The following is a 55,686-nucleotide window of genomic DNA, read 5'->3' on the forward strand; positions in this document are numbered from 1 at the left end:
CAGCGTACTCGGCATTTGTGTGCGACAACAATCCAGTGTGGGAGCGGGCTTGCTCGCGAAGGGGATCTTCAGCGTACTCGGCATTTGTGTGCGACAACAATCCAGTGTGGGAGCGGGCTTGCTCGCGAAGGCGTCGTGTCAGGCGACATCTCTATTGACTGACCCACCGCTTTCGCGAGCAGGCTCGCTCCCACAGGGGATCTTCAGCGGACTCGGTATTTGAGTGCGACAACAATCCAGTGTGGGAGCGGGCTTGCTCGCGAAGGCGTTGTGTCAGTCGACATCTATATTGACTGACCCACCGCTTTCGCGAGCAAGCCCGCTCCCACAGGGGTTCTTCGGTGAAGTGGGTTATTTCGGTTGCAACACCAACGCAAACAACTCGCCATGCCCGCTGACGTTGAGCTTGTGGTAAAGATTGCGCCGATGCACCTTCACCGTTTCCGGGGAAATGCTCAGTTGCTGGGCAATCGACTTGCTGGAGAAGCCCTGAAGAATTAACCGGGCGGTCTCGACTTCGCGCACCGTTAAACGCGCGTCGAAGCGATCGAGCAAAGTCGCCAGATCCCCGGCCACCGCCGTCGGCCCCTCCGGTGGCACGAGTTGCAGGTGTCGGCCTATCGCGGCCAGCACCCAGTCGCGCACGCACAGCAGACGCCCTTGTTCTTCAAGGGTGAATCGCGCGGCCCGTCCGAGGGACAAGCCGAGCACGGCGCCGTCCACATTGATCATGAATTGCAACTCATCGCCGCCCACCACCGAGCGGAAATAACTCTGGTAGTACTCACTCTGCTGAAACTGGTCCGGGGCTACGGAATCGAGGCTGTGCAAGCCGTCGGTGATGCCGGCGCAGACGGCCTGATAGAAGGGATCGAGCAGGTACATGCCGGCGCTGTAGCGGGCCAGTTCTGCTTGTTCGGGCGCACTGGTCCGGGAGTCGAAATCAATCAGCAGCAGTGGCACCCGCCCGACGCGCATCACCGCCACCAAGGCGTTATCCATGGGCACCAACAGCCGCAAGGTATCCACCAGCGCCCGCCAGAACCCGTCCTGGCCCAGGGTGCCGAATACCCGCGCCAACCCTTGATGCACCGGCAACTCTTTCAACAACCCGTCCACGCCCTACCCCTTTCGAGTAACCCATGATGGGAATGGGTGACTACCCTCCCCCTCGATACGCTGCAAGCTCCTGATTATCACCGGCCTGCAGCAGGCCAGGAGCGCCGCATCATGAGTGGTCACCGCACGTATTTCAACCTGGGACTGGGTGCCTGTCTGTCGACCTGTATGGCGATCGCAGCGGCGGATGAGCCCACCGTACACGTCTACAACTGGTTTGATTACATCGGCCCGACCACGCTGAAGGATTTCCAGCGCGACACCGGGATCAAACCCGTCTATGACACCTTCGACAGTGGCGAAGTACTGGAAGCCAAGCTGATGACAGGTCACAGCGGTTATGACGTGGTGGTGGCCAGTAACTTCATTCTGCCGGCGTTGATCAAGGCCGGAGCCCTGCAGAAACTTGACCGTAGCCAACTGACCAATCTGCAACATATCGACCCGGTGTTGCTGGAAAAGCTGCGCGCGAACGACCCGGACAACCAATACGCTGTTCCTTACCTGTGGGGCACCGACGGCATTGGCTATAACGTTGACAAGGTCCGTGCAGCCCTGGGCGACCAGGCGCCGGTGAACTCCTGGGATCTGCTGTTCAAAGAAGAAAACCTGGCCAAGCTCAGCCAATGTGGCGTAGGGGTTTTGGACGCTCCCGCCGAAATCATCCCGATCGCCCTGCACTATCTCGGGCTGCCGCCCAACAGCAGTAACCCCGCAGACTACAAAAAAGCTGAAGCACTGCTGCTCAAGTTGCGCCCGTACATCACCTATTTCAATTCGTCGAAGATCCAGACCGACCTGGCCAACGGCGACATCTGTGTCGCTTTGACGTGGTCCGGCACCGTGTTCGGTGCCATGCAAGCCGCCAATGAGGCCGCGAAGGGCGTAAAGATTGAATACAGCATCCCGGTCGAAGGTGCGCCGCTGTGGACCGATAACCTGGTCATGGTCAAGGACGGCAGCAATCCAAAACAGGGACTGGCCTTTATCAACTACCTGCTACGCCCTGAAGTGATCGCCCCGGCCACAAACCTGGCACTCACTGCGAACGCCAACAAAGACGCGACCGCGTTGCTCTCGAACGAGGTGCGCGAGTTCAGCAACATCTATCCCTCGGCCGAGGTGATCGCCAACGCATTCACCCTGCAACCGCAGCCCCATGAGATCGAACGTGTCCGCACACGCTCCTGGAGCAACATCAAGAACGGCAACTGAGCCGGCCTCCACCCCTCCTGTTTAACTTGCCTGAGAGTTCCTGCATGAAACCACGTGCCCGCGACTTGAATATCCAGTTCGGCCAACTGCAACCCGGCCCGCTCAATGCCATCACCGACGTACCCGGCGTCCGGGTCGGCCACAGTGATGTAAGAGGCCGCACCGCCCAGGGCCGCGACATCCTGACCGGCGTCACCGTGATCGAACCCCGCGTCGGTTCTACCAGCCAGCAGCCATGTTTTGCCGGGGTCCATGTGCTCAACGGCAATGGCGATGCGACCGGGCTGGAATGGATTCGCGAGGCCGGCCTGTTGACCAGTCCGATCGCCTTCACCAACACCCATAGTCTGGGCGTGGTGCGCGATGCGCTGATTGTGCTGGACCGCGAACAGCAACCGGACGACGGGCGACTTTACTGGAACATGCCGGTGGTGCTGGAGACGTTTGACGGCTTACTCAACGACATCAACGGCTTTCATGTGAAGCCCGAGCACGTGGCCGAAGCCTTGCACACGGCGGTGGGCGGGCCGGTGATCGAGGGGAATGTCGGTGGCGGCAGCGGCATGATCTGCCATGAATTCAAGGGCGGGATCGGCACCGCGTCCCGGCGCCTGAGCAGCGTCCAGGGTGGCTGGACGGTGGGCGCCATCGTCCAGGCCAACCACGGCATTCGCAACGAATTGCGGGTCGATGGTTACCCCGTCGGGCGCTATATGGAAAAGGCCGACTCGCCGTTCCTCAAAGCGTCACTGCCACATCCCGGCATGGGCTCGATCGTTGTCTGCCTGGCCACCGACGCGCCGCTGCTACCGCACCAGTGCACTCGCCTCGCGCAACGTGCCAGCCTGGGCCTGGCCCGCACCGGTGGCGGCAACGAAGACCACAGCGGCGACATCTTCATCGCTTTTGCCACCGGCAACGACGTGCCACCCGCCGCCTATGAGAGCAAGAAAGCGCCGACCTGCGACAACCTGCGCATGGTCAACAACGACCACATCAGCGAACTGTTCCTCGCCGCCACCGAAGCGGTGGAGGAAGCGATCATCAATGCCTTGCTGGCGGGCGAAACGGCTGAGGGCAATGGCCATGCCGTGCCGGGGCTGGATGCCCCGACATTGCTGAAAGCCTTGCGCCAGGCCGGTTGGCCGGGGGCGGTGTAGGCGACGCAAATCCTCTGTGGGAGCGGGCTTGCTCGCGAATGCGGTGGGTCAGCCAATAGAGATGTCGACTGACACGACGCCTTCGCGAGCAAGCCCGCTCCCACAAGGGGGATCATCTACAGGGGGAAGATGTTCAGGGTTTGCAGACTTCACCCGTGGAAATCGACCGCCACGCCGCTTCCGCCAGCATGTCCCTGTAGATCATCGGGCGGCCTTTCACCCGGCCCGACAACCAGGTCCGGCAGTAGCTGTCCGCCTGGCCGATGATCAGCGATAGCATCAGTTCCGCCGGAACGCCTTTCAACTCATCGCCCCGGTCCGGGGCTGACAGCCACTCCCAGAGCTTGCGGTTGCGGGTTTTGTTGCGGGTGGCCAGTTCATCCTTGAAAGGCCCTTTGGTCACGGCAAATCGCGCGTGGTACTGAAAACGTGCCCATTCGGGTTGTTGATCGACCCAGTCCACATAGCTGTGCACCAGCGCGTAAATCCCTTCTTGCGTGGTGCCGGCGTCGGCCAGATAGCTGTCGCGCAGCTGCGCCTGATCATCCAGCGCAGCGAAAAACAGCGCGGCCACCAAGCCTTCCTTGTTACCAAAATGGTGGTAGATCGCGCCGACGCTGGTATCGCATTCGGCGCGGATCATCTCGATGGTCGTGGCCTCGATCCCCTGTTCGTTGAACAGCCTGAGGGCTTTTCTGAAAATGTCGCGCTTGAGTTCGGCTCTTCGTCCGGGGTAGCAGCGCTCGAGTAAATCTACGGTTTCCATGCTGAACACAGGCCCAAAAAGTCAACGATAAGGCAGACGGCTGCCTATGGATAAGTCGCGCTAGGTTGACAGATTTCCATTCGACAGAATACTGTTCCGCAACAGAACATTATTCTGTTACGGAACAGTATTCTGTAAAACAACCCTTCAAAGAGGCTTCAACATGAACCAGTTTCTCAGCATGTTCACCAGCGCCGGCCCGGAAGCATTCAGCCAAATGGCCTGCAAGGTGGCGCCCTACTTCAGCACCATCAACCCGCTGGTTTCGGAACTGCGTCCAGGCTACGCGAGCGTGCAGGTGCCCTTTTCCCGGGAGATCACCAACCACCTGGGCTCAGTGCACGCGATTGCCATGTGCAATGCTGCGGAACTGGCCGCTGGGACGATGACTGACGTGTCGATTCCCGCAGGCGCACGCTGGATTCCGAAAGGGATGACGGTCGAGTACCTGGCCAAGGCCAAGACGGACGTGACGGCGGTTGCCAATGGGGAAGCGGTTGACTGGCAGACGGAAGGCGACAAGATCGTGCCGGTGGATATTCACGATGCCGAAGGCAAGAAAGTGTTCACGGCGCGGATCACCATGAATGTGAAGCTTTCGTAAGCTTCACGGGGCAGCGCGGTCAAAAATGTGGGAGCGGGCTTGCTCGCGAAAGCGGTGTGTCAGTAAACAGTGTTGTCGTCTGACACGCCGCTTTCGCGAGCAAGCCCGCTCCCACAGGGGATCTTCTGTGTTGGGTTGAGCCGGGTTAGACCAACCGCAATCGCGGCGTCATGGCCGGCACCGCTTCATCCCCCAACCGCTCGCGCACAAACTCATTCGCCTTGCGCATCAACTGATCCAGATGCCGATCCCGCTGTTTCTCGGCATCGGTCATCGCCCGTTTGCCGTGTTTTTGCAGCAGGTAGGTATGAATCTGCCGCACTTCCAGCGATCCGTAGATGGGTGCGGTATCCAGCACCGCCATCAGGCCGTCCGTGCCGTGATCGCGAGTGTTCATCAGCACTTGAGTCTCGCGCACGCCCACCACCTGAAAGCCCAGCGCTTCAAAGTACGGGACTTTGCCAACGCTGCAGGTCAGCTCGGCGTGAGGGTAGCGACCGACCACCTCCCGCAGCATCGACCGGGCGACACCCTGGCGTCGATGGCTCGCGTCCACCGCCATATAGGCCACGCCACACGCCTCGGGATCGTCCTTGACCGGCAGGTACAAGACAAAGCCGATGACCTTCTGCGGGTCGTCAATGTCCGTGGCCACGATCAACTCAACCGCAATCCCTTTCGCACCGTTCAACGCCTCCAGATAGAGGTGAACCTCGTAGCCGATCGCGTACTGGTAAACGTTGTACAGCAGGTTGCTCGGCTGAAGCGCCACCGCGCTGATCTCGGTCAGGTTGTCGACGACCAGTTGCAGGATCTGGCTGGTGATGTGCTCCGGGCACGGGGTTTTGAAATGGTTGATCTGGGGCATTGTGTGGCTGACTCCGACGGTAAAGGCGTACCCGTGACGTGAAGAATGCGTCGCGAGCCCGCGCATCATAACGCGCGGCAGCGCAATTCCCCGAAAGTGAGGGATTCCCCCAGTGAAACCGACCTTCTTACGATAATAAAAATTACTGTAACTAATTGATTATTAAATAATTTAATCAAGTGATTCGCCTATGGCGCGGCTTTTGCCTTGTTCCTCTGTAACGCACCGACTGCCCTCGCTAACAGGTGATGGCTGCTATCGCTGTGCCGGCAGGACGCAAGGGGGAAAAAATGAAAAGCCCAGCATCGGAGCACCGTTTGCCCAGCCGTTTGCTGGGTTCGGGCGTCACATCCGCCATGCTCATCACTTTCAGCCTGGCCACGGTCAGCGCTGCGCCGCTCGATGATGTCGGGCAACCGCCACCGACGGATCCCTCGGCCTATGCCAATCCCCCGGCCGACCCCAAAGCCGCACTGGATGCGTTGGGACTCTTGCCGGAGGCCAATCAGGGCGCCATCGCCCTGCCCAACGGCGTATTCGGCGACAGGGACACGCCGCGGGCTGACAACGTGCTGCCACCGAGCGTGCAGACCTCGTTCAACTTCCCCACTAACGGCAAACCCAGCCCCTTGTTTGGGGCCGAACCGTTTACCCAGCAACTGCTGTTGTTTGAAGAGTTCGGTCCGGAAAAACTCGACCCGACCACCCCGCCGCCGCTCCTGACATTCCCGGTGCCCACCACCGGCCCGGCGCCCCAGCAGGATCCGAACAACGTCGCCCGCAGCGGTCCGTCGAGTGCCGCGATGGAAGCGTTCATGCGTCAGCCGGGGTTGTTTCCGTTCCCGTCGCAATTTTCCAACGTGCTGGACCGCAACCCGTGGAAGGCGCAGATCGAAGCCTTCCTAAATCGCCACCCGGTCGGTTCGCCCGCCGAGGGTCGGCCACCGGGAAAAGGCTGGTCACATCAGCGCTGGAACGAGTTTTACCCGCAGGTTCAATACAAGACCGTGCAAATGGGCGCGCGAACCAACCAAGGCCTGCGCGACCGCAAACAATTGCACAACTATGCCGTCGGTGAATTCGCGCCCGGCGGGCTCTATTACCAAACGTCGGACATCCCGGAAACCGCAGGCACCACCAAAGGCATCGACGTGCGTTTCCATTCGAAAATGCCATTGCAAAACCACAACTCGCTGTGGACTTTCGACGGCACCGTACCGCCCAAGCTGCTGATGGTCCGCTACGGCCAACCGCTGCTGATGCGTCACTACAACGCCTTGCCGATCGACCCATCGGCCAACGCCGGTTTTGGCCTACACACCATCACTACCCACGAACACAATGGTCATTCCCCCGCAGAAAGCGACGGTTATGCCAACGCGTTCTTCTTTCCGGGGCAGTACTACGATTATCGCTGGCCGATGCAACTGGCCGGCTACGACACGATCAACACCACAGCCCAAGACCCGCGCGCAGCGTTCCCCTGCTCGGCGGGCGAAACCCTGTACGTCAACGACGCCAACCCCGGCCTCAAGACCTGCGACCACGGCACCATCAAGATCCGTGGCGACTGGCGTGAAACCATGAGTACGCACTGGTTCCACGACCACATGCTCGATTTCACCGCGCAGAATGTCTACAAGGGCAACGCGGTGATGATGAACTACTACAGTGCCCTCGATCGCGGCAATGAAGCGCTCGAGGATGGCGTCAACTTGCGCTTACCCAGCGGTTCGGCGCTGCCGTGGGGCAACCGCGACTACGACGTCAACCTGGTGGTCGCTGACAAAGCCTGGGACGAAAACGGCCAGTTGTGGTTCAACCCCTTCAACACCGACGGCTTTCTCGGCGACCAGATCCTGGTCAATTGGCAATATCAGCCACGCCTGAAAGTGCGGGCGCGCAGCTATCGCTTTCGCATCCTCAACGGTTCGGTGTCGCGCTACTTCAAAATGGCCCTGGTGCGTGAAATCAGCGGCAATGGCGGCGAGTTTCCGGGACCGGCAGGATCGGGAGTGTCCTACAACCGGGTGCCGTTCCACCTGATCGGCAACGACGGCAACATCATGGAACACGCCGTGCCCTTCGACGGCAGCATGGACCTGGATGGCGACGGTGATCGGCAGGACCACAATGCAATCTTGCCGACACAGGGCATCGCCGAACGCTACGACATCATTGTCAACTTCGCGAAAAACGGGATCAAAACCGGCGACAAGCTGTACTTCGTCAACCTGCTGGAGCACAAGACCGGCAAGGGACCGGAGAAGAACGAACTGTCGCTGGCCGACGTGCTGTCCGAAAAATACAAAGCCGTGATCAAGCAGACTAGCAAAGGCCCGCAATGGGACAAGGGCGACCCGACGGTGGGGAAATTCCTGCAACTGCTTGTGATGCCCTATGCCGGCCAGGATCAAAGCATGGACCCGGTCGCGTACGAACCGGCTAAACCGGGCAAACCGGCCGGCAAGGTCATGATCCCACTGACCATCGATCGCGACAGCGCGAGCGACCAGGCAAAACTGAAAGTGGCGCGGCACCGCGAGTTCATTTTCGGTCGCTCCGACGGCACCGATGTAGCGCCCTGGACGATCAAGACTGATGGCGGTTTTGGCTACAACATGGACCCACGCCGGCTCAGTGCCGCGCCGCAACTGGCCAACGGCCCGACCGATGCCGGGTTCTCTGGCGACGGCACGCTCGAAGTCTGGAAAATCAAGAACGGCGGCAACGGCTGGAACCACCCGGTGCATGTGCATTTTGAAGAAGGGGTCATCCTCAGCCGCGACGGCAAGGCGCCGCCAGAGTGGGAGAAAGGCGCACGCAAGGATGTCTATCGCATCGGCGAAGGGATCGACAGTTCGGTGGATGTCGAAATGGCCATCCACTTCCGCGAGTTCGCTGGCACGTATATGGAGCACTGCCACAATACCCAGCACGAAGACAATTCGATGCTGCTGCGTTGGGATGTCGAGCATCCCGGCCAGTTCCAGTTGATGCCCACGCCTCTGCCGGGTTGGGACGGCGTCACCTATGTGAACTCCGCCGCACTGCCGACCTTCCGTACCGGCGATCAAGACGATGACCACGAAGGCCAGAACAAGAAACCTGTGGCCAACCCTGACGTCGCCACCAGCAACAATGGCCTGCCGCTGACCATTAACGTGTTGGCCAACGACACCGACCCCGACGGCAACCTGCCGCTCAAAGTGGTGGGCCTGAGCCAGCCGGATTCCGGTCAGGGCACGGTCAGCACCGACGGCGTGCGGGTGATCTACACGCCACCGGCCGTGGTCGCTACGCCGTTCACCGCACTCTTCACCTATAGCGCCAGTGACGCCAAGGATGCCGTCTCGGAAAACCCGGCAACGGTGTCGGTATCGGTCGCGGCTACAGCAACCGTCAACGAAGACTTGCAGGTGACCAGCGCTTCCGTCACCACCCGCAGCAATAACCGCAACACCTGGGACATTGCCGGGACGACCTCGCGAGGGACGGGCAACGCCATCACTGTCACGGCGACGACTACCGGCGGACCGCTTAACCTGGGGACCGCGACCCTCACGCCGAGCGGCACGGGGGCACGCTGGAGGGTGTCCGTCACGACCACTGGCAATGGTCCGACACCGAACCCGACGATCACCGTCAGTTCGGCGCTCGGGAAGACTGTGACGGCGCCGATAGCGGCGCATTAAAGTCGCCTCGTTTGACGCCCGGTCCATGCAATGTGGACCGGGCACCAATCGATTACGGATCAGTCGGTCCAAAGACAGTGGATCGCCGGCCCGTTTTTCCGATCCAGCAATCGGCCTAAGGTGGCCTCCATCACTTACTGGAGGTCACCATGGGTCACCCCGCCCTGCTTTCCACGATCCAGATTGGCCCACACAATCTCGCCCATCGCATGGTCATGGTGCCGCTGACTCGCATGCGCTCCGAACTGGCGACTGGCCCGGTGCGTTGATGGCCGAGTATCGCTTTTTAAGATCAAAAGATCGCAGCCTTCGGCAGCTCCTACGGGTGTTCACTTCCTCTGTAGGGGCCCGGACGAGTTGGCGAGACGCACATATCTACATTAATGATGTGGAGCCAACCCAGCGCTCTAGCCTGCGCATTAGCGCCATATATGTCCGAAGTGTCCGGCCTTGCAGACTGTTTTTCCCCAAGGCTGCGCTCCCTAGACTTTGCCTCGTCTGCCATCAACCCTACGAGGCTAAACCTATGACCACTTCACACTCCCCCATTCGCGTCGGCATCGTCGGCGTTGGCACCTGGGCCCGCCACGGTCACCTGCGTGTGCTTGCGCTGCTGCCGCAATACCGCGTGCAAGCGGTGTACAGCGAACACCGTGAACGCGCCGAAGCGGCGGCCAGCGAATACGGCATTCCTCAGGTTGCCGACTCGCTCGATGCACTGATCCATAACAGCGAAGTCGATTTGGTGGTGGTGCTCAACACCGCGCCCCAGCATGAACAAACCGTGCGCGCCGTCATCGCCGCCGGTAAAAATGTCTACTGCGAATGGCCGCTGACCACTAGCACCGCAGCCTCCGAACAATTGGTGCATCTGGCGAAAGATGCCGGCGTGCGCCACATCGTCGGACTTCAACGCCGCCACGCGCCCCATAACCGCTATCTGCAAGATTTGCTGCAGCAAGGTTATGTCGGCCAATTACGCTCGGTGCGCCTGCACGTCAGCACGCATTACCTCCAGGCACGGCGCTCCAACGCTGTGCGCTGGACTGCCGCCGAGGAAAACTTCTCCAGTGTCATCGCCATCTATGCCGGGCATTTCCTCGACATGCTGTTCACCGCCACCGGTTGGCCGCTGAGTGTCTCGGGGTTGATGGTCAGCCAGTTCCCGAAAGTCACCATCGTCGAAACCGGCGAAGTGCTGGACAGCACCGCACCGGATCAACTGGTGCTCAGTGGCTTGCTGGAAAACGGCGCGGTGATTTCGATCCAGATCGAGGGCGGTAAACGCAACGGTTCGGGGGTGCAGATCGACATCACGGGTGATGAGGGTGACCTGAAAATCACCAACCGCTCCGCCTTCGGTGGCGTGGGCGACGACTACGTGATCGAGGGAGCCCATGGCGATGACCTGCCGTTGCAGGTCCTGCCGGTGCCGGAGCGTTATCAGCGGTTGCCGGCGTCGACATTGCCATCGGCGGTGCTGGAACTGGCCGAGTTGTATCACGTGTTTGCGCAGGATCTGGCGGACGGCACCCATGCCGCGACGACGTTTGAAGATGCACTGCGGATGCATCGGTTGCTGGATGTGGCCAAGGTCTGCAATCAGTTGGCTGTTGTGTAGGAGCAAAGCTTGCGCGCGATGGCGTCCTTGAGATCGTCATCGCGAGCAAGCCTTGCAACTACAAGGGCATCGCAAGCCCCGAACGGCCGATGTCGTTCAGTTCCTCGACGCTGAATCGGCCTTTCCAATGGGTTTCATAATCCTCCCTCGGGAAATCACTCGGGGCGGTGCCGGCGGCAAAGGCCTTGAAGACCTCCTCGGCGTAGCGTCGATTCTTGGCGCACATCGGGGCGGCGGGTACGTACATCACGTTGCCCCAGCCCTGCTGGTTTTGCACCGGCGCAACGCTGTGGATCACGTCGCAATGCCACCACACGGAGTCGCCGGCCTCGACGTCCGGAATCGGGCTCAGCCCCTCGAACAACAGCGGATGCCACGTCCTCGAAACCGGCAGCACTTTGCCCGGCATGACGCCGCACAGTTCATCTTCCGGCACATCATTGAGCAGCGGTCGCAGCAGCAGATAGGCCATGGCTTTGGGAATGGGCAGTGTGTGCAGCACGCCTTGGTCAGCCTTCATATCGCACAACGCCGTCCAGCCTTGAAAGGTCCGGAATGCCGAACACTTCACCGTGTCCTGATAGGCGTATTCGTCGACTTCAGTGCGATACGCTGCGTCCCAAGGGTCATAGGATTTGAAGTCATTGCGGTAGATGTTATCGAAGACCTTCAGATACGCCGGGTGCAACCAGCGCTCCAGCGCCCCGGAATCCGTATGCGGGCCCAACCCTTTGGATGTGGTGCCCGGCGGGCGGCGGCGGACCCGGTCGGGGTATAGCGCATTCACATTGGGATCGAACCATTGCCGGCCCCGGGATTCAGTTTGCCAGAGTCGATTGAGGAATGAATGCGCCGCAGCCATGCGTTGGTGTTGGCGCACTTGCATCTGCGAGCGCGACCAGTAAATCGGAAAGATCTCGGGGCGTGAACCGTCGAGGTTGCCGAAGAACTGGTCCACCGGGCCTCGATAAGTCGCATCGAAGGCGTTGTCATCGAGGTAATCGAGCAAGCCCTTGTCCCATTCGGCGACTTGTTCTGTGGGAAAGTGCCCTTTTATTACCAGGCAGCCACGGCGATGGATCATCGCCACCTGCTCGGCGCTCACATTGCCTGCGGCGATGGCCTGATAGTCCAGCGTCGGCCAGGCACTGCCGAACTCGGCTTGCTGGTCCTTGATCGAGACGATTTCCGCCAGGATGAACGCGCTCACTTCGGCAAACAGAGCGTCCACGTCGCCTATTTGCGCACGCAGGGCACGCTTCATCCGCACGATATTGTCCCGGTAGTGTTCTGGCAGCACAGTGCTTTCAAAGGTGTGATAGTTGCTCATGGTGGCGACCTGTTGAGGGTTGTTAAAAGCCACCTGCACTAAAACACTCGCGCCCTTCCCGGCTTAGCCGGTTTTGCCGCGTAAACCGATACGATTGTGGCGTACACCCCACGATCGATCGAGAACCCGAACCCGCGTTGGAGCTGCCGAAGGCAGCCTTGGATGGCACCTTTCACTGCATTACCGAAAATGATGCCCATGGCGCTTGCGGAAATCGCTCGGCGCCAAGCCTTTCTGCGCTTTGAATTGGCGGTTGAACAACGCCAGCGATGCATAACCCACCGTTTCGGCAATCAGCGAAACAGGCATATTGCCTTGCAGCAACAACGCACACGCCCGGCCGATGCGTAACCGCGCGATGTAGTCCAGTGCCGTGCAACGGGTATGACGGCGGAACATGCGATGAAACGCCGAAACACTGATGCAGGCGATGTGCGCCAGGTCGGGGATGCTCAGGGGCTCGACATAGTGAACGTGGATATGATCAAGCACCCGTTGCAGGCGCGCGTCTTCGCCCACCGCGATGGCGGGCTCGGTCGGCTCCGCAGGGAGCAGCCTCTGGGCGGTTGTGTCCCGGGACAGTCGGGTCAGCACGTGCAGCAGTGAAACCAGACGCTCCGGTCCGGGCTGATCCACCATCGCCTCAATGACCGGTCGAAGCTCTTTGGATGCCTGTTCACTGAAGTGCAACGCGCACTGAGCGGCGGCCAGCATTGCTTGCAATGAACCCAGCTCCGGAAACAGATTCACCAGTGATTGCGCCCACGCCTGGGAAAACCAGATCACCAGCGCCACATGGGGTTGATCCGGGTCGATGCGTTCAGCGGAACACCAACTGTGCGGCACATTCGGCCCCAGCAGCACCAGGTCGCCGTCGTCGTAAAGCCGCACGTCGCTGCTCACATAACGGTGGCCACGGCTGTTGAGGGTCAGGGTCAGTTCGTATTCAGGGTGATGATGCCATTCGAACGGAATGTCGTCGGGCAAACGGCGGTTCAGCATTGCCCACGAGGCATCGGCTGGCGTGGGGATCTTCTCGAAACTCGGCTTCATGACAATACGTTCCTGCTCAGCAACCGACTGCAAACGCCAGAATCGTATCATTCACTTCATCACAAGACTCGGGGTACGTTGATACAACCCCGTTACCCAGCCTGTTACCTCTCTCGCCGATACCGCCCCAAAGCCCCTCGTGAATGTAACGCCAAGATACTTCGCCACCCTGCCCGTCGCGCCTACTGTGAAGCCGTCAATGTGCTTACAGGGTTGTGACACATCATCGGCACTGCCCGCCTCCCGCCAGTGGAGGCATGGAAGACCTGTCACGGGTGCTGCCTGATGGTTTGTCGGATTCGACGCCCGCTGCTCATTGATTGCCTAACACAACTAAGACAGAACAGAGGGACACCATGAGTAAGTCTAGCGCTGCAAGCAACCAACAAGCACTGCACGACAACGTTCAAGCGGCCGTCAAGTCGCTCCTCGCCGCGCCAGCGGCCTTGAAAACCACCGACTACAGCAAGGTGCTGACGTCGACCCTGGCCGCCACACAGAAGTCGGTCAAGATCCAGATCGCCGCCGGTGACCTGACCTTGCTCAAGCAGTCACAGTACAAGTTGTGCTTCGCCAAGAAAGTGGGTACCGAAGCCTACAACGTGGTCTGGCAGTCCTACGTCAACTACTTGAGCAACAACACGTTCAGCTGGACGCCTCAGTACCAGTTGTTCGGTTCCAACTCTTTCCAGGCCAATGTCGAGGTTGATGTCTCTACCAACCTGGTCACCATCGGCCTGGGCCAACAGTCGGTGCTCGACAGTTCCGGTCTGCTGGGTTCGGCGACCACCGGTGGCCCGGAAACCTCCATCACCCTGGTGAACAACTACGGTCCGATCCACCCTGGCATCAGTCAATTGTCCACGGGCATCGATGGCAAACAGGTCGCTACCCCGATCTACGTCGCCACCAATCAAGTGGTGGCCGGCCAGACCGTGCTGACGCCCGTCGAGAGCATTCTCGTCTGGTTCGAACAAAACGTGCAGACCAGCACCATGTTCAGCACTTCGCGTTCCCAGGCCACTGAAATCGACCTGACCTTCGATAACAATGCAACCCGCCTCTACTCTGGCGGTACCTGGACAGTGGTCGTGTAAAGGCAATATCAGGGGCAGCCTCGCGGCTGCCCCTTCTCTCACCCCTCGTCACAGCCTCGGGCGAAATAGCCCGTCAGCGACCGACAGATAGACTCCGCCAGATCCTCCTGAGTCGCGATGCCGTAGGGTCGATTGCGATCAAACTGCTCCGACCAACGAATCCGCCCCTGGGCGACATCGATCAAGCGCACCGACGCCCGGACGCGCGCCGCCTCGACCCTTACGCTGCCCTCCAGTGAATAACAGCCGCGCCCCGCCCGGCCTGGCACCGGTGTTTTGACGCTGCTGCGTGACACATTCATCAGCATATGGCTGGCACGGGTTTGGGTTTGTTCGAACGACTCGAACAGCCTACAGCTCAACTCTTCACACAAGCCGCGGGTAAAGTCGTCGCCATCATGGGTGATGCAGGTAAACGGTTGGAGTTGCAGAACCGGATGATAAGTACCGGCCACCCTGGGCCTGAGCCGCTCGTAGGCCAGGCGATAACAACCACTCAGTACACTCAAACGCAGCGGATCGTGCTGGCCCAGCGTGGCGTAATAACTGGCGAGCTTGCGCCGCAATCGACCGACTTGCACCCGCACCACCGGATCGTCGCCGGTGCAATAGACTGCCGGATCACGACGAAACACCGCGATGCCGATGGCGTGCTCGGTCAGAGGACTGTTAGAAAATTGCAGGTCGTGTTCGACCAGAAATTGCAGCAAGCCACCCATTCGCCGGGACTTGGCAAACAATGGGCTGGCCAGGAGCAGCGCCAGCGCTTGCTCCACTTCTTCGCGCGCGAACGGCTCGGCAACAGCGTCCGCACTTATATGGGCAATACGTTTGATCACCATCAGTCTGCCTCCTTGCAGATTGTCGCGTTCAACTCGGGCGTTGCACGGGCGTAGCTTAGCAGCTGAGGGAGATAGCGTGATGGCACCTTGATGTAGGGCTGCCACGACACAAATGGAGGATTGAGATTGACCACAACTCTTGCGTTCACTACAGATCCAAGGTGGGAGCGAGCTTGCTCGCGAAGAGGCCGATACTTCAACATCAACGTTGACTGAAAGACCGCTTTCGCGAGCAGGCTCGCTCCCACAGGGGATTAGGGTTGATCGCCAGTACTGCGTCTGCCCGAGATCTACAGTAGCGCTGGTTACTGCTCCGGCGCGACGATCCGAAACCGGATATTGATGTCTTTGGAAACCACCCCGTCAGCCCACTCGCCCTCGCCGATCTTGAAGTCATCCCGGTTGAGCGCAAACTCGCCGACAAACACGCCAATACCACTTTCCGGCTTCAACTGGACTTGAACCTGCACCTTGCGAACGATGGCCTTGAGCGTGAGGTTGCCGGTAAACAAATAGCGATTGTCACCGAGCGCCTTGACGCTGGTGGACTCAAAAGTCCCCAGCGGATAAGTGGCTGTGTCGAACCACGCAGGCTTTTGCAGTTCAGCGTTGGCGTCGCTGCTGCCGGCGTCGATGCTGGCCAGTTCGATACTGAGCGCAGCGTGGGCAATAGCGGGTTTTTGCGTGTCGAAATCGAGGGTGCCTTCAAATTTTCCAAACGTGCCGTACACCCGCGAACCAAACTGGCTGAAGGTGAAACTGATCTGGCTGGCGGCGGCGTTGACTTGGTTGTACTCGACGGCGTGAACACCAGCAGCGAAGCCCATGGCGGCAGCAATGGCGGCACAACGCAGAAACCGAAAGCGCATGAGATTCTCCGGTCAGGGGCCGTCCATGGTTGAGGTGCCTGGCGTGTTGGCCAGCGATAGGTGGACTAAAGCAAAGAACCGCTGTTTATTCCACTGGCGCTGGCCTGAACGACACAAAACCGCTACTCAAGAAGCGGCCCTGTCGATCTATTGAATCGGCCCCCGCTCTGAACTGATATCGATCGCCAGCGAATCAAACAGACGAGTGAACTGCGCAATCGCCGGTCGGATATCACGCTCAAACGCCAGATCATAATCGACGCGTCTCCCCAATCCCTCTTCACAGCACCTGGACAGCCAGCCGGGCGTAATAAGCGTGAACTCGCACTGATCAACCACCGTGCCGGGCGCGTGGCACGTGGCCTGGGTAATCAACCTGAATCGCCGCCTCGGTGCAGTTTCGGGCGATTGCGCCTTGAAGAGCTCATGCATACGCAATTCATCGGACGACACCCCTTCTTTCATCGTCAGAATCAAACTGACGAACGTGTCCGTCGCAGCGCCACCGCTCAGGCGAATATGTTGAGAGAGTGCAACCGTTCGGGCGATCAGCGCAGTGGTTTCCCGCAGGCAACGCGCCACATTGGACACATCGAACGGGTAATTTAAAGACTTGGATTTCCAGGCATTTCGACGGCTCTTTTTCGGCGCCGCCTTATGCGATTGAAAAGGCTTGTGCACCCGGTTCCACTTCGGGTTTTCAACAATGATTGCGTGCCTCTCAGCTTCAGCCGCCAGCGCCAGATTGGGAAACCGCTCGATCTCTATCGAAGCAATTTCATCGGCCCAACGGGATGTCCGGCGGTGCTGCGATAACCTGGAAACAGTGCTCAACGAGATACCTACGTACAGCAGGTTTTTGGCGGAATCAAAATGTCGGTACAGTTCTCTGCCTCGAGTCGCCATGTGCAATAGACCTCCCTGGTCAATTGTGAAAACGATTCGAGGCTACTAATTCGCCACCACTCTGTCCAGTCGCGAAAACCGAGCTAAAACGCTGTTTATGCAAGCAGCGCTCTCAGCGATGCGGGGATGGCGATAACCTCTTTGGTGTCGGGCGAGATGCAGACATGTGTGACAGTGGCGGTGAAGGCCAATGCTTGGTCGTGCATAAAACCCTCGACCAAAAAAGTGAAGGAGTGAACGCCTAACTTGGCCACACTGACCTTGATGCTCAACTCGTCATCCCAAGTCAGTGGCCTGAGCATCTCCACCGACATTGCGCGCACCGGAGGCAACACATCAAAACTCATCAGCGTTCTAAGCCCCGGGGCACCCAGCCAGCTATCCAGCGCGGCATAAATGGCTTCAACGGCGAAGTACGAAAATCGCGGCGTATACACCACACCTGCGGGATCGCAGTCGCCGAATAAAATGGTTCTGCTGACAAACACTGCACTGGGCATCGAATAGTTCTTCCCTGTTGTTTTTTAATTGAAGGCGCCAATTCATGAAAAGCACCCTCGACCACCTCGCCATCGTCGCCCCGGACCTCGACACCGGCTGCGCCTTCGTGACCAACGTGCTGGGCGTCGCGCTCCAACCCGGCGGCGCACATCCACGCATGGGCACCCACAACCGACTGCTGCGCCTGGGCCCGGACACTTACCTGGAAGTGATCGCCATAGACCCGTCCGCCAACCGTCCGGACCGGCCACGCTGGTTCGGCATGGACAAACTGGCCTCTGATACGCCGCCACGTCTGGCAACCTGGGTCGCCCGAACCGACGACATTCACGCCATGAGCGAGGCGTGTCGCGCCATCGTTGGCGATGCCGAACCCATGACCCGAGGCACACTCGCCTGGCAAATCACCATCCCCGCCGACGGCAGCCTGCCGCTGAACGGGTCAGCGCCGACGCTGATTCAATGGGAGCAAACGCCACATCCGGCGAGCGCAATGGTGGAGCAAGGCTGTTCATTGGTGGCACTGGACGTGTTCGATCCCGATCCGGAAAAAGTCCAGGCGCTGCTGGCCGCGATCAACTTTTCCGGGGCGGTGCATCTTCATGCTCTCGGAGCGACTTCAGCGCCCTATTTGCTGGCGCACATTCAAACCCCGAGCGGCCTGAAAACGTTGCCAATATTAAACGGTTAAGATCAAAAGATCGCAGCCTTCGGCAGCTCCTACGCTGGAACGCATCCCCGTGTAGGAGCTGCCGAAGGCTGCGATCCTGGCGCCCGCCTCCGCCCTCACGCGAACAAATCCCCGCGCCTACACCAACCGCTCAATCTTCTGATGCTGCCAAACGAACTTGTAGTAAGCCGTCTGCAACGCCAGCATCCCCAAATACGCCACTGGGAACGCCATCCACACACCCTGCAACCCAAACCGCGCATCCAGCACATACGCCACCGGCAACTGCACGCCCAGCACGCACACAATCGAAATGACCATAGGCACCAACACCGTGCCGCTGGCCCGCATGATCCCGCCGATAATCGCCTGGAAGCCAAACACCAACAGACTCCACAACATGATGTGCAACAGATGCTCAGCCATCGCCCGGGTCGAGTCCTCCGTCAGGAACAGCCCCAACAACCAGTGCGACAACAGATAACCCAACAACACCAAGCCACCGGTCAAACACACGTTAATCAACAGCCCCGTGCGCAAAATCGGCGTGATCCGCTCCAACCGCCCCGCCCCAATCGCCTGCGCCCCAAGAATCGATGCCGTGATCGCAATCGACAACGCCGGAAACTGCACGTAATTCACAATCTGCGTCACCGCCCCATACGCCGCCGTCGCCTGGGAACCGTGCTGATTCACCAACGCCAGAATCACCAACTCCGACGCCGACAACACCACCATTTGCAACCCGGTCGGCAAGCCAATGCGCAACACCTTGCCCAAAATGTCCAAGTCCAACCGCATCGCCGCAAACATCTCCCGATCCGGCGCCAACGGATGCCCCTTACGAATCAACCGCCACGCCAACCACCCCATCGCCGACAAATTCCCCGCCAACCCCGCGAACGCCGCGCTCTGAATCCCCATCGGCGCAAAACCCAGCCAGCCTTTTATTAAGGCGGGAGTCAGCGCCAGACCAATGCACGTCGACACCACCAACGCCACCAACGGCGAAACCGTATCACTCACCCCACGCAGCAACTGCGTAAACAGCACGTAGACCAACAGCGACGGCATGATCCACATCATCACGTGGGCGTAAGACACCGCGTCATCCAACACATCCGCCGGCGTGCCCAAACCCTGCAAGGCCGGCCTTGCGAACACACTGCCCAACACCGCGGCTACCAACCCGATCATCGCGCCCAACAGCAGGGTTGTGGCGGCGATGGTTTTCACCAGATGGGTTTCGCGTGCGCCCCAGGCTTGGCCGATGAGTACGCCAGCGCCCGCGCCGAGGCCGATGACCAGGGCGATGAAGAAGAACACGATTGGGAACATGCCGGAGACGGCTGCGAGGGCTTGGGTGCCGAGCATTTGGCCGATGTAGATGCTGTTGATGGTGCCCGACATGGATTGGAGGAAATTGGAGAGGACCATGGGGGCTAGGAAAAGGAGGTAGGTTTTCCAGAGGGGTGCGGTAGGAGTGGTGCGTGTTTGCATATGCAGAACGTGTCCCTTGGAGGATGCTGCAACGAATGAAACCTAGTTTTAATAGGTGCTTGATTAAACCCTATCGAGACCTAGCCCTCAACAATAACACCATACTACTCGACATTATCACTATCTTCTGGAGAGTTTGAGCGATCCAGAAATAGGCGCCCCATAGTCAAATTATGATTATGTCTAATTTCCTTAAAAAGTTTGAGTGACTCACTTCGCTCTTCGCTACATTCTTCATCTTCAATATAAGGATCAAATTCACCACTCTTTATCATTGCATACTCCGCATCTAGGAGCATTGTATCGAACATATTCAGGTTCAGATTCAACCAGTTACTAAGTTCAAAATAGTTATCAACGGCATCCTCACCCGCCCTCACCCCCAAAACAGTACGCACATTCATTGGATATTCATTTTTTTTTGCCTTCTCAATCGAAGCAATAATAACGGCCAGAAGTCCCTGTCCGGAAAAGCGCATCGAGTAGTCGAATATATCCTCCCTTAAACCGTATTTAATTCTTACCGCCTTCCTATGCGACCAGTACCGTTTGGCGAGCAACTCAGCTCTAACCTCATAAGCTTTAAGCATCTCAGCTTGGACAAGTTTTCTCGTGCTATCCACCAACTCTTCGAATGTAGCGAGGGTAATGTTTGAGTTCCCAGCAGCTTCAACTGCGCCACTCTGAAAACCCTTTTGAGAAATCAGAAAGCCTCTGTCTGCCCCTATATCATCCACAATAGTTCTGAGCACAAGAACTTTTTCTTTCGGAACGTTACTCTTCCAAAATTTCGCTTCAATTATCCACTTCATTTCAACACCAAGAAACTTCGTTGTTACGAAGACATCTATATCGTGGGATGTTCTCACGCCAACCAATGTGACATTTGTATCAGCCGCCACCCCTAGCCCTCTAAAATGAGATGCTATTTTTTCTTGAAACTCATACCATTTTTTGCTTCGGCGCATAGAACCCTCTAAAATTCAGCCATATGAATACAATCTCATGAAAACAATTAACCTTTGAACATCAAACAACAGCGCAAAAAAATCCAACAACATATAAATATTGGAGGACGCTAGCGCCCTCCACAGCTGAACTGGGGAAAACTAATCTGCAATCCTTTTTGAGTTTGAAATAAAATGGGTTCTTGAAAGTGGGGACTCGTAATAGTCCTCATCTAAGAAACGTAAAAGCCGCCGGAGTTCTGTACGATTCGTCGGAACCTGAATCCGACCATCCACGCTGAGATTGATCGGAAATTGAAAAGTCGTAGCAACCGCGACAATTTCTTGAACTGTAAAATTTTCTAAAACTGCCGACTGGCTAATTAAAGATATCTTCTTGCGAATTTGTGGACCTGCCGATTCTAGAAAATCTGCCACATCCCCTACTGCGAGTTTTTCATGCTCTGCGAATGTAGCAACCTCTTCATTAGTTGCCTCTTTAAAATATTCACTCAATTCAAAAACTCTGCGTGCAAAATGAAAGCTCTGAAATTTTAAAATATCACCCTCAATTACAGCCAGAAGTTTTGTATCTAAAGATAGGCCTGCATCTGTCATTTTTTGGAACTGATTACCCGCGAAGAACATCGCCAACCCACTACGAGCAATTAATCTTCGCCTTTCGAACAATTGAACAAGAATTTGAGTGTTGCTCTCAAATACCCTCCCCATAAATAACGCTTTCACGGAATCTAAGCTATGAAGAGCAGGATCATACTGATCGATAGTTAAGGGGTTAGCGACGGCGTTCGCCAAGCCATCTACATCAGCAAAATCGCTAATAGAAAGCAACTCTCCTTCCTCAGGAATATAGCGTCCATCGAAAGGAACAATTGTATCTACCCCTTCAAAGAAGGCATTCCCTTGGCTTTCAAATATTGCAGATATTTCTTCTTGGAGGTCTGCAGAGAGAGGAAATCTGATAATTCTTGATCCAGCAACATCAGTAAGAGCAAAAAGATTCATGGCTTATCCCTTTATGTCGGACTCTAATATTCCGTACTCACTTAGCTGAACAACCTTTTTTATACTAGTGACATTATTTATTGCTCGCTTACTGATCAGTAGATATGTCACCCCCTCCTGAGTTTCCACCTCGTAAAAATGAAATCCCAACATCCCTAATACTGGGTTTACCTGCAATGCATGGGTAGTCCAGAGCACAAACACTAACATTAGAGATGCCAACAACCATGCGCCTATATCAGCATCAGCTTGACCTTTAAAAATCAATGGCAACGCGTACGCAACAAAAAAACCAACGACTTCTTTATCTGCACTTTTTGCTTTCTTTATTACTATCGGCAACTGCTCAAACTTTGTTGAAGCGGAACTTATAATCCAGCTCGAAATAATTCCAAGTAGAACACACCCACATAGTGCCCATATCGCCATCAACCAGTTATGGTCTCGAGTTGCGAAAATGTAAGCCAGCGAAACTGATAATGGCGCTATCGCTGTGAGTGCTAGCAATACCCTAGTTGGTCTTCCTAACATTTCGCCTCCTTTACTTCTGGCTTGAATCATAGTCGAAGGAAATCGTTTTGCCGGGGATAAGTTGCATTTGGTGAAATCAGTGCAACGAGCCAAAGGCTCAACCCAAAATACTGTATATGCATACAGCCAAGATAACGAATCAATGCGATGACTGGTAAGATTCCTAGCATTCACAGCTAATTGTCGGCTGGAAACGACAGCCAAAGGACCGGCTGGACGTTAAAAAGGACCATTTAGCCTCTTAGGAGGCTGTACTACAAAAATTTCAGAATCATCTCTTTTTTCTCTTCACTACCAAAGCCTATAGTCCTTCCGTCACGTCTAGCGACCAGGTTTGGCGACCTGCAGATCGGATCAGTCCTTTACTCAAATCTGATTCGGAGTTTCACCCTTATGGAAAGATACATGCCCCTAACCGGAATCGACCTGGTCCCGGCTTCCCTGCTCATCGACACCCAAGCCCCACTCGACGTCCTGCAAGCCATGGCCGATTACCGCATCCGCACGGTCACGCAGGTGTTGGAGAATATCGCCTACCGCGCCGAGATCGGTTGCGACACGGTGGTGTTGGCGGACTTTTCCAAGTTGTTGGTCATTCCGTTGCGCGACGGTTGTGATTTGATGGATGTAATCGGTCGGCGCTTGCGGGCGCAGGTTAAGGCGTAAATGAAAACGGGTGCCGTGCAGGCACCCGTTTTTTTTGTCGGGGGAACGCGTGGAGGCATAGAATCCGTCGCGCACCTCGCCCCTACTTCGCAAGGACTGTGAATGCCATCCCATAAACGCCTCAGTAGCGTGTGTCATAGCCTCGCGCACCATGCCGGCAGTGCGCTGTCCTGGGTTCATCCCAATTTAAGTGAGGCGTTGCGGCCGTTGGGTGTCAGGGTTGCGGCGGTTGATTTGACGAAAGACGAGCCCTGCCCTCCGGCGCTGCAAAGTCATCCCTATTTGTCCAACGGGCTCAATGCGTTGAAAACGCGTTTCGAGGAGATGCTTGGGGCGGAAGGTTTCGCGCTTTCGGAGCTACAAGAAGCGACGGTGCTGTTTAACTTCGAAAACGGTAGCGACGACTATTGCTGTGAGTGCCATGCAAGGTTGGTCAACGTTAATGGCCGGCAGTACGTGGCAGCGGTGAATTATTTGGGCAAGTCCATCGTTCCGCAGTTTGGGTGATTTCAATAATGGGGCCGAAGACTGAGCAGCTTATTGGCGTGCTTGAGCAGCTTGCCGTGGTGCTTGAAAGCGATGGTGCCGTTCACTGGGGTCAGTGGATGCGCAAAGCGCGGGCGCACTTGCTGAACGGGGATGCCTATGGGGTCGACTATCTGTTGTCAGCCTACGGCGGGATGAGTTCGCTCAATGACCTTGTGCTTGGCCAAAGCTTTGTCGAGGGTGTCTTTGCCTGGAAACCTGGGCATGTTGAGTTGAATGAAAAGTTCGATGCGCTCAGGGACGAAGCCGCCACGCTCGCCCATGCGATTAAACGGGCTCTGGATTGATCGGTGAAAACACATCCGGCGTCCGCTGTGCCTTTACCCTCCTCTTTTTTATTTGAGTAACCGATGAACATGGATGAATTTCATCAAGGCAGTTGTCTGTGCGGGGCCGTGAAATATGAGGTTTCGGGTCAGCTGAAAGCCGTGTCGCACTGTCATTGCAGCAAATGCCGAAAGGCCCATGGTGCCGCATTCGCGACGTATGCCAGTGCTCCGAGGTCGGCGGTTTCCATTTCGAGCAGCGTGGAGGCGCTTAGGCGTTTTCAGTCGTCGGCCGGGGTGACGCGGCAGTTTTGTTCGATCTGTGGCACTTCGTTGTTTTGGTCGGATTCAAATGGCGAGTTTGCGGATTGGATTTCGATTGCGGTTGGTACGCTTGATACGCCGTTTCATGCGGAGAAGCAGCGGCATACGTGTGTGTCGGAGAAGGCGTCGTGGTTTGAAATTGGGGATCAATGGCCTCAGGATTGATCAGTTGTAGTCACTGCTAATTCATTGAACGGATTAGTTTTTCTTTGCGCTTAAATGGATGGAAACGCAATGCAACCACCTGTCTCTGACCCGATAAAGCGGGATTACTCTCCACTGACCGTAGGCTCCGCTCTCGTCGTAATTTTCGGTTTGTTGATCATGTTGTTGCGAATTGCGCAGCAGAATTACTTGATGGCGATTGGCGCGGTTTGGGTAGCGAACGGCCTGACATTTGTCCTGCATGTGCTGTATTGGCGGCGTTATGGCTTGTCCGATGGCCTCAAGGTTGCTGTCGTGTTCCAAGGCTTGATTACGATCGCACCGCTGCTGGCAGGCCAGTTTGGAGTGGCGTTGATTTTCCTCATGCTCGGTGGGGAGCTCCGCTTTTGGTAGTGCGCAGGTAATCGTGATTGCAGGTTTTGGGGCCGCTTCGCAGCCCAGCGGGGGCAAGCCCCCTCGCCACAGGGGAGCGGGTTGACGACGGGATTATTAATCCGGCCGGGAGCCGTCGCGCCAACCATCATTGGCGTCGATGGTCACCATCACGTCAATGAAGTTCTCATAAAAAATCCCCGGCGTAACATCCGCTCCATACCCAACCAATAAGCACCCCGGAGCACACCATCATGAAACGCCAAATCCTTCTCAGCATTGTTTTCTCGGTTTTCGCAGTTAACGCTTTTGCCGCGCCTTCTCGCACCATGATCGCTGAAGGCGGTTCGGATCGTTTGATTGAAAGCCGTGTGGCTGAGGGTGGTTCGGATCGTTTGATCGAGAATCGTGTTGCTGAAGGTGGCTCGGATCGTCTGGTTGAAAAACGCGTTGCTTAGGGTGGCTCTGATCGTCTGATCCAGAATCGCGTCGCTGAAGGTGGCTCCGATCGTCTGATCCAGAATCGCGTTGCTGAAGGTGGCTCTGATCGTCTGATCCAGAATCGCGTTGCTGAAGGTGGCTCGGATCGTCTGATCCAGAATCGTGTTGCTGAAGGTGGTTCCGACCGTCTGATCCAGAATCGTGTTGCTGAAGGTGGTTCCGACCGTCTGATCCAGAATCGCGTCGCTGAAGGTGGCTCGGATCGTCTGATCCAGAATCGCGTCGCTGAAGGTGGTTCCGATCGCCTGATTCAGAACCGCGTTGCCTGAATGAATGGTTTTACCGCGGGACTCAATGAAAAACCCGGCCTTATCAGCCGGGTTTTTTTATGCCTGCGATTCGGCGTTGTTCATGTGGTATCGAGGCGTTCGTTGAAGAGCAAAAGATCGCAGCCTTCAGCAGGCCCTACGGGTGTACGCCACGTCAGTCCTTATCGATCTGTTTCAACCTGGTCAAACCGCTCAGCCGCGCCGCTCTCACGCCCCTGCAGCCAATACCCCAACGCCGCCATCGGCACCGTCCCCAGCATCACCACCACTGCAATCTGCAACGGCTGATCTATCCACGTCGACACCAGCAAGCTGGCACCAAAGCACGCCCCCAGTTGTAACGCGTTTTGCAGCGCGGCAGCCTTGCCGGAGTTTTCCGGGAATGGCATCAGCGCATTGGTAATGATGATCGGGAAACTGGCACCGTTGACCAGTCCCATCAGGCAAAACGGGATCAGCAATGTGGTCAGGGTCGGCGTGGTCAACGTTGCCACCAGGTACAGCGCGATCATGCTGAGGCAATACGCGAGGATCAGCCACGGCAGCATGAGGTGGCCGCTGATGCGTTGCAGCAAACTGCGGCAACTGAAGCCGCCGATCAGGAAGCCGAGGGTGGGCAGTGCGTAACTCAGGCCGATGTCGCTGGGGCTGTAGCCCATGCCGCCGAGGATGAAAGGTGACGCGGTGAGCCAGGCGAAGAACGCAGCGGAGCAAGCAGCGTAGATCAGGACGTTGCCGCTGAAGGCTGGTGATTTGAGGAGTTGTCCGAAACTGATGTGGGAGCGTTCACCGTTGGCTGTCAGGCGTTTCGGTGTGGCTTTGAGCAACGCAGTGGGCACCAGCAGTGCGACGCTGATGCCGAGCAGTACGGCGAAAATTGCTTCCCAGCCCCAGTGATTGAGCAACATCGCGCCCAGCAGTGGCGCGAGTGCGGGTGACAGCGACATCAGCGGAATGATGCCGGCGAACAGGCGATTGGCCTGGTGTGCCGGGTAGCGGTCGATCACCAACGCTTGCCAGCTGACCGCCGCCGAGCACACGCCGATGGCCTGGATAAAGCGCAGTGCCCACAGTTGCACGGCGGTTTCGACCCAGAACATACCGAGGCAGCCCAGGGCAAAAAGGCTCAGGCCCATCAACAACACCGGTTTACGGCCGATGCGGTCCGACAACGGGCCCCACAACAATTGCCCGACGGCGAAACCGGCGAGGAAGATGCTCAGGCTCGCCCCGACCGCACCGGCGGTCAGGTGCAGGTCGCCGCCGATGACGCCGAACGCCGGTAGATACATGTCCATGCCCAGGTAGCCGAGCACGCTCAGCCCAATCAAGTAGCAGGTGAAGCCAAACGAGTTTTTCATCAACGCCCTAACTGAATCTTCAATCAAATAATTTGTTAGCAGCGTGCCATTATGGGCGGTGAGAATTTGGTGTGAAGCGATAATAATTGGACGTTCTTATCAATATTTTTGAAGGCACTTGAATGTGGTCTGAATATTCCCTGGATGTGGTCGATGCCGTGGCCCGGCATGGCAGCTTCAGTGCGGCGGCGCAGGAGCTGCACCGCGTACCGTCGGCGGTCAGTTACACCGTGCGTCAACTGGAGCAATGGCTGGCGGTGCCGTTGTTTGTGCGGCGGCATCGCGATGTCGAGCTGACGCCGGCCGGCAAGCTGTTTATCGAGCAGGCCCGTGGGGTGATGAAAAGCATGCTCGACACCCGACGCCTGTGCCAGCAAGTGGCCAACGGCTGGAGCGGTCAGTTGAGAGTGGCGGTGGACGCCATCGTCAAACAGGAACGCTGCCGGCAACTGGTGCTGGATTTTTATAAACAGTTTCCCGACGTGGAGTTGCTGCTCGGCTACGAGGTGTTTAACGGCGTGTGGGACGCCCTCGCCGATGAGCGCACCGACATCGTGATCGGCGCCACCAGTGCGGTGCCGGTGGCCAGTCACTACAGTTTTCGCGACATGGGCCTGTTGAACTGGTTGTGCGTGGCCAGCGCCGGGCATCCGTTGGCAGCGATGGATGGGCCGTTGGACGACGATCAACTGCGCCCCTACCCCGCGCTGTGCATGAACGACACCTCACGCCATCTACCCAAACGCGACACCTGGTCACTGGACAACCAGCGGCGGCTGGTGGTGCCTAACTGGGCCTCGGCCCTGGATTGTTTGCGCGAAGGGTTGTGCGTGGGCATGGGGCCGGCGCACCTGATGATCCCGTTCATTGAGCAAGGCGATCTGGTGGCCCTGAACCTGCAACGGCCCTTCGCCGCCAGCCCGTCCTGCGTGGCGTGGAACCAAAACAAGCTTTCGCCGGCGATGGCCTGGTTGCTGGATTATCTGGGGGATGTCGAGACGATGAATCAGGAATGGTTGAATGGCGAGCTACCCTCGACGTAAAGCACCCTTTACATCGCAAAAAACTTCGACGAGTATGTAAAGCACCTTTTACATCAGGACGATGCAATGAAACGCTACTACTACGAAATGGCCGCCTCACTCACCCTCTACATGATCATGCTGGCCGGCTCGCTGACGCTGCTACAACATCTGGAAAACGCCAGTACGGCCTTTCGGGTTACCGTAACGTTGATGCCAATGCTACCGGCAGCGTTGATGTGCTGGGCCATCGTGCGCAATCTTCGGCAGATGGATGAAATGCATTTGCGCATCCAGTTTGAGGCGCTTGGTTTTGCCTTTGCGGCGTCCGCGCTGCTCACCTTCAGTTATGGCTTTCTGGAGAATGTCGGGTTTCCACATCTCAACTGGACCTTTGTATGGCCGGTGATGGGTTTGATGTGGATCATTGGGCTTCAGGTCGCCAGACGTCGTTATCAATGAAAAATAAACTCAAGGAATTGCGCGCCGAGCGCAAGTGGTCGCAAGTTGATTTGGCCGCGCTGTTGAACGTCTCGCGGCAAACAATCAACGCAATTGAAAATGGGCGTTATGACCCAAGCCTTCCGCTGGCGTTTCAAATTGCCCGGGCGTTTGAGTTGCCGATCGAGAGTATTTTTGATGATGGCTCTACGGGTCCGTCGTGAAAGGCTCACGTGGGATTCGCATCAGCCATCGCAGGTGCTGGCGACACCGATCCCTACCTGCTTGAGATAGCCTTCCAGGGCGACTAAATCGTCAGTAGCAACGATCGCACCGACGTAGCCGTCAGGACGCACCAATACCCAATCGCCGATGGCGGGTTCATAAGCGCGATAAAAGTGCCCTTGATCATCCTGTATCTCGCCGCGTGGGCCGAAGGTATGGATATGCAGTCCGGGACGAGGCTGCACTGCCCCACGCGCTACTTCGTAACCCAGTAATGTCCAGTGCGCGCCCTGAAACAGGTTGAATAGCCGTAACACCTGGCCAGCGGCGCCACGCACCGCTGCATCCGGTGCGCGGTCGCCTGCGAACAAACGCCGAGCACGTTCGGGTCGCTCCATGGCGAGTGTCGATTGGGGATAGCCAATGTCGAGTTGATGCACCTCACGGCCACGACGCATATCGCCGCGCTTCAAGTCATCAAGAAGCTTTGTCGACAACCCAAGCACCGCCGCCGCAACGGGGCGCCGCTCCTCTTCATAGCTGTCGAGCAGTTTGTCAGGCGCGCCGTTGGCGACTGCGGCCAGTTTCCAGCCCAAATTGTAGGCGTCCTGCACGCTGGTATTGAGACCTTGGCCACCCGTCGGTGGATGAATGTGCGCGGCATCCCCTATGAGGAAAACCTGGCCGACTCGGTATCGATCCGCCAGCCGTGCATTCATCGTATAGGCCGATGACCAGGATACGGATTGGACATGAATATCGTGGCGGCCGGTACGCTGAGCAATGAACGCCGTAAGCCCATCGGCTGAAAGATCCATGTCCGCATCGAGCGGGATCGGGGCCTGGATCTGAAACAACTCGGTTCCGGCCAGAGGGCACAGCGCGATCTGCCGCCCCATGTCGCCAGCGCCGAAGCGGTGCCAGAAATCGCGCGAAAGCCCTGCCAGCACAACATCTGCCACCAATGCACGCACACCGAGGGTTTTTCCTGGAAATCCGACATTCAGCGTATGGCGCACATCGCTACGGCCGCCGTCGGCGCCAACCAGCCACCGCACGCGAAGCGCTTCTTCACCAGCCTTGCCGACCAGATGCGCTGTTACGCCACCCTGATCCTGCTCGAATCCCACCAACTCGCAACCAAATTCCGGCCAATGCCCCAGCTCAAGCAGGCGCTCTCGCATCACGCTTTCGGTCAGAAATTGCGGCACCATCAGCGGTAAATGATAAGGCTCGGCCGTCGTCGGGTCGTTAAGCACCATGACTTCAGAATCGCTGCTAGTGCCGTCGTCACGATATAGGCGCTCAGTCGGATAGACTCCTCCAACGGCAACGATGCGGTCGAGAATCCCGAGATCCTCGAATATTTCCTGAGTTCTTGGCTGAATACCTTTGCCGCGCGAACCGTGGAACGGGTGGTCCGCTTTCTCGACCAACCGGAAGGAAATCCCCCTTCTCGCCAAATCAATCGCCAAGGTGAGGCCGGCTGCACCCGCGCCGCAAATCAACACATCCACTGCGAATTGCTCTTTCATCTCAACCCCCTATATGTGCACTATGCACATATTCAGATGGAGAAAAAATAGTGTCAACAGAAAACGTGCAAACTACACATATAAATAACCAACTCCGAGAATTGCATGGGGCGCTGTTGGAGATCGTTGGGGTGATGAACCGCCCTCAGCGCGACGAAGCGATGGTCCGGGAGGCTGGAATATCTCTCGACCGAGCACTGTTCCCGCTGCTGGTTTTGGTGGAGCGGCTGGGGCCGATTGGCGTTGTTGAATTAGCCGACCGCGTGGGGCGCGATTACACCACTGTCAGCCGCCAGGTAGCGAAACTGGAAACCCTCGGCTTGATCTTCCGCCAGGGAAGCGCAGTCGACCGCCGAGTTCGAGAGTCGGTTATCACCGAGAAAGGCAAAGCGATGACTGACCGTGTCGATGAAGCACGCGAAAGGATTGGACAGTCGATATTCGCCACTTGGGATGAGGGGGATTTCGACAACTTGGTACGGCTCATGCGCAAATTTGCCGACGACATCAAAGATGATTCGCTACAGGCTTCAAAGGAATCCCTCTGATAGCGGTGCATGGCCAAGAAGTTCGGGTTTTCCAATACGTCACTTGATCAATTCGCCGACACCAACTTCAACCCAATAACGCCGCCCAAAATCAACACAATGCACAGCACCCGCAACGGCGTAGTGGAATCTCCCAATATCGCCATCCCGAGAATCGCCGTGCCCGCCGCGCCGATGCCGGTCCACACTGCGTAAGCCGTGCCTACTGGCAGCGAACGAAGCGCCAGTGAAAGTATGTAGACGCTCGACACACCGGTAGCGGCGGCGATGAGTCCAGGGGTCAATCGGGTGAAACCTTCCGAGCCTTTCATCGCGAACGCAAAGGCGATTTCGAGGATGCCGGCGAGACCTAGTAATAACCATGCCATGGTGGAGTTCCTTTTGTTAAATGAGCGAGCGCCTACACGGCGCTCGCCTAAAGGGTTCAGGCTTTATTGGCAGCCGCAGGGATCGAGCGGAACGTCACGCCGAAGCGGTTGAAGGCGTTCATCAAGCCAATGGCGTAAGTCAGGTCGGCCAGTTCCTTTTCGTTGAACTCGGCTGCGGTGGCTTGATAGTCCGCGTCTGGCACGCCGGTTTCGGCCACGTTCGTGACGGTTTCCGCCCAGGCGAGAGCGATGCGTTCGCGGGTGCTGAACACGGCACCGGCGTCGCGCCATACCGGCACCAGGACCAGTTTTTCCACGCTGACGCCAAGTTTGATCAGGTCCCGCGAGTGCATGTCGATGCAGTAAGCGCAGCCGTTGATTTGCGAGACTCGCAGGTACACAAGGTCGATCAATTCGTGGGGCAAACCGGACTTTTGCAAGGTGACGTACACGCCGCCGAATGCCTTGTAACCGTCGGGTGAAGCGCTGGCGTAGTCGATGCGATTAGTCATGATGAATCCTCTGTTGGCTGTTTTGAGGACTCCATCGTGGTGCGTCATGGACTAGCGGTGAAGGTCCATGATCTGCCTATTGTCATGGGCCATACTTCTTCATTCATGGACCAGTCGAAAAGGCGCTTCATGGATCTTTTTCCTGGGTCATGGGGTTCGTAGCATGGGTGCCTCTGTCGATCATCCGGAAGGTAAAAACCATGAACATCCTGCATGTCAGTTGCAGCCCGTGCGGGCAAGCGTCCGAGAGCTATCGGCTTTCGCAAACCTTGATCGGGCATTTATTGAAGCGCGACCCAGGCGCCGAATTGATCAACCGGGTGGTGGGCGCTGGTGGAATCGCCCATGTGGATGAGCACTACGCGATCTCCCAGCAGTCGCTCGAAGACATTGCGCGGGATGGCTCTTTTATCCAGTCCGAAGCATTGATCAACGAACTGGAAAGCGCGGACGTGTTGGTCATCAGTACGCCGATGCACAACTTCACCGTGCCTTCGGCATTGAAGGTGTGGATCGATCATGTCGCACGGGTGCGCCGGACGTTTAATGTCGGCGCCCAAGGCAAAACACCGATGCTGCGCGATCGTCCGGTATTTGTGGCCATTGCTTCAGGCGGGCGATTTTCCGGGGAGCGTGCGCGTCAGCCGGACTTTCTGACGCCGTATCTCAAAGCCGTGCTAAACATGATCGGGCTGCATGATCTAAATTTCTTCACTGTGGAAGGCACCGCCCTCGGCCCGGACGCTGTCGCTGAGGCCAGGGCCGCGACAGATCAGGCGCTGCAGGCGTATTTCCAGAATCTCGAGGCGCAATGACAAATCCTGGCAAGCCTTTTTCACCCCTGGACCCAACATCCAGAGAACCGATCTACCGGCAAATCTACTGGCGGTTCCGCAGCGCGATTTCCGATGGCGCGCTCACGCCGGGTGAGCGGATTCCGGCGGCCCGGGCATTGGCGAAGGAACTCGGACTGGCCCGAGGCACCATCGATACCGCGTATTCCCTGCTGACCGCCGAAGGCTACATTCAGGCGCGCGGCCAGGCCGGTACGGTGGTGGCGCCGGGGATCAATGTGCGGGCGCCCTCTTCTGCCACCGAACGGAGCATCGAAAATATCTCGATCCGGCACAAGGCGCCGATCCTGCCGTTTCAAATGGCCTTGCCGGCGCTGGACGCTTTTCCCCGGAAAATCTGGGCGCAAATCGGCGCCCGTTGCGTTCGCGCCACGCAGGTCGCGGACATGGCCAACCCATCGGTGTATGGACTGGAATCGTTGCGCATCGCGATTGCCACTTATCTGCAGGTCGCTCGGGGCATTACCTGTTCGCCTTTCCAGGTATTCATCACTTCGGGTTACCGCAACACCCTGGCGCTGATCGCCCATGCATTGCTCAAACCGGGTGACCGCGTGCTGGTTGAAGATCCGGGCTACCTGCCGACCCGCCAATTGCTTGCACATCTGCAGATTGCAACGGTGCCGGTCCCGGTCGATCAGGACGGCATGCAGGTCACACACGCCGTGAACAATACGGTGGACGCGCGCGCGGCCGTGGTCACGCCGGCTCATCAGAGTCCTTTGTGCGTGTCGTTGTCGTTACCGCGCCGGCTGGAATTGCTGGAATGGGCGAGCCGCGAGCAAGCCTGGATTGTCGAGGACGACTACGACGGAGAATACCGCTACGTCAGCCGCCCGCTGCCCGCGCTCAAGAGTCTGGATCGCGACGGTCGGGTGCTGTATGCCGGCACGTTCAGCAAGGTGCTGTTTCCCGGGATTCGTCTCTCGTATCTGGTGGTGCCGCCAGCGCAGGTCGAACGCTTCGAGCACATCGGCCAGACGTTCCTCGGCGGCTGCCCGGAACTCACCCAAGCGATCGTCGCCACGTTTCTCACCGAGGGGCATTTTGCCCGGCATATCCAGCGCATGCGCAAACTCTACGGTGAACGTCGGGAGGCGACCGCGCGGGGGCTCAAGGCAGTCCTGGGCGAGCGCATTCGCATAGATGCGCAGCCCGGTGGCATGCACCTGATCCTGCGACTGACAGATCAACAGTCTGATCGCGCGCTGGTCGAGCGCCTTCAACATGCGGGGATCTACGCCGAAGCCTTGAGCGATTTCAGTTTTCATGGCCAGACTGATTCGGCGCTGTTGCTCGGCTTCGCCAACATCGATTCCCAAGCCACCGCCGAACGTCTCGGCAAACGTATTCTGGAGTTGCTGTAACGCCTTCATGGCCTACTCAAACACTCGGTTCTTGGCGCTTTTGCATCAGTCCACCACACCGCAGGATGAGGCGCTCAGCCCTCAAGCGGACATAATCGATGCCCTCCCCACTTCGCAGCATTGCTGTTTTCTCCGGGTCCAATTACGGCTTCAACCCCGCCTATGCCGATGGCGCCCGCGCCTTGGGCCGGGAAATCGCCAAGCGTGGCGTGCGACTGGTCTACGGCGGCACCGACAAGGGTTTGATGGGCGTCGTCGCCGATGCCGTGCTCGCCGAGGGCGGTGAAGTGGTCGGCATCATCACCCGCCTGCTGCACGACCTCGGTCATCTGCATGGCGGACTGACCCGACATGAAATCACGCCGGATATGCGCAGCCGCAAGATGCGCATGAGTGAATGGGCAGATGCCTTCATTGCCTTGCCGGGTGGCTTGGGGACCTTTGAAGAGTTGTTTGAAGTCGCGACATTGACGCAACTCGGCGAACATCACAAAGGCGTCGCCTGCCTCAACATCGGCGACTTTTTCAACCCGGTGCGCAGCCTGCTCGACCACGCGGTGAAGGAAGGTTTCATGAAGACCGAACACAGTGAAATGCTGATCTTCGACACCGAGCCAGCGGCGCTGATCGATGCGCTGGAACAGTGGCAAGCGCCCAACGTCAACAAATGGATCGCCCCCGCACAGACTTGAAACCACCACAAACCCCTGTAGGAGCGAGGCTTGCCCGCGAAGACGGCGTGTCCGACACATCAATGTTGGCTGACACACCGCCTTCGCGGGCAAGCCTCGCTCCTACAGGGGGGAATCAGCGATGCGTGCCCATCGGCGCATGCTCGGCCATCAGTTCGCAAATCCAATCGATAAACACCCGCAGCTTGCGGCTGATATGTCGGTTGGGCGGAAACGCGACGTAGATCGGCATCGGATCAAGCCGCCAGCCGTCGAACAGCCGCACCAGATCGCCCCGTGCTTCGTGGGTCTTGGACATGTAGTCGGGCATCCACAACACGCCGAGCCCAGCCAGGCCCGCCGCGAGGTAGGCATTGCCATCGTCGACCGCCAGCACGTAGCGACCCTTGATCTCCAGACTCTCACTGTCACTTTGCATGGCGTAGGGCAAGGCCCTTCCGGTGCGCGCCCAGAGGAAACCGACAATGCGATGCGCCGATTCTTCCAGCTCCCGAGGATGTAACGGCGTGCCGACACGCGCCAGGTAGCTCGGTGCTGCAAACACCCCGAGCTGCAGGTCGCCGACCCGTCGCGCCATCAGCGACTGATCGGTGAGTTCACCGCCGCGCACCACGCAATCGACGTTCTCCCCGATGATATCGACCATCCGATCACTGACGCCCATGTCGATCTGAATGTCGGGATAGCGCGCATGAAACTCCGGCAACGCTGGCACCAGAATCATGCTCGCCAACGGACTCGGCACGTCCACCCGCAGGCGACCGCGAGGCTGCACCGAAGCGCCGGACAACCCCGTCTCGGCATCGTCCAGATCCGCCAGCAGCCGCACCACCCGCTCGTAAAACACCGCGCCGTCAGCGGTGACATTCACCTTGCGTGTGGTGCGATTCAGCAACTTGACCCGCAACCGCGCCTCCAGTTGCTGCACCAGCTGCGTCACGCTGGTCTTGCTCATGTGCAACGTCTCGGCAGCCTTGGTGAAACTGCCCGCCTCCACGACTCGCGCAAACGCCTGCATCGCATCAAAACGGTCCATTTTCGCCCCGGATTGTTTGGGATTTACAAACAGTGATAGCTACGGTTGCTCGTTTATCAGGAAGGTGCAAGTCCCTACAGTCACTTCATCGTTAATGACGGGTCACTGTTGACCTGCCGATGGAGGCACTTTATGACTCAGCGTGATGTGGTTTTCCCGCCTGGACGCCAGGCACTTTACGAACGCAATCGCTATTCGCCAGCGATCAAGTCCAATGGCTTTTTGTTTGTGTCGGGGCAAGTGGGCAGCACTGAAGATGGCTCGCCGGAACCGGACCTTGAGGACCAGGTGCGGCTGGCGTTCACCAACTTGAATGCGATCCTGCATGAGGCCGGTTGTACGTTTGACGACGTGATTGATGTGACGGTATTTATCGTCGATCCGCAGGAACGGTTTGAAAAGATCTGGAGCGTGGTGCCGGAGTTCTGGGGCAATGCGCCGCATCCGACGGTAACCGCTGTGGGTGTGACGTGGCTGTATGGTTTCCAGTTCGAAATCAAAGTCATCGCCAAACTGCCGGAAGCCACCACAAACTGACCTGCCCACCACCGATCCCCTGTGGGTGCGGGCTTGCTCGCGAAGGCTGCTTAACATTCACCCTAGAGGCTGACTGTTACACCGCTTTCGCGAGCAAGCCCGCTCCCACAGGGGGTTATGCGTCATGGTTAAAACTGGTGAATCTGAAGCCGCTGCTCTGTTAAAGGACCAGCGGCTTTTTTCGTTATAGGGGAACAGCGTCGCACCGTTACCGAATGGCGACACCCGGTTGCGGATGGGGCCAACCCGGCCTATGGTCCAAGCGTGATTTGCCTGCGACTGGCGGGCGATGATTCGTCGCCAGTCGCTACCCCCCACAGGAGGTGACGACATGCCAAACAATTCCCGCCCCGCCGTTCTCGAACTGATCGGCAATACCCCGCTGGTACGCGTCAGCCGCTTCGATACCGGCCCGTGCACGCTGTTTCTCAAGCTCGAATCGCAGAACCCCGGTGGTTCGATCAAGGACCGCATCGGCCTGGCGATGATCGACGCCGCCGAGCGCGACGGACGTCTTAAACCCGGTGGCACCATCGTCGAAGCCACCGCCGGTAACACCGGTCTGGGTCTGGCGCTGGTCGGCCGTGCAAAAGGCTATCGCGTAGTGCTGGTGGTGCCGGACAAGATGTCCACCGAGAAGGTCCTGCACTTGAAGGCCATGGGCGCCGAGGTGCACATCACCCGCTCCGATGTCGGCAAGGGTCATCCCGAGTATTACCAGGACGTGGCGGCGCGATTGGCCAAGGAAATTCCCGACGCGTTCTTCGCTGACCAGTTCAACAACCCGGCCAACCCGCTGGCCCACGAATGCAGCACCGCGCCGGAGATCTGGGCGCAAACCCAGCATGATCTGGATGCCATCGTCGTCGGTGTCGGTTCGGCCGGCACGCTGACTGGACTGACCCGTTTCTTCAAGCGCGTGCAGCCAAATCTGGAAATGGTCCTGGCCGATCCGGTCGGTTCGGTGATGGCCGAATACAGCCGCAGCGGCACCCTCGGCAAGCCAGGTTCCTGGGCGGTGGAAGGCATCGGCGAAGACTTCATTCCGTCGATCACCGACCTCTCCAGCGTGCGCCACGCCTACTCGATCGGCGATGAAGAAAGCTTCGATCATGCCCGTCAACTGCTGCGTGCCGAGGGCATTCTCGGCGGTTCTTCGACCGGCACTTTGCTGGCCGCGGCGCTGCGCTACTGCCGCGAACAAACCGAGCCAAAACGCGTGGTCACGTTCGTCTGCGACACCGGCACCCGCTACCTGTCGAAGGTCTACAACGACCAATGGATGAATGACCAGGGCCTGTTGCAGTACAAACGCTACGGCGATCTGCGTGACCTGATTTCCCGGCGTTTCGAGGATGGCCGGGTGATCAGCGTCGGCCCGGACGACACGCTGCTCACCGCGTTCCAGCGCATGCGCCTGGCAGATGTGTCGCAGCTGCCGGTGCTGGTGGACGGAAAGCGACTGGTCGGGGTGATCGACGAGTCGGATATTCTGTTCGGCATGCAAGAAGATGCCTCGCACTTTCGCTTGACCGTGGCCAGCGCAATGACCGACAAAGTGCAAACCCTGTCGCCCGGCGCCAGTCTGGCTGAACTGCAAGCTGAACTCGACCGCGGGCTGGTGGCGATTATCGCCGACGCCTCAGGCTTCCACGGCCTGATTACCCGCGTCGACCTGCTCAATCACTTACGGAGATCCCTTACATGAGTCAGCACGATGAAACCGGTGCACCGCGCGCCTTCGCCACTCGGGTGATCCATGCCGGGCAGGTGCCGGACCCGTCCACCGGGGCGCTGATGCCGCCGATCTATGCCAACTCCACCTACTTGCAATCGAGCCCCGGCGTGCACAAGGGCCTCGACTACGGGCGCTCGCACAACCCGACGCGTTTCGCCCTGGAGCGCTGCGTCGCCGACCTTGAGGGCGGCACCCAAGCCTTCGCTTTCGCCTCCGGGCTGGCGGCGATCTCCACCGTGCTTGAGCTGCTCGACGCAGGCTCGCACATCGTCTCCGGCAACGACCTGTACGGCGGCACCTTCCGCCTCTTTGACAAAGTGCGTCAACGCAGCGCCGGGCATCGCTTCAGCTACGTCGACCTGACCGACCTCTCGGCCTTCGAAGCGTCGTTGCAGGACAACACGCGGATGGTCTGGGTCGAAACCCCAAGCAACCCGCTGCTGAGCCTCACCGACCTCAGCGCCATCGCCCGCCTGTGCCGCGACCGCGGCATCATCTGCGTGGCCGACAACACCTTCGCCAGCCCCTGGATCCAGCGGCCGCTGGAGCTGGGCTTCGACATCGTCGTGCACTCGACCACCAAATACCTCAACGGCCACTCCGACGTCATCGGCGGCATCGCCATCGTCGGGCAAAACCCGGAACTGGCCGAACGCCTGGGCTTCCTGCAAAACTCGGTCGGCGCCATCTCCGGCCCATTCGACGCCTTCCTCACCCTGCGTGGCGTGAAAACCCTGGCCCTGCGCATGGAACGCCACTGCAGCAACGCCCTGGAACTGGCGCAATGGCTGGAACGTCAGCCGCAAGTGTCGCGCGTCTACTATCCGGGTTTGCCATCGCATCCGCAGCATGAACTGGCACAACGGCAGATGCGCGGTTTTGGCGGGATGATTTCCGTTGACCTGAACACTGACCTGGCTGGCGCCAAACTCTTCCTTGAGAGCGTGAAAATCTTTGCCTTGGCCGAGAGTTTGGGTGGCGTGGAAAGTTTGATCGAGCACCCGGCGATCATGACCCATGCAAGTATTCCGGCGGAAACGCGGGCGCAGTTGGGGATTGGCGATGGCTTGGTGCGGTTGTCGGTGGGGGTTGAGGATGTGGAGGATTTGCGGGCGGATCTGGCGCAGGCGCTGGCGCGGATTTGAGTGAAGGGTTGCGAGTGGCCGGTTAGTTTTGACTGGCTACTGCCAGCCTAATTGCGGACATTCTTCAGTGCGATACTTCAGGCAAAGAAATCGGCTCCCTGTTTAGCAAAAAAGCCCGGCTGATGAAGCCGGGCTTTTTGTCGAGTGCTGCGGTAAAACCGTGCATTCAGACTGCACGGCGTTCGAGCAGACGGTCTGCACCACTTTCGGCCACCTGGTTGCCTTTCAGATGATCCGAACCATCAGAGGCGACGGCGTCGCTGAACAGTGGGTCAGTTTCAGTAGCGGCCACGGCGTCGCTGAACAGACGATCCGAGGTATCCGCAACAGCGCGTTTCTCCAGAAGGCGATCAGCGCCACCTTCAGCAACACGATTCTGTATCAGATGATCCGAGCCGCCTTCGGCGACCACAGGTTGAGCAGAAGTCGCGGCAAAAGCATTCAGTGCAAAGATCGAGAAAGCGATGCCGAGGAGGGTTTGGCGTTTCATGATGATGTGCTCCGGGGTGCAGTGGGTGGGTATGGCGCCGATCTTACGCCCCGGTAGTAATAAGAGAACTTCATTGAATCAATGGTTGCTATTGATAGGTTTAATGATGCCGCCAAACTCTTCTATTACGCATTATTTTAGTCAGCGCCAAACTGCTAGAAACTCGCTACGCACCCAACTTGATCAAGTCCTTAAAGATCAGTTGACCCCAGCTATTTCCGCGCGCCTGCACAAGCAGTCCACCTTCCGAAAGCCCGCCAAGTTTGATCGGCGAGAAACCGAGATTTTCCGCAAGCGTAGCAATCTCCGCTGCGGCCCCGTCATCGTCGCTCGCCAGGAACACGACTCTCTTGCCACCCTGTACGGCCGGATCCTGTTCAAGGACGCCAGCGACCAAATGGTTGAAGCCCTTAACCAGTCTCGCCCCCGTGAATGCCTGCGCGATGACTTTGGAAGAAGGCTGACCGCCCAGTTCCTCAGGAGGCACGCCGTAGGCATTGGTCACATCGATGATTATCTTGCCCTTCCAGGTTGGCAGTGCCTTCGCGACATCCCGGCGCGACTCGAAACGGACAGCCAAAAAGACGATGTCTGCCTTGACGGCATCCGCCAGTGTTTTGGGGATGATCCCGGGTCCGATCGCTGCCGCGGCGGAAGCAAAGCTTTGCGGGTCGCGAGTGGTTGCAACGGATACTTCAATGCCGCTTCGTGCAAATGCCTTGGCCAGCGCCTGGCCGAGTTTGCCGAAGCCGATAATTGCGTAACTCATATATTTTCCTCAGGTTTAGCACGCCCAACGGGCTCCAAATGTCATGGATTGCCCGATCGGGCGTAGCGAGTCAGATTTGCGCCAGACCGCCGTCGACGGCGACCTCGCTGGCGGTCATGAAGCTGCTGTCCTGCGACGCGAGAAACGCGGCCGCTGCTCCGATTTCCGCTGGATCAGCCATGCGCTGGAGTGGATTCATCGAAGCGAAAACCTTCATGCCTTCCTCGCCTAGCGCTGCCTTCGCGAGTTCGGTCGCCGTCGGTCCGGGGGACAGCACGTTTACCCGGATGCCGGTGCCCTTCAGGTCCTCCGCCCAGGTCCGCGCGAGGTTGCGCACCGCCGCCTTGCTTGCGCTGTAGACGCTGAATGCCGGGGCGCCCGTAGTGCCGGCGCTCGATCCGGTGAGGATGATCGAACCACCCTGGCCCATTAGCGGCAGCGCCTTCTGGACCGTGAAGATCAAGCCCTTCACGTTGGTCTCGAAGATTTCGTCAATGTGCTCGGCGGTGATCTTGCCGAGCGCAAGCTGGCTACCCGCCCCAGCATTGGCGAAGACGATGTCGAGGGTTCCGCGCTCGGCCTTCACCGCCGCGTAGAGTCGGTCGAGGTCGGCCAGATCGGACACCGAGCCCTTCACTGCCCGGGCGTTGGGCCCGAGGTCGGCTACAGCGGCGTCGAGCGCTTCCTGGCGGCGGCCGAAGATGAAGACGAAGGCGCCTTCCTCGATGAAGCGCTTTGCTGCGGCGAGGCCGATGCCGGTAGCGCCGCCGGTGATCACGGCGGTCTTTCCATTCAGTCTGGTCATGTCGTGCATCCTTCGTTGGAGTTGTTCCCAAGCAGGATTGCTTGCTTGAGACGAGGATGCAGCGCTGATAACCTAAGGACAAGTATGCACCTTTTGGTAAGTATCAAAAATGACGACGACTTCTGAAATCTGTGGCACCGGTTGCGGGCTCAACGCCACGCTGCGCATCATCTCGGGCAAGTGGAAACCGCTGGTCTTGTTTTTCCTGCGCGACGGCCCGAAACGCTACGGCGAGCTCAAGCGATTGATCCCAGGCGTCAGCGACAAGGTGCTGATCCAGCAATTGAAGGATCTGGAAGCCGATCGCGTGCTGGCGCGGACCGACTACAAGGAAGTGCCGCCACGCGTGGACTACACGCTGACCCCGCTCGGTCGCAGCCTGGCTGAAGCGATCATGCCACTGTGCACCTGGGGAACCGAAAACGCGGCGGAAATGGCAAGCATCTTCGCCAAGCGCGACGCTTTGGCCTAGCTGGATGCTGAAGAACCGCTGAGTCGCACGACCCTGCGCATTCGTGGGAGGTCTTCCGATCAGACTGTGAGGATGTGCGGTTTTGTCGCTCTGACCGATGTTTGTTTTTAGACGATCGCCGAAGGTCCGCTTTTGGCTGTGGATTCAACCGGTCGACGCAACAGATTGGCTAAATCGTTCAGCGGGTGTTTCGCAGTCTAGTGTTTTCCGAGGGCGGCTATTTAGCTGCCTTGCGACTTCATTTAGCGTGGCTTGCGAGTGACCCGCAAGGTCGGTTCCTTTCGGGAAATACTGCCTTAACAACCCGTTGGTGTTCTCATTCGATCCCCGTTGCCAAGGACGATGAGGATCGCAGAAGTAGACCTTGATGTCGGTAGCCACCGTAAAGCGCTTCATGGGCGATCCCTGCGATGAAATCCTCAGAAATCATAGCAAGGGTTTGGGGAAGCGCGTTCACGATCCTGACCATCAAGCCCTGGTCGAACATGCCGATAGTGCTCTGGATCAGGTTGTTCAATCCGTGGCTATTTATTTTCAACTAATGCTTAGAAGGAACTCAACATGGGCGTTGCGCTTGCAGGAATCGCGTTTCGTAGGAACAAGGAAGGCTTCAGCCCGGAAGACGCTGTTTCCCGCCTATTCGACAAGCGTGTAGAGGTGCTGCAGGAACCCGTGGATCGTTCTTTTGACTGCCGTCATGATCATGATGTGCTCGTTCAGCAATATGGCGATATTTGGGTAATAAGCAACGACTCGCTGACCATGCCTCTGCTCGAAGATCCTCAACACGATGTTCGCGGGCTGTATGAGACGCTTGATTCGCCTGAGTTGATGATCTGTTTTTGTCAGTACGATTCTGGCGATTGTTATGGTTATGCGTTCATCGAAGACGGTGTACTCACTCGATCGCGGCTGCAAGCCAGCGCCTTGCCGTTGCAACAGTTCGGCCCGCTAAAGGCATTCGAGCGCAAGTGGGAGGCTGCTGAATTCTATCTTGATGAAGACGACTGTCCGCAGGAAGAATGGCAAAAAATCTATTACCTCGGTGATCGTGAAGTGACGGTGATGGAGCACTTCCTCACCAGCCGAATGACTTACGAAGCATTGACTGAATATATAGGCGTGTGCCCGTGGGAAGCATCCATCAGGCCCCAAAATCGGTATTTCCGGCTCCATGACATGCCAGTTCAGCAAGCGCAGGAAACCGTTGAGAAATCGGACAAGAACAAGCCATGGTGGAGACTTTGGTAGCCCGTCAGACCAAAATTGGCCGTGCGGGTCGAGGAGAGGCTTGAGCACATTCGCAACGCGTTCCGGCTGACCCCGTTGATCAGACGTTTTTACACACTCTGGGTCGATAGCGGCCCATAGCTGACAGCCAGCTATCGACCCAAAGCGGAAGTTGGCAAACGGTAGTGTTCGGCGGACATTGACCTAGGACGCCTACTGGCCAAATACTGACTGTCGCAAGCGCCTAGAAAATCCGGGGTTATTGCGCCGCTTGCAAGCTCAAGGAAGGCTGTAGTGAAAATCAGTAAGACGCAGGTCGTCCTCAATAGCCTAATGCGCCTTTTGCAGGTGCTCATGGGCTTGGCGGGCTGGATGGGCGCAGGGGTGATTCTGGGGTTACACCTGCGCTCCGAGTTACAACCGTTTTTGTCGATGATCTTGGCGTCGGGGTTAGGTGTCATTGCCTTGGTCGTGCATGAAGGCGGTCATTACCTAGGCGCCAGATTGCATCGCATGCCGGTGTTGACGATGCGTGTCGCAGCCGTGGAGGTTCAGGTGCGACGCCGGGATTGGCAGATTCGCTGGTCGCCACAGCTCAAGGGCCGTCGACTCGGCGGTTACGTAATGGTGGCGACCAATCTTCAACTTCCGCTGCGCCAGCAGATGCTATGGTTTGTGCTGATGGGGCCCTTGGCCAACCTGCTCATGGGCCTGGCCTCAGTGGGATTGGGCTGGTTCACCGAGGGGCTAATGTCAGCATCCTTCCTAGCGTTTGCCATGCTTAACCTGAGCATGGCATTGGCCAATCTGATGCCAACCTCCCGCATTCTGCCCAGCGACGGTGCACTCTTTATCGCCTGGTGGCTGCACCGCGACGACCAACGTGCCGAATTGGCCCAGATGCGCTTGCTGGCAATGTCAATGGCAGGAGTAGCCTGCGAGCAACTGCCGCATACTGATATTGCACAGCTGTCCCAAGGAGCCATGCCTCAACCCTTGATTGCCATCAGCTACCGCCTTAGCGCCTTGTTGAACCAAGGCGACTTCCAGGCGGCGACGCAACTGGAGCAGAATCTGGAGGCGGTGCTGCAGGAGCATGCTCAGTCACTCAAGGGTATGGGCACACTAATCACTCTATTGCGCATTGAGTTCGCTTTCGTCCGCGCGTATCTAGAACAGGACGCCGGGCACCTGTGGGACGACTGGACGAACAGCGACCTTGACTGGTTTTGCCCTTGGCTGCCTCCACGCTGTGCGGCCCTGCGGGCGTTTTTGCAGGGAGATCTGCAACTGGGTGAACGTTATTTGCAGCAGGCGCTAGCAGCTGCGAACAACAGCGCAGTACCTACGACAAGCCGCAGCGAGGCACTTCTGGCGGACAGCCTGCGGGCATTACCAGCAGCGGCACAAAGCAAGGATCTCGAACCCGAGTGCGAGTTATAACCACGAACCCCCATAGGTTCGCAAAGAAGGAAAATTAGGAAGATGAATCGCCACTAGATTCGTAACCACCTTGGTGGTGACCGCTTCTGGCCGATTACTACCTGTCATTAATGTCCGCTTTGCATCTGCCCAGCCCCACCCATCGCTTGAAAGTACCCCTCCCAATACGTCTTCTACACTGACCAAGCCCGCTCGTGACCCGTTGTTCATGACTGCGGGCCCGCTTCCTTTTGCACGCCCCACACCCACCAGATCGCGAGGGGACACATGCCATGAACGCCATTACGACCAAAGACGGAACACGGATTTTCTACAAGGATTGGGGGCCGAAAGACGCGACGCCCATCGTGTTTCACCACGGCTGGCCATTGAGTGCGGATGACTGGGACAACCAGATGATGTTCTTCTTGCTCAAAGGCTTCCGGGTGATTGCGCACGACCGTCGCGGGCACGGACGCTCGACCCAGACCTGGGAAGGCAACGAGATGGACACGTACACCGCCGATGTCATCGAGCTGACCGATGCGCTCGACCTAAAGGGGGCGATCCATGTCGGCCATTCCACCGGCGGGGGTGAAGTTGCACGCTACGCCGCGCGAGCCAAACCGGGACGGGTAGCCAAGGCCGTGCTGATCAGCGCGGTACCGCCGATCATGGTCAAGTCGCAAAAAAATCCCGGCGGGTTACCCCTGGAAGTGTTCGACGGGTTCCGCTCGGCACTGGTTGCCAGTCGTGCGCAGTTTTACGTGGATGTGCCGGCGGGGCCTTTCTATGGATTCAATCGGCCTGGGGCCAAGGTCTCGCAAGGCGTCATCGATAACTGGTGGCGGCAAGGCATGATGGGCGGTGCAAAAGCGCATTACGACTGCATCAAGGCGTTTTCTGAAACCGACTTCACCGAAGACCTGAAGGCGATTCAAGTGCCGACGCTGGTCATGCATGGTGAGGATGACCAGATCGTGCCGTTCGCCGACTCGGCGCCGCTATCGGCCAAACTGTTGAAGCATCCGACGCTGAAGACCTACCCGGGTTTTCCGCACGGTATGCCGACGACCAATGCGGATCAGATCAACGCTGATTTGCTGGCGTTTATTCGCGGCTGAAGATCAGTGAAGAAAAGGGGTAGATTTATTTTCGAGGAAAATATATCCGCCCCTTTTGCTTTCTCATCCCGCCTCCCGCGCTACGTCCGTTTCGCTGTTTCATTACCGTCGGGGCGGATCTTGAACCAGATGGAGTACATCGCTGGCAGGAACACCAGCGTCATGATGGTGCCAACGAACGTGCCTCCGATCAGTGTGTAGGCCAGCGTCCCCCAGAAGACCGAGTGTGTCAGCGGAATGAACGCCAGGATGGCGGCGAGTGCTGTCAGCAGTACCGGGCGGGCACGTTGCACCGTGGCTTCGACCACTGCGTGAAACGGGTCCAGCCCTTCTTGCGCGTTGTGATGGATTTGCCCAATCAGAATCAGCGTATTGCGCATCAAAATGCCCGAAAGAGCGATTAGACCGACCAGCGCGTTAATACCAAACGGCTGCTGGAAGATGAGCAGTGTCGGCACCACGCCAATCAACCCCAGAGGTGAAGTAAGGAACACCATGATCATCGCCGAGATCGAGCGAACCTGCAGGATGATGACCAGCAGCGTCATGGCAATCATGATCGGGAATAAAGGCAACATCGCTTTACCGGCCTTGCCCGACTCCTCGATTGCACCCGCCTGCTCAATCCGGTACCCGCCAGGCAGCTTGTCGATGACCGGTTGCAGTTCCTTCATGATCACGCTCGAGACGTCCGGCGGCTGCAGATCTTCAGCAATGTCGCCGCGCACGGTAATGGTCGGTGTGCGGTCACGACGGCGGAGGATCGGATCTTCCATACGCACATCGACCGCTCCCACCTGAGACAACGGAATCCGCTGACCCGCCGTACCGACCAGCGTAAAGCCTTCTATCTTGGCGGGGTCAAGCCGGATATCTCCCGCTGCGCGACCCACCACCTGGACCGAGCGAATGTCCTCACGAACCGCAGTGATCGGCACTCCGGCCAGCAGGAACTGCAATTGCTGCGCGACTGAATTTGACGTCAACCCCACCGCCTCCAGGCGATCCTGATCCAACGCGAAATGCAGCGTCGGCGTCAGCGGTCCCCAATCGGTGTTGACGGTTCTCATCATCGGGCTCGACTGCAACACGTCCTGTACCTGGCCCGCAATCTCGCGCAACGTTGACGGATCGGGCCCCATTACCCGATAGGCAACAGGGAATGGCGAATACGGACCAAATACCAGCTGAGTCACCCTGACCCGCGCTTCCGGGGCAAGTCCCTGCGCAGCAGCCTCGCGGATACGAAACTTGAGGGCCTCACGCGCCTCCTGGCTGTCCGTCAGCACCACAATCTTGGCGAACGACGGATCGGGGAGTTCCGGCGCCATCGCCAGATAGAAACGCGGCGCGCCTTGCCCGATATAAGCGGTGACGATTTTTGCCTCATCCTGCTTTTGCAGCCAGGCCTCTATCCTGGCAGTGGTGGCGCTGGTCTGCTCAATAGAGGTCCCATAAGGCATTTGCACTTCAATCAACACCTCCGGGCGGTCCGAGGTAGGGAAGAACTGTTTCTTGACCAGGCTCATGCCGAGGATCGCCACGACAAACGAAGCGATAACAGTGCCAGCCACCAGCCATTTGCGCGCGATGACCCGCGTCAAAATCCGGCGGAAACGGTTGTAGTGAGGCGTGTTGTAAATAGCCGCGTGACCACCCTCGACCTTCTTGATGTCCGGCAACATCTTCACGCCCAGGTACGGGGTAAAAGCTACCGCAACCACCCAGGAGGCAATCAGGGCAATGCCCACGATCCAGAACATGTTGCTGGTGTACTCGCCGGCAGTCGACTGCGCGAAGCCGTTGGGCATAAAGCCGATAGCGGTCACCAGCGTACCGGAGAGCATCGGCGCAGCGGTATGACTCCAGGCGTACGCGGAGGCTTTGATGCGGTCGTAGCCCTCCTCCATTTTCACCACCATCATTTCGATAGCAATGATGGCGTCGTCCACCAGCAGTCCGAGCGCCAGAATCAACGAGCCGAGGGTAATACGGTCAAAGTTTTTTCCAGTGGCCGCCATCACTACAAACACCACCGCCAACGTCAACGGCACAGCCGCAGCGACCACTACCCCGACACGCCAGCCCATGCTGAGAAAGCACACAAGCATTACTACCAGCAGCGCGACGAAGAATTTGACCATGAACTCGCCGACCGCCGAACTGATATTCACCGATTGATCGGTGACCTTGGAGAGCGTCATGCCCAACGGCATGCCTTCATTTATCTTGACCGTCTCCGCGTCCAGCGCCTTGCCGAGATCAAGGCCGTTCCAGCCCTCACGCATCACGATCCCCAGCAACAAGGCCTCTTCACCGTTATTGCGCACAAGAAAGGTTGCGGGATCTTCATAACCACGTTCGATCGTGGCCACGTCAGAGAGCTTGAGCGTGCGCCCCTGAACGGCAATGGGCGTGTCACGAATTTTCTGCACCTTATCGAAGGCACCATCCAGCCGCAGGAAGACCTGAGGCCCATTGGTTTCGATGGAACCGGCGGGCGTGAGCACGTTTTGATTATTCAGCGCGGCAAAGATGTCCTGTGGAGAAATGCCCAAGGTGGCCAGCCGATCATGAGAAAAGGAAACAAAGATACGTTCGGGCTGCTCCCCGATAATGTTGACCTTCTTCACGCCCGGCACGTGTAACAGTTGTTGGCGCAACGACTCCGCATCACGCACCAACAGTCGCTGCGGCTCGCCTTTGGCTTTCAGGGCAAACAGCGCAAATGTCACGTCCGAAAACTCGTCGTTGACCATTGGCCCGATGACCCCCGCCGGCAGTTTGCGGGCCTCATCGTCGAGCTTTTTACGCGCCTGATAGAACTCCTCCTGTACTTGCGAGGGCGGCGTACTATCGAGCAGTGACACCATCGTGAAGGCGAGGCCAGGACGAGTGTAGGTTTCCGTGCGGTCGTACCATTTCAGTTCTTGCAGGCGTTTTTCGAGTGGCTCTGCTACCTGATCCTGCATCTCCTGCGCCGTGGCGCCCGGCCACGCGGTAATGACCGTCAACTGCTTGACCGTAAACGGGGGATCTTCCGCACGGCCCAGCTGAAAGAACGACAAGATGCCCGCAACGGCAATCAGGAAGATCAGAAACACCGTGATGGAACGCTCACGAACGGCGATCGCGGAAAGATTGAAGCGACCCTCGCTCATGGACGACCCCCGGCAACTTTGGCGTCATCCTGTTGAGGCAGTCTCACCTCTTCACCCTCGCGCAATAGATGCGCACCTAACGCTACGATCTGCTCGCCGACCTTGAGATCGCCTGCGACTCGCGCTGAGTCGTCGCTCAAGCCCAGGACTTGAACAGGTCGCCAAGCCACCTTCGCCGGTGTACCAACAATGACCCACACGCCAGTGCCTTTACCCGGGTCATAAACGGCAGCCATCGGCACCTGCATCGAATTCCCCTGCGCGGCGCCTTCAGCGATCCGAAGCGTGACGGTCGAACCTATCGGTGCATTGGCCAGCGCCCCCTCAAGCACGTACCGCGCCTCAAAGGTGCGGGTCATACGGTCGGCCGAGTCGGACAGCAGCCTCAGCTTTGCTGTAACAGCGCCCGTGGTATTGCCATAAAGCGTCGCCTGAGCGGTGGATCCTGCTGCGGGACGCAACGTCTCGGGCAGGTGCACGATGGCTTCGCGCTGACCTGCCCGCGCCAGTCGAACCACGGGCTGCCCCGGGCTGACGACTTGCCCCGGTTCGGCGAGCGTCTCCACCACAACGCCGTCGGAATCGGCAAACAACACCGCGTAACCAGAAGCATTGCGGGCTACGTCAGCCTGCGCTTCAGCGGCGCTGAGCTGCGCCTTCGCGGTATCCGCCGCGGCTTTGATCTGGTCGTAGGCCGATGCAGAAATAGCGCCTGCGGCGACCAGGTTGCGATATCGGGCCTCGTCATCGGCTGTCTGCTTGGCTCGGGCCCGAGCAGCTATGACCGACTCTTGCTGTGCACGCGCCTGTAACCCCAGGTCGATGGGGTCGAGGCGCATCAGTGGCTGACCACGTTTAACGGTTTGACCGGTATCAACCAGACGCTCAAGCACCTTGCCTGTCACCCGAAAACCCAAGTCGCCCTGGACGCGGGCAGCCACGACTCCCGTGAAAGAACGTGAGGCGTCGGAGGAACCCTGAACCGCTACGGACCTGACCAGAGGAGCATGCGTGCGCGGATCTTCAACGGTGGATGAATCACCGCACGCCGTCAGGACGAGAGGCAACAAGCATGCGGCAATGGGGATGGGTCGAAGCCTGCGCATAGGTTCCCTTACTTAAAAATAGGACGAGCGTCATATTCTCAGCGTGGTGACCATTTGTGTCAATGGTCACAATTCATGAAGCATCCAGCTTCTCTCTGAGACACTAGAAACCGACACACACCTAGAAAATATCGAAGACAGCTCAAACTACGTCAATTGACAGAATGTGACTATTACGTAATATGGTCACAAATATCCTCTATTGAAGGAATCTCAATGCCTCCCCTCCGTCCAATTTCACTTTTGGTCAGCGCCGGCTTAATGGCAGGTTGCGCGGTCGGTCCGGATTACCATCGTCCAGACGCTCCGCTTTCGGATCGTTACTTGGGCCAGCCTTCTGTCGAACAGCGGCCTGGCGCGACGACCAGCCTTGTCACCTGGTGGGAAGGCTTTGGTGATCCCGTGCTGACCGACTTCATCTCCAAGGCACTTGAGCAGAATCTGGACCTTGCGCAGGCGTCGGCGCGAGTCACTCAGGCGCGGGCCGGACTAGGCGCTACCAATGCCGCGTTACTGCCCTCGGGGAATATCAGCGGCCAGGCCGCGCGTTCCTACCAGTCAATCGAGACGCCACTCGGCCAGGTGTTGAATTCAACACCTGGCTACGATCGGTACGGAAATTCCTATGAGGTCAATCTCGATGCCAGCTGGGAGGCAGATGTCTTTGGCGGCCTGCGACGCGGACGCGAGGCCGCTCTGGCCGAGTATCAGGCATCCCGGGCGGGCGTCGCGGCGACACGATTGGCCGTCGCAGCGCAGACCGCCGATATCTACATCACTGTCCGCGGACTGCAGACCCGGTTGGACATAGCGAATCGACAAGTCAAAACGCAGCAGGAGCTACTGGAGAAAGTCCAATTGCTCTACAGCAAGGGGCTCGCCGCCAACTATCAGGTTCGTCAGACCGAGGGGGCCTTAGCGCAAGTCCAAGCGACAGTACCGGCCCTGCAGACCGGTCTGGATGCTGCGATGAATGCACTGGATGTCATGCTCGGCACGCCGCCAGGCACTCACCGCACACAACTTGCAATGGCGGCGAGCATCCCTGTAGCTCCGCCATTAAAGGCGATGGGAACGCCGGCCGATTTGCTGCGCCGCAGACCGGATCTGATTGTGGCTGAGCGCCGTCTTGCGGCCTCAAACGCACGCATCGGGGAGGCGATTGCCGAGTACTACCCGAAGTTCTCCCTTAGCGCATTGCTGGGCAGCGCCACCGCTGTATCCGCAGGCAATCTTTTTACCGGCGGCGCCAGCCAATCGGCGGGCGTACTGGGACTGCGCTGGAGGCTCTTCGACTTCGGTCGCATAAACGCCCAGATCGACCAAGCCAAGGGACAGGAAGCCGAAACCCTGGCCGCTTACCGTCAATCTGTTCTGCGTGCTACCGAGGATGTCGAGAACGCCCTCTCCTCACTGGTGAATCGCGAAGCTCAAGCAACCACCCTCGCCGGGGGAGAGGCGTCCCTGACACAGGCTCGACAATCGTCGTTCATCGCCTATGAGAAAGGCACGGCCAGCCTGATCGATGTCCTGCACGCTGACGAGACGCTGCTGCAGGCTTCCGATGCTCGAGCGCAAGCGCGAACGGAATCGGCACGAGCGGCGGTAGCGGCATTCAAGTCACTCGGTGGTGGCTGGCAACCTTGGGATGTCACGGTGACGAGTCGATGAAGCTTGAAGGGGAAAAGCCCGAGATGTGTTCTAAAGGTCGGGAGGCAACGCTTGCTCCCGACCGGACATCTATCGTGTAACAGCACTCAACTAGAAGCGGTAACTCACAGAAGTCCCAAGCCCGCTCGCACTGTTCTTATATTTGGCACTGTATGCACCTCTGGTCGCCGAGGTGTCGTTGATCTGTACGCTCTCCTCCCACAGGTAGGAATAGGCAACATCGATCGTGACATTGTCCGCCGGCGTCCAGCCAGCACCGAAGCTGATAACCTTCCGATCGCCCGTGGGAATGCGTGGTCCCCGGTTGGTGTTGTTGGTGGGCGACTGATCAACCGAAAAACCTGCGCGAAGCACCCATTGGTTATTCAGTTGATACGCCGCACCGATAGCGTGAGCCCACGTATCGTGCCAATTCTGCTCTTCGGTAATGGTGCCCAGCGCGCCGCTCAACGCAGGGGGTAAACCGGTGTTTTCGATAGTTAACTCTTTGAAGCGACTCCAGCGAGTCCAGGTGCTCCCCAAGTAGACGGTCCAGTCGTTGTTGAGCTGATGTGTCACCGAGAAATCCACAGACTCTGGGGTATCCACATCCAGCGAAGCGTCATAACTGCGGCCGCTGCCCCCCAACAGACTAAAGATGCCATCAGTGACCTTGGTCTTGGCATCCAATTTATAACTGACCTTGGAATGGTAGGTCATGCCCAAACGGGTTCGGTCTGTCGCCTGCACCAGGATACCAGCGTTGAAACCGAGGGCCGTGTCGTCACCCGTGCTTTTGAGTTTTCCGTCATTGCGACCAGGGCTAAGTGGATTGGGCACCATCCCGGATAGCTCACCGCTGATTCGGTTGATGGTTGGACCGAACCCGATCGAAACCTTGTCGTTGAAGGCATAGCTGATAGTGGGCTGGAACGTGAGGGTCGTGACCTCGCTTTTGTTGGCATAGTAACGCCCGGCGAAACCGCTGCCATAGTCAGTCATCAGACCGAAAGGTACATAAAACCCTACACCGAACGCCCAATGCTCATCGATGGGTTTGACGTAGTAACCCATCGGCACGGTGGTGGTTGGCACCATGTCTCCGTCTTCCTGTCCACCGAATGTGCTCCGGGTGTGGCTTATGTCGGACTTGGCAAAAAGAGTCGCAGCTCCCACGCTGACCTGCTCTCTTTTCAAGCGAGACATTCCCGCAGGGTTACCGAATACCGTGCTCGCATCTTCAGCGGATGAGGAGCGACCAGCAAACCCCGCCCCCATCCCGCTGATGCTCTGTTCATTCAGAGCGAAGCCGCTTGCAAAAACGTTTGAGGACGCGAGCACGACAGCAAGGCCAAGTGGGCTCTTGAGCACTATTTTTTTCATTGTTTGAACTCTATGGGATCACTGAGATGACGCAGTAGATGCGACGGACCACCATATTTATTCATGTGACCAACTCAGTCAATGGTCACAATACAGATAAATAAATGCCCTTCGCCGGATTGACGAAGGGCCAAGTGAAAAGCCGTTTGATGATTTGTTGCTTACCCGGGGATGCTGTAAACCTTCAGCCGAAGGTCAAGGCATGAGGCTACGCAGGATGAGGTTGGAGGTAAGCATGGGCGCCTCCTCGACGAAATCGAGGTTGTACTGCAGCAGCAAAGGGTTGACGAATGGTCGCAGCGCGAGATGTATCGATTCTACTGTTTCGTCCAGTGGCGTCTTGCGTTCAAATTCGCCAATTTCTCGCCCTTCCCTCACGATTTGCGATACGAAGCGTTTGATCTGCGCGTCATAAGCCTGCGTACTGGGCCAGCTTTCCGACGCCGCGAACGCTGCAATGTCATAGAGTTTTCGGTCGTTGAAGAACAGATTCACACCTGTGGCAATAACAGTTTTGACCAAACGTCGAAAGCGCTCTGTCGGCGACAGGCCTTCTACATTGATAGCCTGCTCCACTGCCGCGACGATTTCTGCCAGACAATTAGCGCAGATGGCCTCACCGATTGCTTGCTTGGAATCAAAGAATTTGTAGATGTAAGCCTTGGAAAACCCGATGGCCTTGGCCAGGTCGGAAACCGTGGTTTTGCTGTAGCCGTATTGACTGAAATGCTCGTTGGCCGCCGCGACAATCTGGTCTCGAATGTCGTGATCGGCTGGGCCACGGGTGCTGGGCGAAGATGAAGATATTGATGGCTGATTCATGGGAACAGCTTACTCATCCTGTCGACGACTGACAACTTGTGACCGATCAGAGACACAGTCACAAAACAAGCATCTCAACGCGTTCGGCTGAGCGCCTCGTCACCAGCCCGACGCGCTCGTCGCCCGTAACGACTACTAATCGTAAAACGCCTCTACCAACACCCTGCTCCCAACAAAAAAACTATCCGCAACCAAGCGCAACGGCTGCAGATCCAGGTCACTGGCCTTGTCACCAATCAACTGCTGAAAATGCCGATACACCGCCGCGTACTCGCCCTCCTCCGACACCGCCTGGCGCACGCCGTCGATACTCAACAGCGCGCCACCGTTGTCCAGGCGCAGGACGCCTTCGGTGCAGCGAATCTCGATGCTCCAGAGTTCATCTTGACCGTGGTCGAAGTCGAACTCCGCGCGGACATCAAGGTGGCGTGAATCGGACATCTTGATGTCTGCGGCAATCGGCGACTGGCAGTTGTTGGGGACACGCAGTTCGGCGGACTCGACAAACAGCGGCAACGGCAGCAGATGGGTGGCGATCGACAAGGCATTGATGCCGGGATCGAAGACGCCCAGGCCTCCGGGTTGCCAGATCCACGCCTGACCGGGGTGCCATTTGCGCACGTCTTCCTTCCAGTCGATCTGCACACTTTGCAGGGTGCGGGTGGCCAGCCAGTCGCGGGCAGCCTCGATGCCGGGCGCATAGCGTGAGTGCCAGGCGAACAAACCGCTGACGCCTTGCTCCGTGACCTGATTCACCAGTGCCATCGCTTCACCCAATGTGGCGCACGGCGGTTTTTCCACCAGCACGTGTTTGCCAGCGGCCAACGCTTGTTGCACCAGGGCGAAGCGTCCTTGGGGCGGTGTGCAAAACGCAATCGCATCGACGGGCGGGCCGTTTTCGAGCAGCTCGGTCAGGGACTGAAAGTTCTCAACCCCGGCGCAGGGCTGCCCTTGCGTGGCGACAGACACCAACTGGAACGCGGGGTTGGCGTGGATAGCGGGGACGTGTTGATCCTGGGCAATCTTGCCGTAGCCCACCAGACCGAGACGGATCGGTTGCATCAATGACTCCTGATTTTTGTCTTGTTTGGGTCAGCGAACGGGCAAGGTTACGTAGGTATGGCGGGGAAGTCATTGATGAGTTGTGAGCACTTGAATGACATCAGCTCAATACCCGGTATTGCGACGGCCCAACGACGGCAGTGGCCTGCCGTCGCACGTCGATGAGCGAGTTGGCCGACTTACTTTTTGATAGGTGTGACGAGCGTCTTTTCTTCGGTGTCGAGGACGAACACGGCCAACAGCCGCGCAGGTTTGGTGTCGCTGGCGTTGGCGCTGACTTCGTGCACGGAACCCGGTTCCTCTACGAAGTTTTCGCCGACGTGGTAGATCTTTTCCGGCTGGCCTTTAACTTTGATGCGAAACGCGCCCTCAAGGACCGTGGCATAGATGAAGGCCGTTTTCGGATGGGTGTGGGAGGGTGACGCGGCGCCCGGCCCATACTCGACGACCACACCCTTCATGCTCTTGCCAGGGATGTTGGGAATGGGACGGTCAAACACGACGGTCACCTTGCCGGCGGGCGGCTCAGCGGCCGACGCAGCGGTGATCGACAGTACTGCGAACGCAGCGGCTACGAGAAATCGGGTAACCATGGCACTACTCCTTCGTATGTAGGTGTTATGACGGCGCGCCCATTACCGGGGCGGCGCCTTCCTGAGTGGTCCGGCAAGCCTCAGCGTTCCGCTTTGGCCATCGACTGGCGGAGCCAGTCTTCGAAACGGATCGTGCCCAGGCGCGGATTTTTGCCGGGGGTCAGCGACTGATCGTCCAGCACGTCGCCGAAGTAGCGCGCGTGTACGTCCGGCACGACCTGACGAGTGTCCTGAGTGATTTGCAGAAAGCGCCTGACCAGTTCGTCGAGCGGCATGGCCTCGGGTCCCGCGACTTCGACCGTGCCATTGACCGGCGCTGCCAGCACAACGTCAGTGAGCGCCGCCACGACGTCGTCGGACGCCATCGGCTGGATCAGCGCCGGCGAAAGGTAAATCTTCTCGCCGACCATGGCCGACTGCGCGATGCCGCCGACGAATTCGAAGAACTGTGTGGCACGCAAGAGGGTGTAGGGAATGCCGGAGGCCTTGATGAGGTTTTCCTGTGCGACCTTGGCCCGAAAATAGCCGTTCTCGGGAAGCCGTTCGCTGCCGACAATCGACAGGGCAACGTGATGGCGAACCCCGGCGGCCGCTTCGGCGGCCAGCAGGTTACGGCTCGACGTTTCGAAAAACTCGAGGACGGCCTGGTCCTCCCACGACGGCGCATTCGCCACGTCAACGACGATGTCTGCGCCATCCATCGCTTCGGCCAGGCCTTCTCGGGTGATGCTGTTTACGCCCGTGCTGGGACTGGCAGCGAGCACGTCATGGCCGCGCTCGCGGAGGT

At 58.0% G+C, this 55,686-nt stretch carries 56 protein-coding genes and 2 pseudogenes (1 of these 58 only partly in view); 28 read left to right on the forward strand and 30 right to left on the reverse strand.

What is annotated here, in order from left to right; genetic code table 11:
• Window positions 1-351: 351 nt before the first annotated feature.
• The gene (locus ACWIKB_RS29785) at window positions 352-1,119 is read right to left on the reverse strand and encodes a helix-turn-helix transcriptional regulator (RefSeq protein WP_475271093.1); all 768 of its coding nucleotides are present in this window, start codon (window positions 1,117-1,119) and stop codon (window positions 352-354) included.
• 111 nt (window positions 1,120-1,230) lie between these two features.
• On the opposite strand from ACWIKB_RS29785, the gene ACWIKB_RS29790 reads away from it, so the two are divergent.
• Together ACWIKB_RS29790 and ACWIKB_RS29795 are read left to right on the forward strand one after the other, a co-directional pair.
• A complete protein-coding gene (locus ACWIKB_RS29790) occupies window positions 1,231-2,334 on the forward strand; it encodes a polyamine ABC transporter substrate-binding protein (RefSeq protein ID WP_475271094.1) in 1,104 nt (367 codons plus the stop codon).
• Between the two features lie 44 nt (window positions 2,335-2,378).
• On the forward strand, window positions 2,379-3,494 hold the full coding sequence (locus tag ACWIKB_RS29795) for a DmpA family aminopeptidase (protein ID WP_475271095.1): 1,116 nt from the start codon (window positions 2,379-2,381) through the stop codon (window positions 3,492-3,494).
• A 133-nt stretch (window positions 3,495-3,627) separates the two neighbouring features.
• On the opposite strand, the gene ACWIKB_RS29800 is transcribed toward ACWIKB_RS29795, so the two are convergent.
• A complete protein-coding gene (locus ACWIKB_RS29800; RefSeq protein ID WP_475271096.1) occupies window positions 3,628-4,260 on the reverse strand; it encodes a TetR/AcrR family transcriptional regulator in 633 nt (210 codons plus the stop codon).
• Window positions 4,261-4,423: 163 nt separating this feature from the next.
• On the opposite strand from ACWIKB_RS29800, the gene ACWIKB_RS29805 reads away from it, so the two are divergent.
• Window positions 4,424-4,864, forward strand: coding sequence for a hotdog fold domain-containing protein (locus ACWIKB_RS29805; RefSeq protein WP_475271097.1), 441 nt, complete (start codon window positions 4,424-4,426; stop codon window positions 4,862-4,864).
• 145 nt (window positions 4,865-5,009) lie between these two features.
• Here the strand turns inward: ACWIKB_RS29805 and ACWIKB_RS29810 are convergent, their stop codons facing one another.
• Entirely contained in the window at window positions 5,010-5,732 is a 723-nt protein-coding gene (locus ACWIKB_RS29810) for a GNAT family N-acetyltransferase (RefSeq protein ID WP_475271098.1), read from the reverse strand.
• Window positions 5,733-6,022: 290 nt separating this feature from the next.
• On the opposite strand from ACWIKB_RS29810, the gene ACWIKB_RS29815 reads away from it, so the two are divergent.
• Together ACWIKB_RS29815 and ACWIKB_RS29820 are read left to right on the forward strand one after the other, a co-directional pair.
• Window positions 6,023-9,427, forward strand: a complete 3,405-nt coding sequence (locus ACWIKB_RS29815) for an Ig-like domain-containing protein (protein ID WP_475271099.1) — start codon at window positions 6,023-6,025, stop codon at window positions 9,425-9,427.
• Window positions 9,428-9,953: 526 nt separating this feature from the next.
• On the forward strand, window positions 9,954-11,048 hold the full coding sequence (locus ACWIKB_RS29820; protein ID WP_475271100.1) for a Gfo/Idh/MocA family protein: 1,095 nt from the start codon (window positions 9,954-9,956) through the stop codon (window positions 11,046-11,048).
• Window positions 11,049-11,106: 58 nt separating this feature from the next.
• On the opposite strand, the gene ACWIKB_RS29825 is transcribed toward ACWIKB_RS29820, so the two are convergent.
• Both ACWIKB_RS29825 and ACWIKB_RS29830 read right to left on the reverse strand, forming a co-directional pair.
• A complete protein-coding gene (locus tag ACWIKB_RS29825; RefSeq protein ID WP_475271101.1) occupies window positions 11,107-12,378 on the reverse strand; it encodes a YbiU family protein in 1,272 nt (423 codons plus the stop codon).
• Between the two features lie 180 nt (window positions 12,379-12,558).
• Window positions 12,559-13,431, reverse strand: a complete 873-nt coding sequence (locus tag ACWIKB_RS29830) for a helix-turn-helix domain-containing protein (protein ID WP_475271102.1) — start codon at window positions 13,429-13,431, stop codon at window positions 12,559-12,561.
• A 356-nt stretch (window positions 13,432-13,787) separates the two neighbouring features.
• Here ACWIKB_RS29830 and ACWIKB_RS29835 point away from each other — a divergent pair, with 356 nt between their 5' ends.
• A complete protein-coding gene (locus ACWIKB_RS29835; RefSeq protein WP_475271103.1) occupies window positions 13,788-14,528 on the forward strand; it encodes a hypothetical protein in 741 nt (246 codons plus the stop codon).
• A gap of 38 nt (window positions 14,529-14,566) precedes the next feature.
• Here the strand turns inward: ACWIKB_RS29835 and ACWIKB_RS29840 are convergent, their stop codons facing one another.
• The 4 genes from ACWIKB_RS29840 to ACWIKB_RS29855 all read right to left on the reverse strand — a co-directional run bounded on the left by ACWIKB_RS29840 (window position 14,567) and on the right by ACWIKB_RS29855 (window position 17,645).
• Entirely contained in the window at window positions 14,567-15,370 is an 804-nt protein-coding gene (locus ACWIKB_RS29840) for a hypothetical protein (protein ID WP_475271104.1), read from the reverse strand.
• A gap of 305 nt (window positions 15,371-15,675) precedes the next feature.
• Window positions 15,676-16,239, reverse strand: a complete 564-nt coding sequence (locus ACWIKB_RS29845; protein WP_475271105.1) for a YceI family protein — start codon at window positions 16,237-16,239, stop codon at window positions 15,676-15,678.
• A gap of 147 nt (window positions 16,240-16,386) precedes the next feature.
• Window positions 16,387-17,145, reverse strand: a complete 759-nt coding sequence (locus tag ACWIKB_RS29850; protein WP_475271106.1) for a GIY-YIG nuclease family protein — start codon at window positions 17,143-17,145, stop codon at window positions 16,387-16,389.
• Window positions 17,146-17,240: 95 nt separating this feature from the next.
• The gene (locus tag ACWIKB_RS29855) at window positions 17,241-17,645 is read right to left on the reverse strand and encodes an acyl-CoA thioesterase (protein ID WP_475271107.1); all 405 of its coding nucleotides are present in this window, start codon (window positions 17,643-17,645) and stop codon (window positions 17,241-17,243) included.
• Between the two features lie 44 nt (window positions 17,646-17,689).
• Here ACWIKB_RS29855 and ACWIKB_RS29860 point away from each other — a divergent pair, with 44 nt between their 5' ends.
• Window positions 17,690-18,337 carry a VOC family protein gene (locus ACWIKB_RS29860; RefSeq protein WP_475271108.1) on the forward strand — a complete coding sequence of 216 codons (648 nt, stop codon included), beginning with the start codon at window positions 17,690-17,692 and terminating at the stop codon, window positions 18,335-18,337.
• 117 nt (window positions 18,338-18,454) lie between these two features.
• Here ACWIKB_RS29860 and ACWIKB_RS29865 read toward each other — a convergent pair whose 3' ends face one another.
• The 4 genes from ACWIKB_RS29865 to ACWIKB_RS29880 all read right to left on the reverse strand — a co-directional run bounded on the left by ACWIKB_RS29865 (window position 18,455) and on the right by ACWIKB_RS29880 (window position 22,320).
• Window positions 18,455-19,816, reverse strand: a complete 1,362-nt coding sequence (locus ACWIKB_RS29865; protein WP_475271109.1) for an MATE family efflux transporter — start codon at window positions 19,814-19,816, stop codon at window positions 18,455-18,457.
• A gap of 104 nt (window positions 19,817-19,920) precedes the next feature.
• The gene (locus tag ACWIKB_RS29870; RefSeq protein WP_475271110.1) at window positions 19,921-20,784 is read right to left on the reverse strand and encodes a restriction endonuclease; all 864 of its coding nucleotides are present in this window, start codon (window positions 20,782-20,784) and stop codon (window positions 19,921-19,923) included.
• Between the two features lie 141 nt (window positions 20,785-20,925).
• Entirely contained in the window at window positions 20,926-21,789 is an 864-nt protein-coding gene (locus tag ACWIKB_RS29875) for a Kiwa anti-phage protein KwaB-like domain-containing protein (protein WP_475271111.1), read from the reverse strand.
• A gap of 3 nt (window positions 21,790-21,792) precedes the next feature.
• Window positions 21,793-22,320, reverse strand: a complete 528-nt coding sequence (locus tag ACWIKB_RS29880; RefSeq protein WP_475271112.1) for a hypothetical protein — start codon at window positions 22,318-22,320, stop codon at window positions 21,793-21,795.
• Between the two features lie 393 nt (window positions 22,321-22,713).
• Here ACWIKB_RS29880 and ACWIKB_RS29885 point away from each other — a divergent pair, with 393 nt between their 5' ends.
• From ACWIKB_RS29885 to ACWIKB_RS29910, 6 genes and pseudogenes are all read left to right on the forward strand, one after another.
• Window positions 22,714-22,986 (forward strand): hypothetical protein, encoded by a 273-nt coding sequence (locus ACWIKB_RS29885; RefSeq protein WP_475271113.1) that lies wholly within the window; start codon window positions 22,714-22,716, stop codon window positions 22,984-22,986.
• 102 nt (window positions 22,987-23,088) lie between these two features.
• Window positions 23,089-23,493, forward strand: coding sequence for a hypothetical protein (locus tag ACWIKB_RS29890; RefSeq protein WP_475271114.1), 405 nt, complete (start codon window positions 23,089-23,091; stop codon window positions 23,491-23,493).
• 8 nt (window positions 23,494-23,501) lie between these two features.
• Window positions 23,502-23,819 carry a DUF6966 domain-containing protein gene (locus ACWIKB_RS29895; RefSeq protein ID WP_475271115.1) on the forward strand — a complete coding sequence of 106 codons (318 nt, stop codon included), beginning with the start codon at window positions 23,502-23,504 and terminating at the stop codon, window positions 23,817-23,819.
• A gap of 69 nt (window positions 23,820-23,888) precedes the next feature.
• Window positions 23,889-24,287 (forward strand): GFA family protein, encoded by a 399-nt coding sequence (locus ACWIKB_RS29900; protein ID WP_475271170.1) that lies wholly within the window; start codon window positions 23,889-23,891, stop codon window positions 24,285-24,287.
• Between the two features lie 69 nt (window positions 24,288-24,356).
• Window positions 24,357-24,680: a hypothetical protein gene (locus ACWIKB_RS29905; RefSeq protein ID WP_475271116.1), complete on the forward strand. Its 324-nt coding sequence runs from the start codon at window positions 24,357-24,359 to the stop codon at window positions 24,678-24,680.
• A gap of 233 nt (window positions 24,681-24,913) precedes the next feature.
• A pseudogene (locus tag ACWIKB_RS29910) lies at window positions 24,914-25,429 on the forward strand (phage infection protein).
• Window positions 25,430-25,590: 161 nt separating this feature from the next.
• Here ACWIKB_RS29910 and punC read toward each other — a convergent pair.
• Window positions 25,591-26,790 (reverse strand): purine nucleoside transporter PunC, encoded by a 1,200-nt coding sequence (gene punC / locus ACWIKB_RS29915; protein WP_475271117.1) that lies wholly within the window; start codon window positions 26,788-26,790, stop codon window positions 25,591-25,593.
• A gap of 122 nt (window positions 26,791-26,912) precedes the next feature.
• Here punC and punR point away from each other — a divergent pair, with 122 nt between their 5' ends.
• The 3 genes from punR (at window position 26,913) to ACWIKB_RS29930 (ending at window position 28,477) form a co-directional block, all read left to right on the forward strand.
• Complete coding sequence (gene punR / locus ACWIKB_RS29920; RefSeq protein ID WP_475271118.1) at window positions 26,913-27,833, forward strand: DNA-binding transcriptional activator PunR; 921 nt, start codon at window positions 26,913-26,915, stop codon at window positions 27,831-27,833.
• Window positions 27,834-27,899: 66 nt separating this feature from the next.
• Complete coding sequence (locus ACWIKB_RS29925; RefSeq protein WP_475271119.1) at window positions 27,900-28,274, forward strand: hypothetical protein; 375 nt, start codon at window positions 27,900-27,902, stop codon at window positions 28,272-28,274.
• Window positions 28,271-28,477: a helix-turn-helix transcriptional regulator gene (locus ACWIKB_RS29930; RefSeq protein WP_290028944.1), complete on the forward strand. Its 207-nt coding sequence runs from the start codon at window positions 28,271-28,273 to the stop codon at window positions 28,475-28,477. The genes ACWIKB_RS29925 and ACWIKB_RS29930 overlap by 4 nt, the downstream gene beginning before the upstream one ends.
• A gap of 21 nt (window positions 28,478-28,498) precedes the next feature.
• On the opposite strand, the gene ACWIKB_RS29935 is transcribed toward ACWIKB_RS29930, so the two are convergent.
• The gene (locus ACWIKB_RS29935; RefSeq protein ID WP_475271120.1) at window positions 28,499-30,013 is read right to left on the reverse strand and encodes an FAD-dependent oxidoreductase; all 1,515 of its coding nucleotides are present in this window, start codon (window positions 30,011-30,013) and stop codon (window positions 28,499-28,501) included.
• Between the two features lie 50 nt (window positions 30,014-30,063).
• On the opposite strand from ACWIKB_RS29935, the gene ACWIKB_RS29940 reads away from it, so the two are divergent.
• The gene (locus ACWIKB_RS29940) at window positions 30,064-30,561 is read left to right on the forward strand and encodes a MarR family winged helix-turn-helix transcriptional regulator (protein ID WP_475271121.1); all 498 of its coding nucleotides are present in this window, start codon (window positions 30,064-30,066) and stop codon (window positions 30,559-30,561) included.
• A 47-nt stretch (window positions 30,562-30,608) separates the two neighbouring features.
• Here ACWIKB_RS29940 and ACWIKB_RS29945 read toward each other — a convergent pair whose 3' ends face one another.
• Together ACWIKB_RS29945 and ACWIKB_RS29950 are read right to left on the reverse strand one after the other, a co-directional pair.
• Window positions 30,609-30,929 carry a DMT family transporter gene (locus tag ACWIKB_RS29945; protein ID WP_475271122.1) on the reverse strand — a complete coding sequence of 107 codons (321 nt, stop codon included), beginning with the start codon at window positions 30,927-30,929 and terminating at the stop codon, window positions 30,609-30,611.
• 56 nt (window positions 30,930-30,985) lie between these two features.
• Window positions 30,986-31,441 carry a carboxymuconolactone decarboxylase family protein gene (locus tag ACWIKB_RS29950; RefSeq protein ID WP_475271123.1) on the reverse strand — a complete coding sequence of 152 codons (456 nt, stop codon included), beginning with the start codon at window positions 31,439-31,441 and terminating at the stop codon, window positions 30,986-30,988.
• A 200-nt stretch (window positions 31,442-31,641) separates the two neighbouring features.
• Between ACWIKB_RS29950 and ACWIKB_RS29955 the strand changes: the two genes are divergently transcribed.
• The 3 genes from ACWIKB_RS29955 to ACWIKB_RS29965 all read left to right on the forward strand — a co-directional run bounded on the left by ACWIKB_RS29955 (window position 31,642) and on the right by ACWIKB_RS29965 (window position 34,354).
• Window positions 31,642-32,256: an FMN-dependent NADH-azoreductase gene (locus ACWIKB_RS29955; protein ID WP_475271124.1), complete on the forward strand. Its 615-nt coding sequence runs from the start codon at window positions 31,642-31,644 to the stop codon at window positions 32,254-32,256.
• The gene (gene pdxR / locus ACWIKB_RS29960) at window positions 32,253-33,662 is read left to right on the forward strand and encodes a MocR-like pyridoxine biosynthesis transcription factor PdxR (protein WP_475271125.1); all 1,410 of its coding nucleotides are present in this window, start codon (window positions 32,253-32,255) and stop codon (window positions 33,660-33,662) included. Before ACWIKB_RS29955 ends, pdxR begins: the two co-directional genes overlap by 4 nt.
• A 98-nt stretch (window positions 33,663-33,760) precedes the next feature.
• Complete coding sequence (locus tag ACWIKB_RS29965; RefSeq protein ID WP_475271126.1) at window positions 33,761-34,354, forward strand: LOG family protein; 594 nt, start codon at window positions 33,761-33,763, stop codon at window positions 34,352-34,354.
• Between the two features lie 115 nt (window positions 34,355-34,469).
• On the opposite strand, the gene ACWIKB_RS29970 is transcribed toward ACWIKB_RS29965, so the two are convergent.
• Window positions 34,470-35,390 carry a LysR family transcriptional regulator gene (locus ACWIKB_RS29970; RefSeq protein ID WP_475271127.1) on the reverse strand — a complete coding sequence of 307 codons (921 nt, stop codon included), beginning with the start codon at window positions 35,388-35,390 and terminating at the stop codon, window positions 34,470-34,472.
• A 132-nt stretch (window positions 35,391-35,522) separates the two neighbouring features.
• Between ACWIKB_RS29970 and ACWIKB_RS29975 the strand changes: the two genes are divergently transcribed.
• From ACWIKB_RS29975 to ACWIKB_RS29985, 3 genes are all read left to right on the forward strand, one after another.
• Window positions 35,523-35,927 carry a RidA family protein gene (locus ACWIKB_RS29975; protein WP_475271128.1) on the forward strand — a complete coding sequence of 135 codons (405 nt, stop codon included), beginning with the start codon at window positions 35,523-35,525 and terminating at the stop codon, window positions 35,925-35,927.
• Between the two features lie 331 nt (window positions 35,928-36,258).
• Window positions 36,259-37,635 carry a pyridoxal-phosphate dependent enzyme gene (locus ACWIKB_RS29980; protein ID WP_475271129.1) on the forward strand — a complete coding sequence of 459 codons (1,377 nt, stop codon included), beginning with the start codon at window positions 36,259-36,261 and terminating at the stop codon, window positions 37,633-37,635.
• Entirely contained in the window at window positions 37,632-38,810 is a 1,179-nt protein-coding gene (locus tag ACWIKB_RS29985; protein ID WP_475271130.1) for a cystathionine gamma-synthase, read from the forward strand. The genes ACWIKB_RS29980 and ACWIKB_RS29985 overlap by 4 nt, the downstream gene beginning before the upstream one ends.
• Before the next feature lie 166 nt (window positions 38,811-38,976).
• Here the strand turns inward: ACWIKB_RS29985 and ACWIKB_RS29990 are convergent, their stop codons facing one another.
• The 3 genes from ACWIKB_RS29990 to ACWIKB_RS30000 form a co-directional block, all read right to left on the reverse strand.
• Window positions 38,977-39,300, reverse strand: a complete 324-nt coding sequence (locus ACWIKB_RS29990) for a hypothetical protein (RefSeq protein ID WP_475271131.1) — start codon at window positions 39,298-39,300, stop codon at window positions 38,977-38,979.
• 166 nt (window positions 39,301-39,466) lie between these two features.
• On the reverse strand, window positions 39,467-40,069 hold the full coding sequence (locus ACWIKB_RS29995; protein WP_475271132.1) for an NADPH-dependent F420 reductase: 603 nt from the start codon (window positions 40,067-40,069) through the stop codon (window positions 39,467-39,469).
• Between the two features lie 70 nt (window positions 40,070-40,139).
• Window positions 40,140-40,874 (reverse strand): SDR family NAD(P)-dependent oxidoreductase, encoded by a 735-nt coding sequence (locus tag ACWIKB_RS30000; protein ID WP_475271133.1) that lies wholly within the window; start codon window positions 40,872-40,874, stop codon window positions 40,140-40,142.
• Window positions 40,875-40,983: 109 nt separating this feature from the next.
• Here ACWIKB_RS30000 and ACWIKB_RS30005 point away from each other — a divergent pair, with 109 nt between their 5' ends.
• Complete coding sequence (locus tag ACWIKB_RS30005; protein WP_475271134.1) at window positions 40,984-41,346, forward strand: winged helix-turn-helix transcriptional regulator; 363 nt, start codon at window positions 40,984-40,986, stop codon at window positions 41,344-41,346.
• Between the two features lie 144 nt (window positions 41,347-41,490).
• Here the strand turns inward: ACWIKB_RS30005 and ACWIKB_RS30010 are convergent.
• Together ACWIKB_RS30010 and ACWIKB_RS30015 are read right to left on the reverse strand one after the other, a co-directional pair.
• Window positions 41,491-41,739 (reverse strand): annotated as a pseudogene (locus ACWIKB_RS30010) (IS30 family transposase); the annotation flags it as partial.
• A complete protein-coding gene (locus tag ACWIKB_RS30015; protein ID WP_475271173.1) occupies window positions 41,663-41,863 on the reverse strand; it encodes a hypothetical protein in 201 nt (66 codons plus the stop codon). The gene ACWIKB_RS30015 and the pseudogene ACWIKB_RS30010, both read right to left, overlap by 77 nt.
• A gap of 44 nt (window positions 41,864-41,907) precedes the next feature.
• Here ACWIKB_RS30015 and ACWIKB_RS30020 point away from each other — a divergent pair, with 44 nt between their 5' ends.
• From ACWIKB_RS30020 to ACWIKB_RS30030, 3 genes are all read left to right on the forward strand, one after another.
• Window positions 41,908-42,597, forward strand: coding sequence for a hypothetical protein (locus tag ACWIKB_RS30020; RefSeq protein ID WP_475271135.1), 690 nt, complete (start codon window positions 41,908-41,910; stop codon window positions 42,595-42,597).
• Between the two features lie 273 nt (window positions 42,598-42,870).
• On the forward strand, window positions 42,871-44,019 hold the full coding sequence (locus tag ACWIKB_RS30025; RefSeq protein WP_475271136.1) for a M50 family metallopeptidase: 1,149 nt from the start codon (window positions 42,871-42,873) through the stop codon (window positions 44,017-44,019).
• A 272-nt stretch (window positions 44,020-44,291) separates the two neighbouring features.
• Window positions 44,292-45,122 carry an alpha/beta fold hydrolase gene (locus ACWIKB_RS30030; protein WP_475271137.1) on the forward strand — a complete coding sequence of 277 codons (831 nt, stop codon included), beginning with the start codon at window positions 44,292-44,294 and terminating at the stop codon, window positions 45,120-45,122.
• Between the two features lie 80 nt (window positions 45,123-45,202).
• On the opposite strand, the gene ACWIKB_RS30035 is transcribed toward ACWIKB_RS30030, so the two are convergent.
• Window positions 45,203-48,283: an efflux RND transporter permease subunit gene (locus tag ACWIKB_RS30035; protein WP_475271138.1), complete on the reverse strand. Its 3,081-nt coding sequence runs from the start codon at window positions 48,281-48,283 to the stop codon at window positions 45,203-45,205.
• Window positions 48,280-49,389: an efflux RND transporter periplasmic adaptor subunit gene (locus ACWIKB_RS30040; protein WP_475271139.1), complete on the reverse strand. Its 1,110-nt coding sequence runs from the start codon at window positions 49,387-49,389 to the stop codon at window positions 48,280-48,282. The genes ACWIKB_RS30035 and ACWIKB_RS30040 overlap by 4 nt, the downstream gene beginning before the upstream one ends.
• A 216-nt stretch (window positions 49,390-49,605) precedes the next feature.
• Between ACWIKB_RS30040 and ACWIKB_RS30045 the strand changes: the two genes are divergently transcribed.
• Complete coding sequence (locus ACWIKB_RS30045; protein WP_475271140.1) at window positions 49,606-51,060, forward strand: efflux transporter outer membrane subunit; 1,455 nt, start codon at window positions 49,606-49,608, stop codon at window positions 51,058-51,060.
• A 90-nt stretch (window positions 51,061-51,150) separates the two neighbouring features.
• Here ACWIKB_RS30045 and ACWIKB_RS30050 read toward each other — a convergent pair whose 3' ends face one another.
• The 5 genes from ACWIKB_RS30050 to ACWIKB_RS30070 form a co-directional block, all read right to left on the reverse strand.
• On the reverse strand, window positions 51,151-52,422 hold the full coding sequence (locus tag ACWIKB_RS30050) for an OmpP1/FadL family transporter (RefSeq protein WP_475271141.1): 1,272 nt from the start codon (window positions 52,420-52,422) through the stop codon (window positions 51,151-51,153).
• 195 nt (window positions 52,423-52,617) lie between these two features.
• Window positions 52,618-53,244, reverse strand: a complete 627-nt coding sequence (locus ACWIKB_RS30055; protein ID WP_475271142.1) for a TetR/AcrR family transcriptional regulator — start codon at window positions 53,242-53,244, stop codon at window positions 52,618-52,620.
• 135 nt (window positions 53,245-53,379) lie between these two features.
• On the reverse strand, window positions 53,380-54,306 hold the full coding sequence (locus ACWIKB_RS30060; protein ID WP_475271143.1) for a Gfo/Idh/MocA family protein: 927 nt from the start codon (window positions 54,304-54,306) through the stop codon (window positions 53,380-53,382).
• Window positions 54,307-54,485: 179 nt separating this feature from the next.
• Window positions 54,486-54,899: a cupin domain-containing protein gene (locus tag ACWIKB_RS30065; RefSeq protein WP_475271144.1), complete on the reverse strand. Its 414-nt coding sequence runs from the start codon at window positions 54,897-54,899 to the stop codon at window positions 54,486-54,488.
• An 80-nt stretch (window positions 54,900-54,979) separates the two neighbouring features.
• Window positions 54,980-55,686, reverse strand: partial view of an SDR family oxidoreductase gene (locus ACWIKB_RS30070; protein ID WP_475271145.1) — the 3' portion only. It continues 55 nt past the right edge of the window; 707 of the gene's 762 nt are visible here — the last part of the coding sequence; its start codon lies beyond the right edge, outside the window; its stop codon occupies window positions 54,980-54,982.

It is taken from the genome of Pseudomonas sp. 5Vm1k, from assembly GCF_056161485.1.

Coding starts and splice junctions, on each gene's coding strand:
- ACWIKB_RS29790 (WP_475271094.1), top strand. CDS start 1,231: ATGAGTGGTCACCGCACGTATTTCAACCTGGGACTGGGTGCCTGTCTG.
- ACWIKB_RS29795 (WP_475271095.1), top strand. CDS start 2,379: ATGAAACCACGTGCCCGCGACTTGAATATCCAGTTCGGCCAACTGCAA.
- ACWIKB_RS29800 (WP_475271096.1), bottom strand. CDS start 4,260: ATGGAAACCGTAGATTTACTCGAGCGCTGCTACCCCGGACGAAGAGCC.
- ACWIKB_RS29805 (WP_475271097.1), top strand. CDS start 4,424: ATGAACCAGTTTCTCAGCATGTTCACCAGCGCCGGCCCGGAAGCATTC.
- ACWIKB_RS29810 (WP_475271098.1), bottom strand. CDS start 5,732: ATGCCCCAGATCAACCATTTCAAAACCCCGTGCCCGGAGCACATCACC.
- ACWIKB_RS29815 (WP_475271099.1), top strand. CDS start 6,023: ATGAAAAGCCCAGCATCGGAGCACCGTTTGCCCAGCCGTTTGCTGGGT.
- ACWIKB_RS29820 (WP_475271100.1), top strand. CDS start 9,954: ATGACCACTTCACACTCCCCCATTCGCGTCGGCATCGTCGGCGTTGGC.
- ACWIKB_RS29825 (WP_475271101.1), bottom strand. CDS start 12,378: ATGAGCAACTATCACACCTTTGAAAGCACTGTGCTGCCAGAACACTAC.
- ACWIKB_RS29830 (WP_475271102.1), bottom strand. CDS start 13,431: ATGAAGCCGAGTTTCGAGAAGATCCCCACGCCAGCCGATGCCTCGTGG.
- ACWIKB_RS29835 (WP_475271103.1), top strand. CDS start 13,788: ATGAGTAAGTCTAGCGCTGCAAGCAACCAACAAGCACTGCACGACAAC.
- ACWIKB_RS29840 (WP_475271104.1), bottom strand. CDS start 15,370: ATGGTGATCAAACGTATTGCCCATATAAGTGCGGACGCTGTTGCCGAG.
- ACWIKB_RS29845 (WP_475271105.1), bottom strand. CDS start 16,239: ATGCGCTTTCGGTTTCTGCGTTGTGCCGCCATTGCTGCCGCCATGGGC.
- ACWIKB_RS29850 (WP_475271106.1), bottom strand. CDS start 17,145: ATGGCGACTCGAGGCAGAGAACTGTACCGACATTTTGATTCCGCCAAA.
- ACWIKB_RS29855 (WP_475271107.1), bottom strand. CDS start 17,645: ATGCCCAGTGCAGTGTTTGTCAGCAGAACCATTTTATTCGGCGACTGC.
- ACWIKB_RS29860 (WP_475271108.1), top strand. CDS start 17,690: ATGAAAAGCACCCTCGACCACCTCGCCATCGTCGCCCCGGACCTCGAC.
- ACWIKB_RS29865 (WP_475271109.1), bottom strand. CDS start 19,816: ATGCAAACACGCACCACTCCTACCGCACCCCTCTGGAAAACCTACCTC.
- ACWIKB_RS29870 (WP_475271110.1), bottom strand. CDS start 20,784: ATGCGCCGAAGCAAAAAATGGTATGAGTTTCAAGAAAAAATAGCATCT.
- ACWIKB_RS29875 (WP_475271111.1), bottom strand. CDS start 21,789: ATGAATCTTTTTGCTCTTACTGATGTTGCTGGATCAAGAATTATCAGA.
- ACWIKB_RS29880 (WP_475271112.1), bottom strand. CDS start 22,320: ATGTTAGGAAGACCAACTAGGGTATTGCTAGCACTCACAGCGATAGCG.
- ACWIKB_RS29885 (WP_475271113.1), top strand. CDS start 22,714: ATGGAAAGATACATGCCCCTAACCGGAATCGACCTGGTCCCGGCTTCC.
- ACWIKB_RS29890 (WP_475271114.1), top strand. CDS start 23,089: ATGCCATCCCATAAACGCCTCAGTAGCGTGTGTCATAGCCTCGCGCAC.
- ACWIKB_RS29895 (WP_475271115.1), top strand. CDS start 23,502: ATGGGGCCGAAGACTGAGCAGCTTATTGGCGTGCTTGAGCAGCTTGCC.
- ACWIKB_RS29900 (WP_475271170.1), top strand. CDS start 23,889: ATGGATGAATTTCATCAAGGCAGTTGTCTGTGCGGGGCCGTGAAATAT.
- ACWIKB_RS29905 (WP_475271116.1), top strand. CDS start 24,357: ATGCAACCACCTGTCTCTGACCCGATAAAGCGGGATTACTCTCCACTG.
- punC (WP_475271117.1), bottom strand. CDS start 26,790: ATGAAAAACTCGTTTGGCTTCACCTGCTACTTGATTGGGCTGAGCGTG.
- punR (WP_475271118.1), top strand. CDS start 26,913: ATGTGGTCTGAATATTCCCTGGATGTGGTCGATGCCGTGGCCCGGCAT.
- ACWIKB_RS29925 (WP_475271119.1), top strand. CDS start 27,900: ATGAAACGCTACTACTACGAAATGGCCGCCTCACTCACCCTCTACATG.
- ACWIKB_RS29930 (WP_290028944.1), top strand. CDS start 28,271: ATGAAAAATAAACTCAAGGAATTGCGCGCCGAGCGCAAGTGGTCGCAA.
- ACWIKB_RS29935 (WP_475271120.1), bottom strand. CDS start 30,013: ATGAAAGAGCAATTCGCAGTGGATGTGTTGATTTGCGGCGCGGGTGCA.
- ACWIKB_RS29945 (WP_475271122.1), bottom strand. CDS start 30,929: ATGGCATGGTTATTACTAGGTCTCGCCGGCATCCTCGAAATCGCCTTT.
- ACWIKB_RS29950 (WP_475271123.1), bottom strand. CDS start 31,441: ATGACTAATCGCATCGACTACGCCAGCGCTTCACCCGACGGTTACAAG.
- ACWIKB_RS29955 (WP_475271124.1), top strand. CDS start 31,642: ATGAACATCCTGCATGTCAGTTGCAGCCCGTGCGGGCAAGCGTCCGAG.
- pdxR (WP_475271125.1), top strand. CDS start 32,253: ATGACAAATCCTGGCAAGCCTTTTTCACCCCTGGACCCAACATCCAGA.
- ACWIKB_RS29965 (WP_475271126.1), top strand. CDS start 33,761: ATGCCCTCCCCACTTCGCAGCATTGCTGTTTTCTCCGGGTCCAATTAC.
- ACWIKB_RS29970 (WP_475271127.1), bottom strand. CDS start 35,390: ATGGACCGTTTTGATGCGATGCAGGCGTTTGCGCGAGTCGTGGAGGCG.
- ACWIKB_RS29975 (WP_475271128.1), top strand. CDS start 35,523: ATGACTCAGCGTGATGTGGTTTTCCCGCCTGGACGCCAGGCACTTTAC.
- ACWIKB_RS29980 (WP_475271129.1), top strand. CDS start 36,259: ATGCCAAACAATTCCCGCCCCGCCGTTCTCGAACTGATCGGCAATACC.
- ACWIKB_RS29985 (WP_475271130.1), top strand. CDS start 37,632: ATGAGTCAGCACGATGAAACCGGTGCACCGCGCGCCTTCGCCACTCGG.
- ACWIKB_RS29990 (WP_475271131.1), bottom strand. CDS start 39,300: ATGAAACGCCAAACCCTCCTCGGCATCGCTTTCTCGATCTTTGCACTG.
- ACWIKB_RS29995 (WP_475271132.1), bottom strand. CDS start 40,069: ATGAGTTACGCAATTATCGGCTTCGGCAAACTCGGCCAGGCGCTGGCC.
- ACWIKB_RS30000 (WP_475271133.1), bottom strand. CDS start 40,874: ATGACCAGACTGAATGGAAAGACCGCCGTGATCACCGGCGGCGCTACC.
- ACWIKB_RS30005 (WP_475271134.1), top strand. CDS start 40,984: ATGACGACGACTTCTGAAATCTGTGGCACCGGTTGCGGGCTCAACGCC.
- ACWIKB_RS30020 (WP_475271135.1), top strand. CDS start 41,908: ATGGGCGTTGCGCTTGCAGGAATCGCGTTTCGTAGGAACAAGGAAGGC.
- ACWIKB_RS30030 (WP_475271137.1), top strand. CDS start 44,292: ATGAACGCCATTACGACCAAAGACGGAACACGGATTTTCTACAAGGAT.
- ACWIKB_RS30035 (WP_475271138.1), bottom strand. CDS start 48,283: ATGAGCGAGGGTCGCTTCAATCTTTCCGCGATCGCCGTTCGTGAGCGT.
- ACWIKB_RS30040 (WP_475271139.1), bottom strand. CDS start 49,389: ATGCGCAGGCTTCGACCCATCCCCATTGCCGCATGCTTGTTGCCTCTC.
- ACWIKB_RS30045 (WP_475271140.1), top strand. CDS start 49,606: ATGCCTCCCCTCCGTCCAATTTCACTTTTGGTCAGCGCCGGCTTAATG.
- ACWIKB_RS30050 (WP_475271141.1), bottom strand. CDS start 52,422: ATGAAAAAAATAGTGCTCAAGAGCCCACTTGGCCTTGCTGTCGTGCTC.
- ACWIKB_RS30055 (WP_475271142.1), bottom strand. CDS start 53,244: ATGAATCAGCCATCAATATCTTCATCTTCGCCCAGCACCCGTGGCCCA.
- ACWIKB_RS30060 (WP_475271143.1), bottom strand. CDS start 54,306: ATGCAACCGATCCGTCTCGGTCTGGTGGGCTACGGCAAGATTGCCCAG.
- ACWIKB_RS30065 (WP_475271144.1), bottom strand. CDS start 54,899: ATGGTTACCCGATTTCTCGTAGCCGCTGCGTTCGCAGTACTGTCGATC.